This is a genomic window from Haloferula sargassicola, assembly GCF_040362925.1.
Taxonomy (GTDB): Bacteria; Verrucomicrobiota; Verrucomicrobiia; order Verrucomicrobiales; family Akkermansiaceae; genus Haloferula; species Haloferula sargassicola.
On sequence record NZ_BAABRI010000001.1, the window covers coordinates 283,841 to 341,511 of the forward strand.

General features: G+C 65.9%; 44 protein-coding genes and 1 tRNA gene (2 of these 45 running past the window's edge). 31 read left to right on the forward strand and 14 right to left on the reverse strand.

Features of this window, described 5'->3' with window-relative positions:
* On the reverse strand, nt 1-233 hold the beginning of the coding sequence (locus tag ABXH26_RS01195; RefSeq protein WP_353565194.1) for an ArsR/SmtB family transcription factor. The gene continues 703 nt to the left of window position 1, outside the view; 233 of the gene's 936 nt are visible here — the first part of the coding sequence; it begins with the start codon at nt 231-233; the stop codon falls past the left edge of the window.
* Nucleotides 234-283: 50 nt separating this feature from the next.
* Between ABXH26_RS01195 and metK the strand changes: the two genes are divergently transcribed.
* From metK to ABXH26_RS01215, 4 genes are all read left to right on the forward strand, one after another.
* Nucleotides 284-1,477 (forward strand): methionine adenosyltransferase, encoded by a 1,194-nt coding sequence (metK, locus tag ABXH26_RS01200; protein WP_353565195.1) that lies wholly within the window; start codon nt 284-286, stop codon nt 1,475-1,477.
* A gap of 54 nt (nt 1,478-1,531) precedes the next feature.
* Nucleotides 1,532-1,912 carry a four helix bundle protein gene (locus ABXH26_RS01205; protein WP_353565196.1) on the forward strand — a complete coding sequence of 127 codons (381 nt, stop codon included), beginning with the start codon at nt 1,532-1,534 and terminating at the stop codon, nt 1,910-1,912.
* Between the two features lie 54 nt (nt 1,913-1,966).
* Entirely contained in the window at nt 1,967-3,397 is a 1,431-nt protein-coding gene (ahcY, locus tag ABXH26_RS01210) for an adenosylhomocysteinase (protein WP_353565197.1), read from the forward strand.
* 144 nt (nt 3,398-3,541) lie between these two features.
* Nucleotides 3,542-3,616 (forward strand) — tRNA-Gln (locus ABXH26_RS01215).
* Between the two features lie 54 nt (nt 3,617-3,670).
* On the opposite strand, the gene ABXH26_RS01220 is transcribed toward ABXH26_RS01215, so the two are convergent.
* On the reverse strand, nt 3,671-5,395 hold the full coding sequence (locus ABXH26_RS01220) for a hypothetical protein (protein ID WP_353565198.1): 1,725 nt from the start codon (nt 5,393-5,395) through the stop codon (nt 3,671-3,673).
* Between the two features lie 129 nt (nt 5,396-5,524).
* On the opposite strand from ABXH26_RS01220, the gene ABXH26_RS01225 reads away from it, so the two are divergent.
* Genes ABXH26_RS01225 through ABXH26_RS01245 form a run of 5 tightly spaced genes read left to right on the forward strand, consistent with a single transcriptional unit; the run spans nt 5,525 to nt 11,050 of the window.
* Nucleotides 5,525-6,181 (forward strand): GspH/FimT family pseudopilin, encoded by a 657-nt coding sequence (locus ABXH26_RS01225; protein WP_353565199.1) that lies wholly within the window; start codon nt 5,525-5,527, stop codon nt 6,179-6,181.
* Nucleotides 6,178-6,669 carry a prepilin-type N-terminal cleavage/methylation domain-containing protein gene (locus ABXH26_RS01230; protein ID WP_353565200.1) on the forward strand — a complete coding sequence of 164 codons (492 nt, stop codon included), beginning with the start codon at nt 6,178-6,180 and terminating at the stop codon, nt 6,667-6,669. Before ABXH26_RS01225 ends, ABXH26_RS01230 begins: the two co-directional genes overlap by 4 nt.
* Complete coding sequence (locus ABXH26_RS01235) at nt 6,666-7,406, forward strand: prepilin-type N-terminal cleavage/methylation domain-containing protein (RefSeq protein ID WP_353565201.1); 741 nt, start codon at nt 6,666-6,668, stop codon at nt 7,404-7,406. Before ABXH26_RS01230 ends, ABXH26_RS01235 begins: the two co-directional genes overlap by 4 nt.
* A complete protein-coding gene (locus tag ABXH26_RS01240) occupies nt 7,372-10,392 on the forward strand; it encodes a hypothetical protein (RefSeq protein WP_353565202.1) in 3,021 nt (1,006 codons plus the stop codon). The genes ABXH26_RS01235 and ABXH26_RS01240 overlap by 35 nt, the downstream gene beginning before the upstream one ends.
* Nucleotides 10,376-11,050: a hypothetical protein gene (locus ABXH26_RS01245; protein WP_353565203.1), complete on the forward strand. Its 675-nt coding sequence runs from the start codon at nt 10,376-10,378 to the stop codon at nt 11,048-11,050. Before ABXH26_RS01240 ends, ABXH26_RS01245 begins: the two co-directional genes overlap by 17 nt.
* Nucleotides 11,051-11,065: 15 nt before the next feature.
* On the opposite strand, the gene ABXH26_RS01250 is transcribed toward ABXH26_RS01245, so the two are convergent.
* Both ABXH26_RS01250 and ABXH26_RS01255 read right to left on the reverse strand, forming a co-directional pair.
* Nucleotides 11,066-11,704: an NAD(P)H-dependent oxidoreductase gene (locus ABXH26_RS01250; RefSeq protein ID WP_353565204.1), complete on the reverse strand. Its 639-nt coding sequence runs from the start codon at nt 11,702-11,704 to the stop codon at nt 11,066-11,068.
* Entirely contained in the window at nt 11,701-14,226 is a 2,526-nt protein-coding gene (locus tag ABXH26_RS01255) for an LPS-assembly protein LptD (RefSeq protein ID WP_353565205.1), read from the reverse strand. The genes ABXH26_RS01250 and ABXH26_RS01255 overlap by 4 nt, the downstream gene beginning before the upstream one ends.
* A 61-nt stretch (nt 14,227-14,287) precedes the next feature.
* Between ABXH26_RS01255 and ABXH26_RS01260 the strand changes: the two genes are divergently transcribed.
* A complete protein-coding gene (locus ABXH26_RS01260) occupies nt 14,288-15,202 on the forward strand; it encodes a TIGR01777 family oxidoreductase (RefSeq protein WP_353565206.1) in 915 nt (304 codons plus the stop codon).
* 56 nt (nt 15,203-15,258) lie between these two features.
* Complete coding sequence (locus ABXH26_RS01265) at nt 15,259-17,580, forward strand: heavy metal translocating P-type ATPase (protein WP_353565207.1); 2,322 nt, start codon at nt 15,259-15,261, stop codon at nt 17,578-17,580.
* Here ABXH26_RS01265 and ABXH26_RS01270 read toward each other — a convergent pair whose 3' ends face one another.
* From ABXH26_RS01270 to ABXH26_RS01280, 3 genes are read right to left on the reverse strand one after another with little or no spacing between them, the layout of a single operon-like run.
* Entirely contained in the window at nt 17,581-18,291 is a 711-nt protein-coding gene (locus ABXH26_RS01270) for a hypothetical protein (RefSeq protein ID WP_353565208.1), read from the reverse strand.
* Complete coding sequence (locus tag ABXH26_RS01275; protein WP_353565209.1) at nt 18,288-27,599, reverse strand: fibronectin type III domain-containing protein; 9,312 nt, start codon at nt 27,597-27,599, stop codon at nt 18,288-18,290. Before ABXH26_RS01275 ends, ABXH26_RS01270 begins: the two co-directional genes overlap by 4 nt.
* 36 nt (nt 27,600-27,635) lie before the next feature.
* A complete protein-coding gene (locus tag ABXH26_RS01280; protein WP_353565210.1) occupies nt 27,636-28,853 on the reverse strand; it encodes a hypothetical protein in 1,218 nt (405 codons plus the stop codon).
* Between the two features lie 229 nt (nt 28,854-29,082).
* Between ABXH26_RS01280 and ABXH26_RS01285 the strand changes: the two genes are divergently transcribed.
* Nucleotides 29,083-29,964 (forward strand): HAD family hydrolase, encoded by an 882-nt coding sequence (locus ABXH26_RS01285; protein ID WP_353565211.1) that lies wholly within the window; start codon nt 29,083-29,085, stop codon nt 29,962-29,964.
* A 51-nt stretch (nt 29,965-30,015) separates the two neighbouring features.
* Nucleotides 30,016-31,401 carry a UDP-N-acetylmuramate:L-alanyl-gamma-D-glutamyl-meso-diaminopimelate ligase gene (gene mpl, locus ABXH26_RS01290; RefSeq protein ID WP_353565212.1) on the forward strand — a complete coding sequence of 462 codons (1,386 nt, stop codon included), beginning with the start codon at nt 30,016-30,018 and terminating at the stop codon, nt 31,399-31,401.
* Here mpl and ABXH26_RS01295 read toward each other — a convergent pair whose 3' ends face one another.
* A complete protein-coding gene (locus ABXH26_RS01295) occupies nt 31,402-32,274 on the reverse strand; it encodes a hypothetical protein (protein ID WP_353565213.1) in 873 nt (290 codons plus the stop codon).
* 6 nt (nt 32,275-32,280) lie between these two features.
* Complete coding sequence (gene acs, locus ABXH26_RS01300; RefSeq protein WP_353565214.1) at nt 32,281-34,212, reverse strand: acetate--CoA ligase; 1,932 nt, start codon at nt 34,210-34,212, stop codon at nt 32,281-32,283.
* Nucleotides 34,213-34,362: 150 nt separating this feature from the next.
* On the opposite strand from acs, the gene ABXH26_RS01305 reads away from it, so the two are divergent.
* Nucleotides 34,363-34,608: a hypothetical protein gene (locus tag ABXH26_RS01305; protein WP_353565215.1), complete on the forward strand. Its 246-nt coding sequence runs from the start codon at nt 34,363-34,365 to the stop codon at nt 34,606-34,608.
* 43 nt (nt 34,609-34,651) lie between these two features.
* Here ABXH26_RS01305 and ABXH26_RS01310 read toward each other — a convergent pair whose 3' ends face one another.
* Nucleotides 34,652-35,494, reverse strand: coding sequence for a pseudouridine synthase (locus ABXH26_RS01310; protein WP_353565216.1), 843 nt, complete (start codon nt 35,492-35,494; stop codon nt 34,652-34,654).
* 89 nt (nt 35,495-35,583) lie between these two features.
* Nucleotides 35,584-35,739 (reverse strand): small basic protein, encoded by a 156-nt coding sequence (locus ABXH26_RS01315; protein ID WP_353565217.1) that lies wholly within the window; start codon nt 35,737-35,739, stop codon nt 35,584-35,586.
* A gap of 370 nt (nt 35,740-36,109) precedes the next feature.
* Between ABXH26_RS01315 and ABXH26_RS01320 the strand changes: the two genes are divergently transcribed.
* Nucleotides 36,110-37,486: a hypothetical protein gene (locus ABXH26_RS01320; RefSeq protein ID WP_353565218.1), complete on the forward strand. Its 1,377-nt coding sequence runs from the start codon at nt 36,110-36,112 to the stop codon at nt 37,484-37,486.
* Between the two features lie 235 nt (nt 37,487-37,721).
* Complete coding sequence (locus tag ABXH26_RS01325) at nt 37,722-39,194, forward strand: hypothetical protein (protein ID WP_353565219.1); 1,473 nt, start codon at nt 37,722-37,724, stop codon at nt 39,192-39,194.
* A 79-nt stretch (nt 39,195-39,273) separates the two neighbouring features.
* On the opposite strand, the gene upp is transcribed toward ABXH26_RS01325, so the two are convergent.
* Nucleotides 39,274-39,891 carry a uracil phosphoribosyltransferase gene (gene upp, locus ABXH26_RS01330; protein ID WP_353565220.1) on the reverse strand — a complete coding sequence of 206 codons (618 nt, stop codon included), beginning with the start codon at nt 39,889-39,891 and terminating at the stop codon, nt 39,274-39,276.
* A gap of 83 nt (nt 39,892-39,974) precedes the next feature.
* Here upp and ABXH26_RS01335 point away from each other — a divergent pair, with 83 nt between their 5' ends.
* The gene (locus ABXH26_RS01335; RefSeq protein WP_353565221.1) at nt 39,975-41,003 is read left to right on the forward strand and encodes a hypothetical protein; all 1,029 of its coding nucleotides are present in this window, start codon (nt 39,975-39,977) and stop codon (nt 41,001-41,003) included.
* Here ABXH26_RS01335 and ABXH26_RS01340 read toward each other — a convergent pair.
* Entirely contained in the window at nt 40,969-41,670 is a 702-nt protein-coding gene (locus tag ABXH26_RS01340) for a FadR/GntR family transcriptional regulator (RefSeq protein ID WP_353565222.1), read from the reverse strand. The two genes, ABXH26_RS01335 and ABXH26_RS01340, sit on opposite strands and share 35 nt — an antisense overlap.
* A 41-nt stretch (nt 41,671-41,711) precedes the next feature.
* Nucleotides 41,712-42,251, reverse strand: a complete 540-nt coding sequence (locus ABXH26_RS01345; protein ID WP_353565223.1) for a metal-dependent hydrolase — start codon at nt 42,249-42,251, stop codon at nt 41,712-41,714.
* Between the two features lie 86 nt (nt 42,252-42,337).
* On the opposite strand from ABXH26_RS01345, the gene ABXH26_RS01350 reads away from it, so the two are divergent.
* The 14 genes from ABXH26_RS01350 to ABXH26_RS01415 all read left to right on the forward strand — a co-directional run.
* Nucleotides 42,338-43,087, forward strand: coding sequence for an RDD family protein (locus tag ABXH26_RS01350; RefSeq protein WP_353565224.1), 750 nt, complete (start codon nt 42,338-42,340; stop codon nt 43,085-43,087).
* A 4-nt stretch (nt 43,088-43,091) separates the two neighbouring features.
* The gene (locus tag ABXH26_RS01355) at nt 43,092-44,054 is read left to right on the forward strand and encodes a stage II sporulation protein M (RefSeq protein WP_353565225.1); all 963 of its coding nucleotides are present in this window, start codon (nt 43,092-43,094) and stop codon (nt 44,052-44,054) included.
* On the forward strand, nt 44,051-45,496 hold the full coding sequence (locus ABXH26_RS01360) for a DUF4129 domain-containing protein (protein WP_353565226.1): 1,446 nt from the start codon (nt 44,051-44,053) through the stop codon (nt 45,494-45,496). Before ABXH26_RS01355 ends, ABXH26_RS01360 begins: the two co-directional genes overlap by 4 nt.
* Entirely contained in the window at nt 45,493-46,581 is a 1,089-nt protein-coding gene (locus ABXH26_RS01365; protein ID WP_353565227.1) for a DUF4350 domain-containing protein, read from the forward strand. Before ABXH26_RS01360 ends, ABXH26_RS01365 begins: the two co-directional genes overlap by 4 nt.
* Entirely contained in the window at nt 46,578-47,570 is a 993-nt protein-coding gene (locus tag ABXH26_RS01370) for an AAA family ATPase (RefSeq protein WP_353565228.1), read from the forward strand. Before ABXH26_RS01365 ends, ABXH26_RS01370 begins: the two co-directional genes overlap by 4 nt.
* Nucleotides 47,567-48,871, forward strand: a complete 1,305-nt coding sequence (locus ABXH26_RS01375) for a DUF58 domain-containing protein (RefSeq protein WP_353565229.1) — start codon at nt 47,567-47,569, stop codon at nt 48,869-48,871. The genes ABXH26_RS01370 and ABXH26_RS01375 overlap by 4 nt, the downstream gene beginning before the upstream one ends.
* A gap of 405 nt (nt 48,872-49,276) precedes the next feature.
* Nucleotides 49,277-50,425 carry a prepilin peptidase gene (locus ABXH26_RS01380; protein ID WP_353565230.1) on the forward strand — a complete coding sequence of 383 codons (1,149 nt, stop codon included), beginning with the start codon at nt 49,277-49,279 and terminating at the stop codon, nt 50,423-50,425.
* Nucleotides 50,426-50,487: 62 nt separating this feature from the next.
* Nucleotides 50,488-51,414: an ACP S-malonyltransferase gene (gene fabD / locus ABXH26_RS01385; RefSeq protein WP_353565231.1), complete on the forward strand. Its 927-nt coding sequence runs from the start codon at nt 50,488-50,490 to the stop codon at nt 51,412-51,414.
* Nucleotides 51,415-51,497: 83 nt separating this feature from the next.
* A complete protein-coding gene (locus ABXH26_RS01390) occupies nt 51,498-52,511 on the forward strand; it encodes an AAA family ATPase (RefSeq protein ID WP_353565232.1) in 1,014 nt (337 codons plus the stop codon).
* 41 nt (nt 52,512-52,552) lie between these two features.
* On the forward strand, nt 52,553-53,491 hold the full coding sequence (locus ABXH26_RS01395; protein ID WP_353565233.1) for a DUF58 domain-containing protein: 939 nt from the start codon (nt 52,553-52,555) through the stop codon (nt 53,489-53,491).
* Nucleotides 53,491-54,054, forward strand: coding sequence for a DUF4381 family protein (locus ABXH26_RS01400; RefSeq protein WP_353565234.1), 564 nt, complete (start codon nt 53,491-53,493; stop codon nt 54,052-54,054). The genes ABXH26_RS01395 and ABXH26_RS01400 overlap by 1 nt, the downstream gene beginning before the upstream one ends.
* Nucleotides 54,051-55,061 (forward strand): vWA domain-containing protein, encoded by a 1,011-nt coding sequence (locus tag ABXH26_RS01405; RefSeq protein ID WP_353565235.1) that lies wholly within the window; start codon nt 54,051-54,053, stop codon nt 55,059-55,061. The genes ABXH26_RS01400 and ABXH26_RS01405 overlap by 4 nt, the downstream gene beginning before the upstream one ends.
* Complete coding sequence (locus ABXH26_RS01410) at nt 55,058-57,010, forward strand: VWA domain-containing protein (protein ID WP_353565236.1); 1,953 nt, start codon at nt 55,058-55,060, stop codon at nt 57,008-57,010. The genes ABXH26_RS01405 and ABXH26_RS01410 overlap by 4 nt, the downstream gene beginning before the upstream one ends.
* 4 nt (nt 57,011-57,014) lie before the next feature.
* Nucleotides 57,015-57,671, forward strand: partial view of a BatD family protein gene (locus ABXH26_RS01415; RefSeq protein ID WP_353565237.1) — the 5' end (the start) only. Its footprint extends 1,143 nt past the window's final position; the window shows 657 of its 1,800 coding nt (coding positions 1-657); the start codon lies at nt 57,015-57,017; its stop codon lies off the right edge, out of view.

Here is a 57,671-nt window from a genome sequence, read left to right on the forward strand (position 1 = left end):
ACTCCGGGAACCATCGAGGAGCGGTAGATGTTGTTTTTTCCACTGCGCTCATCCTCCACCAGTCCTCCCGCCTTCAGCTGGGAGAGCTGGGTGGAAATGCGGCTCTGCCCCATGCCGAGCAGCTCCTGGAGGTCGGCCACACTCAGCTCTTCCAGGTCCAGCAAATGCAGGATTCGCAGCCGGGTCGGATCGGCAAGGAGCTTCAGGGATTTCAGCATTGACGGCATGGACATGCGGATACATCAACGCATCGCGATTTGACGATACGAAAAACGAAACGCCCATGAGCTCCTACATTTTTTCCTCCGAATCCGTCGGTGAAGGCCATCCGGACAAAGTCTGCGACACCATTTCCGACGCGATTCTCGACGCCTGCCTCAAGGTCGATCCGAAGTCACGTGTGGCTTGCGAGACCTTCGTGAAGTCGAACGTGGTGGTGGTGGGCGGTGAAATCACGATCCCGAAGATCGGCCGCAAGTCGATCGGCGAGGTGGTCAACATCGACACCGTGATCCGTGAGGCGATCCGCGGCATCGGCTACACCAACGACGACGACGTATTTCATGCCGACACCGTTTTCATCAACAACTACCTGACCACCCAGTCGCCGGACATCGCGCAAGGGGTGGACGCCAAGGGGGCTGAAGGTAAGAAAACCGAGGAGCAGGGTGCCGGCGATCAGGGCATCATGTTCGGCTATGCCTGCGATGAGACCACCGAGCTGATGCCGGCGCCGGTGATGTATGCCCACCGTCTGGGCCGCGAGCTGACCCGCATCCGCAAGGAGGGCAAGGTCAAGTGGCTGCGTCCGGACGCCAAGACGCAGGTCTCCGTGGAATACCTCGATGGGGTCCCGACCCGCGTCGTCAACGTCGTCATTTCCACCCAGCACGCCGCCGGCACCAAGCACTCGGAAATCGAAAAGTTCTGCATCGAGAAGGTGATCAAGAAGGTGCTGCCCAAGAGCATGCTCACCCCGGACACCGAGTTCCTGATCAACCCGACCGGCAATTTCGTCATCGGCGGACCGCAGGGCGATTCCGGCCTCACCGGCCGCAAGATCATTGTCGACACCTATGGCGGCATGGGGCGTCACGGCGGCGGTGCTTTCTCCGGCAAGGACCCGTCGAAGGTCGACCGCTCGGCCGCCTACATGGGCCGCTGGGTGGCGAAGAACATCGTCGCCGCCGGCCTCGCCAAGAAGGTGGAGATCCAGTTCGCGTATGCGATCGGTCACCCGCGGCCGGTCAGCGTCCACGTCGATACCTTCGGCACGGGCACCATCCCCGACGAAAAGATCCTCGGAGCGGTGTTGAAAGTCTTCTCCTTCAAGCCGGCCGACATCGTCAGCCAGCTCAAGCTCCTCAAGCCGATCTACTCCGCCTCCACCAACTACGGCCACTTCGGCAAGGAAGATGCCGGCCTGCCGTGGGAGGAAACGAACAAGGTCGCCGCGCTGAAGAAAGCGGCACGCTGAAGCGTGAGACGACAGACGGGAAGACGCCAGACTTGAGATTTGGAGAAACAAGTCATGCATAACTTCGAAGAACTTGAGGTTTGGAAGCGGTCTTCTCGTCTTGCCGTCGATGTTCTGGCGTTGATCGATCCGATCAAGCTGTATGCGCTCCGCGACCAAATGGCGCGGAGCTGCATCTCGATTCCCTCCAACATCGCTGAGGGCTCGGAGCGCGAAAGCAACCGGGAATTCCGTCGCTTTCTTGCCATTGCCAAAGGATCGGCGGCCGAGCTTCGGACCCAGCTCTACATCGGAATACGCGCCGGAACCTTTGCCGAAAACAAGGCCGGCGTCCTCATCTCCGAAGTGAGGGAAATCTCCGCCATGATCCAGGGGCTTCGCAAGTCACTCGCCCTACGCGGACCTCTAGGTCTCCTCTTTGGCTGGCTCTTCTGAATCCAGTCTGTCGTCTGTCGTCTTCAAATCTTCTATCTCAACTCTCTATCAATCATGACCACTACCGCAGAACCACCCACCCAAGACTACAAAGTCCGCGACATCGGACTGGCCGACTTTGGTCGGAAAGAAATCGAAATCGCCGAGCACGAGATGCCCGGCCTGATGGCGACCCGGGCCAAGTACGGCCCGGAAAAGCCGCTTCAGGGCGTGCGCATCATGGGCTCGCTGCACATGACCATCCAGACCGCCGTGCTCATCGAGACGCTGGTCGAACTCGGTGCCGAGGTGCGCTGGGTTTCCTGCAACATCTTCTCGACCCAGGATCACGCCGCCGCCGCGATCGCCAAGGCCGGCATTCCGGTCTTCGCCTGGAAGGGCGAGACGCTCGAGGAATACTGGTGGTGCACCTGGAAGGCGCTCCAGTTCCCTGAAGGCAACGGTCCCGAGATGATCGTCGATGACGGCGGCGACGCCACTCTGCTGCTCCACAAGGGCTACGAGATGGAAAATGGCTCCGACTGGGTCAACGGCCCCTCCGGTAGCCACGAAGAACAGGTCATCAAGGATCTCCTCAAGAAGATCGGCGCCGAGCAGCCGGGCATCTTCGCCAAGATGATCGCCGACTGGAAGGGCGTCTCGGAAGAGACCACCACCGGCGTCCACCGCCTCTATCAGATGGCCAAGGCCGGCAAGCTCCTCGTTCCAGCCATCAACGTGAACGACTCGGTGACCAAGTCGAAGTTCGACAACCTCTACGGCTGCCGCGAGTCGCTGGTCGATGGCATCAAGCGCGCCACCGACGTGATGATTTCCGGCAAGGTGGCCGTGGTCTGCGGCTACGGCGATGTCGGCAAGGGCTGTGCCCAGGCCCTGCGCGGGCAAGGGGCCCAGGTCGTGGTGACCGAGGTCGATCCGATCTGCGCGCTGCAGGCGGCGATGGAGGGTTTCCGGGTGCTGACCGTCGAGGACACGCTCGGCTGGGGCGACATCTATGTCACCACCACCGGCAACTACGACATCATCCGCCTCGAACACATGGAGAAGATGAAAGATCAGGCGATCGTGTGTAACATCGGCCACTTCGACAACGAGATCCAGGTCGACAAGCTCAACAACGCCGCCGGCGTGGTGAAGACCAACATCAAGCCGCAGGTCGACAAGTACACCTTCCCGACCGGCAACAGCCTCTACATGTTGGCCGAAGGCCGGCTGGTGAACCTCGGCTGCGCGACCGGCCACCCGAGCTTCGTGATGTCGAACAGCTTCACGAACCAGACGCTCGCCCAGATCGACCTCTGGAAGAACAAGGACACCTACAAGGCCGGTCAGGTGATGGTGCTGCCGAAGCACCTCGACGAGGAGGTCGCGCGGCTCCACCTCGAAAAGATCGGTGCCAAGCTGACCAAGCTGACCGACTCGCAGGCCGACTACATCGGGGTGCCGGTCGAAGGCCCGTTCAAGCCGGATCACTACCGCTATTGAGCGGCTGGACCTGCTGATTTCCAAAGCCCTGCCGGAGTTTCCGGCAGGGCTTTTTCGTTCCCGCAATTTTTGGGATTTTGGCTCAATTTCCCTGTTGCCAATCCCGGAATCGTTCCCTAGTTTCCCGCCCGCCGCAGGCACCGGAGCCCCTTGGTGTAATTGGTAACACAGCTGATTTTGGTTCAGTATTTCTAGGTTCGAGTCCTGGGGGGGCTGCCACTCCTTTCCTCGTCCTGCCGGCCGCCCGATATCCCCTTCAGGGAAGTCGCGGGCCTATTTGAAGAGGGAGTCGATCCCCATCGCCGACTTGCGGAGGAACTTCGGCATGTCTTGTTTGCGCCGCGGCTTGGACGCGCGGTAGGCGAGCCCCAGAAGGTTCAGGGTGAACACGTGGTCGAGCAGCCGGTAGCCCCGCTTTTTCCTCAGGAGAATGCCCGCGACCCAGCCGATCGTGCGCCGCTTGAGGTGGAAGGGCTGGAACGAGAGCTTGATGCGGTAGCGCTGGCGTTCGCTCTTCGGCCAGTTCCGCTTGTAGACGGTCTTGGCGTTTTTCAGCGCTTCCACGATCTCCTCATCGAAGGGCAGGAAATAGTAGCGCCGTGCGAGGCAGACGATCTGGCAGAAATCCCGCCAGTGTTCGAGGTCGCGGACCGGCAGGGCCGCCTCGCGGCTGAGCTGGATCATGCGGGGAAACAGGGCCAGCGCGGCCTCGCCTTCACGGAGGGAGCGTTCGGGATCCTGCACCATGTGGCGCATGATCTTGCGCACCGGGTGGTTGATGAACAGGCAGTCCCAGTAGAGGTGGAGCAGCGGGGGGATCCGCACGCGGCGGAAAAACAGCTTCTGCGAGGCGAAATCACGAACGTAGAGCAGCTCGCGGATCACCGTTTCGGCATTGCGGAGCAGCTCGATCACCGCCGGGGCGCGCTCCGGTCCGTAAAGGTCGCGCATCACCTCGTCGGTGGTTTTTTCCTCGCGGAAAATGCCGGCGATGAGCCGGGCGTTGATGCGGATCCAGGTGTCGTCGCCCGCATCGGGCAGGAAGGCGAGCCGGCGGAAGCGGTGCCAGCCGCCGGTCTGGCACCAGGTCGACACGCCGACCAGGTTCTCCGCCTGCCGGAGTTCGCGGGCGAAGCGTTCGCAATCGGTCCCGATCGGCGCGGGATACTCGCCGGCACCTTCGTATTCCCGCCGGGCCTGGAACTCGATGATCTTGGGATGCGGGATGCGGAAGAAGGCGCGGTTGAGGGGCAGGTAGCGGAAAAAATCGCTCTCGCCGTATTTCATCGAGACGATGAAGTGGGGCGAGTCGATCCCCTCAAGCGCCTGGGCCAGGGTTCGCCGGTGCCAGATGAGGTCGCCCAGGCGGTAAGCGCCCACGGTCCAGGTCCGCAGGATCAGGTCCTTGCCCCGCTCGCTGGCGATCGGGACGAGCTTGCGGAGCATGCGGTTGGTATGGCGGGCGGTGGTGAGGTGGAGCTGGGTGCGGATCGCGTCGCGCACGTCGTTGCCGTCGCTTTCGCCCACCCGCAGGATCAGGCCGCCGAGCTGCGGGAAGTCATCGAGCACGCCGCGGACGAGGTCCGCGTAGTAATCATCGAGCGCGGGCCGCCGACCCCCGAATTCGGCGGCGAGGCGGGGGGTGAGGGGCAGGATGTCGGAGGTCAGGTAGACTCCCAGACCGGCCTCGCGGATCAGGTCGAAAATCCGGGCGAATTCCTGCCGGAAAACGGCGATTTTTCCGGTGATTTCCGGCTCGTGGGATGGATGGGAGGCGAGATGGGAGAGGTCGTCGAGCGTGACGGCGGTGTAGCCGAGATCCGAGACCTCCCGGCAGAAATGACTCAGGTCCTGGCGCACGCGCGCCCAGAAGGGAGCGCGTTCCGACCCGTGGACCGGCAGGTGATGGAACGGGATTTTGGACCAATTGATCCGGGATTTCTCGTATCCTCTGAAGAAAGGCCCGATGGCGTCAATGAGTAGCAGGCGGGGCGGCATGGAAACTGCCTATGTCACTCGTGCCTGAGGGGTTTGCAAAGCCAGTGAACCTGTCGAGATCGTCACTTCCATGCGTTGGTGCGGATGGGCTTGGCGGTGGAGCGTCGGCATGATCTTCTTCGGTAACCCATGGGTATAAGCCAATTTCATGCGCCCACCGGTCCGGCCTCGCGCCGCGCGGGGCGCGTCGCAGGCTTCACGCTGATCGAAATGATCGCGGTGGTCTGCATCATGGCGACCTTGGTGGCCGTCGGAATGGGGCTGTTCCAGCGCACCGGCTCGGAGGCGGTGAAAACCGGCACGGAGAAGTTCGCGGCGATGGTCGAGCAAGCGCGGACCACGGCGATCACCCGTCGCAAGCCGGTGGCGCTCGCCTTGGTTTCGCCGGGCGAGGCCGGGCTGGGCGATGAGCAGTGCCGGCTGGGCCTTTTCGAGCTGGAGGAGTGGGAGGCGAACCAGCCGGTGACGGGAAGCCAGGTCCAGCGCTGGGAGGCCCTGCCGGGCGGCGTGGGTTTCGACAGCGGAGCTTTTGAATCGCTCTCCAATGCGGCCGAGAGCGAACGGGTGTCGCTGACCTGGAAGAACGGAGCGGAGAAGGCGGAACTGCCGATGCTGGTATTCTCCTCCCGCGGGGCCCTTCTTTCGCCCTCGGGCTCACAGCCGGTGGTGGTGATCCTCTCCTCCGGTGTCCACCAGCACGGTCGCTTCATCCCGCGCGAAGGCGGCGGGCGGCGGATCGTGCGCATCGGGAGGGTGGTCGCCAGACCATGGATTCTGGACGTATGAGATCCGCTCGTTCCACCCGTGCCCCCCGGGGTGTTTCGTTGGTCGAGGTCGTGATCGCCGTGGCGGTGTTGGCCGTGGCCATTCCGCTGTCGCTGGCCGCCATGACCAAGGCCGGCGACGTGGCGGGGGCGGCGCGGGCCGAGACGCGGGCCCCCTCGATCGCCGAGTTCGTGAAGATGGAGCTCGAGCAGGCCCGCCGGGGGACTTCCGAGATCTACGACCAGCTTCAAGCCACCGAGGAACTCACCGAGGACAAGAGCAAGCCGCTCGGCTTCGGGCGGGACGGCGCGTATGTGGCCGAGCTGGAGAAGGCCGAGTACGAGAACGGCGTGCGGCCCGCGGTGGGTCGGGACGAGGTCTATTTCGTGGCCCAGGCGACGTCGAGGCTCGAGGAGCGGGGAATGGTGGTCACCGTAAAGGTTTCGTATCCGGCGAGCCGGTCCTCGAAGGACCGGAGCGATGTGGAGTTCCATACCCTGCTGCCGTGACGAGAACCCGTGGATTCACCCTGATCGAGCTGCTGGTGGCGATGGGCATCGGCATGGTGGTGCTGCTGCTCGCGGTCACCAGTCTGGACCAGGCCGGCACCGGATATGGCCGCAGCACCGATGGGATCGCCGCCGAGCGGGAAGCCCGCGCGGTGCTGACCCAGATCGCCGAGGATCTTTCCAAGGCCGTCTACCACCGGGAGATGGTGATGGAGGAAAACGACGACGGCCTGCCCCGTGACCGACTTGGTTTCCTGGTGCTGGAGCCGGATGACGCCCAGACCGACGAGCAGCGCATCGGCGACCTCTGTGCCACGGTTTACTACGTGAAGGACCTCCAGTCCGCCGGCCGTGTCCAGCGCTGCCTGATGCGGGGTTTCCGGGGCAGCGAGGAAACCTTCCAGGCCTTGGAAAGCGGCGATGTGGCTTCGCTTTTCGCGGAAACCGCGGCGGACGAGCCGGTTTCCTTCGGCGTGCTTTCCTTCGACATCCAGCCGCTGCGTCGGTCCCCCGCGGGGGGCTGGCAGGAGTGGCCGGAGGCCTCCATGAAGGGAGCCGACGTGCCCCCGGAGGCGGTGAAAATCCGGCTGATTGTGGCCCGTCGGAGCTTGGCGGGGAAACTGAACTCGACCGAGGACTGGAATTCCAGCCCCTTGATTCCATCGCCCGATCACGTCAACGAATCCAACCAAGTGGAATCCTATGAGATCATCCAAGATTTCGCCCACGCCTCGTGACCGCACCGGCGGTTTCACGCTGGCGGCCGTGCTGGTCGTCATGGCGGCGATCCTGCTGCTCACCGTCGGCCTCCTGGCGCTGGTGGGAATCGAGCGCAAGACGGCCCGCTCCTACGTGGATGTGAAGCGCGCCGAATGGATGGCGGAATCCGGCATGGAGGACTTCCGCGTCAAGCTCCGGAACCTGACGGACAATGACGAGTATCTCGTGATTTCCCAGGAGGACGACGACCCGACCGACGCGGCCAAGGTCGAAGGGGGCAAGGACCGGCTGGAGTATCTGTACGTCGCCAGGCCGCAGGGGGGAGGGGACTCGGTCGACTACCAGGTGACGCCCTTGTTTTCCACCGCGGACATCACGGAGGACGTCACCGATCTGAAGGAACTGCAGGGGGTTTCCACGCTTCGCGACGAGGAAACGGCGGATTTTGAAACCCTACCCTGGGCCGACGAGGCGAGAGTCAACTGGGTGGAGGTCGAGAATGACGATGACGAAGTGGTGGGACGCTACGCCTACTGGGTGGAGGACCTGCAGGGCCGGGTGAACCTGGATGGGGGCGGCGATGATTGGGACACCGATGCCCTGACCCGCAACCAATGGCCCTTTCCCGCGCCCGGTGTGCCGGTGAACGTGGATGGGCCGGGTATCGAGATGAATCTCAACGTTCTCGATCCGGCGGTGGCGGATGCGGAGGAGCCGAGCGATCTCGGCGACCGGCTGGTGGACGGCCGACCGCTGATGGTTTCCCCGAAATCGACGCTGGCGGGGGCCGGGTTTTTGCCGCCGCTGGTGCGCGACGAGGTCACGGGCAGGCTATCCGATGAATCGGCCGACGCCGTGGAGCGGGGCGTGACCCCGAAGGCGATGCCGTATGAGGAACGGCCGGTGATCCCGCATGCGCCGGGCATCCAGGAGAGCATGGCAGGGAGGCCGAAGCTCAACCTGAACGAGCTGCTGGCCCAGTCGACCGACTCGGCGATCCAGGCCTTCAAGGGGCAGATCGAGGACTCGCTTCCGGAATTCGAGAAGCGGGCCGGAGGCTTTCCGGACGACTACCTCGGCACGCTCGCCGCCGGGGCTTTGGACTACGCGGATGCCGACAGCGCTCCGATCATCAAGGCGGGCGTGCGCGGGCTGGATGCCAATCCGCTGCTGAGCGAGATCTTCATGCAAATCCACTTCCGGGGCCTCAAGTTGACCGACTCCCGGAAGTCGCTGCTGTGGACGATCAAGGTCTATGCCGAGCTGTGGAACATGACCAACCAGCGGGTCACCGGGAATGCCCGGATTTCCTATGAAAACGGGTTATCCACCTCGGGCATCGGCTCGCTGCCGCAGGGACAGCGGTTCGATGATCCGAGGCTGCTCGACAATCCAGACCGGACGACCCACACGCTGACCAAGGAAGGTGGGCGCTATTGGTCGTTGCCGATTCCGATCGATCTCCAGCCGGACCAGTATGTGACCAATAATTTCGTGACCGTCGATTATGAAATCGACGTCGGCCCTCGTTACGGTCCGGGGAGTGTCTTCATCGACGAATTTACCCTGTTCGAGGAACTCGGTGCTGCCGGAATGTCACTCCGATGGAACGAGGAGGAGATTGACCGTGTGGACAAGATTATCCGCTACTCGGTAAGCGGCGAAGGGGAAAAATCGGATCTCAATTTTGAAGCCACCGTGCCGAGATATGTAACAAAAGCGGCCATCCCCGGACACAGCTACGGACAGTACAGAGATTTCGTAGACAACATGGGCGATCCACGAATCTCATACTATCTGCGAAGCCAGCGCTGGGCGTTAGGGCTGAATGCCTATCCGGGAAATGCCAGCCCCAACCGGCGGAATGTGCGTCGCTGGTCAATCTATGACAAGGACGGGCCGAACAAGTCGACGGTCTACGGGCGGGTTCTTCCTTCTGAATGGCCGGACGGCGGCCATAACTCACAAGTTGGAACTTGGAGCATCTCGGGTGATGACTCGGTCGAGCCGACCAGCGCCAAGATGATCGGCACCCTGCCTGCGTTGGAAGAAGGCACGGCGCCCCAGAGGATCTCAAACGCTGGTCGGTTCTACTCCGCCACCGAGCTGGGGCGTGTTTTCGATCCCGTCATGTGGGAGCCATCCTACGGCAAGGACAAGGCCCAGGCGACTTCGTCGCTCCTGGCCGGGAGCATCACCGAGGATCGCTGGCCTCGGGTCAATACCACCTCGACCGCCAGCTCCGAATATGGCGGGGGCACCACCCTGTGCATCGGCAATCCTGAAAACCCGGCCTTCAACAACCCCTCCCAGCATGCCGCAAGGCTGCTGGACCTGTTCCACGCCGGGAATCCGCGGGCGCAGGACAGGGATGACTACGAAGGCCCGCTGGTCACGATCGACGGGAAAATCAACATCAACACCGCCAGCCGTGACGCCCTGCGGGTGGTGGCCGCCGGTTTGCTCGGCCAGGACAAGCAGCTCTCCCGCGTGGTACGCACGAGCCACCGCGGGGCTCCCTATATGATGCCGACGGTCGGCAACATCGAGATGGGGGTTCCGACCGACCAAAAGGCCGCGGACATCGTGGCCGACGCGATCATCGATGCCCGCCCGATCACCAGCGCCTACGATCTGGCGAGGGTGGAACAAAAAGGATACAACCACCCGGACGACGCCGCCCAGGAGCAGGATGGCCACGAACTCTTCGGCAATCGCAACCTCTACGAACTCGGCCCCAAGATCGAGTGGAGCGATGCCGCCGCCGAGGAACTCTTCGCCCGCATGTATGAGTCCACGACCGTCCGCTCGCGCAATTTCCGCGTCTGGGTGGTCGGTCAGGCGCTGGCGCCGAAGGGCCGCGATTCGACTTCCAAGCCGAGGGTGCTCGCGGAGTCCAGAAAGGTGTTCACCGTCTTCGCTGATCCGGGTGAGCGGACTCCTGAGGGCGAAATCGATATCCATCAATACCGACCGACCATTGTGAATGAAAACGATTTTTAAAACACTGCTGATGCTGGCAATCGTGAGCGGAGCCCGGGTGAATGGGCAGAACGACGAGAAATACGGCTTCATCCGCCTGGTCAACGCGCTGGCCCCGGGCGAGGGCTCGACCGAGCTGCTGCTCGACGGCAACAACCTTTATCCCGACGGCTACAACCTCGGCGATGCCACCGGCGGCATGGGCGTGCCGGTGGGGACCTGCAACGTGACCATCCGCAAGGAGGGCGTCACCGAGGGCATGACCAAGGTGAAGATCGAGCAGGGTGCCACCACCACCGTCATCCCTTTCGGGGAGCGGGTTCCCGCCACCGATCAGGAGCCGGCGCACTGGGAGGTCCGGATCCTTCGCCTCAAGCAGAAGGCGGAGTCCAACAAGCGCGAGGCAACCTTCGTTTCCGTGTCCCAGAAGCCCGAGGTCTCCGTCGAAATGCGGGATCCGGCGGGTAACTGGGACAAGTATCTCGTGAAGCGCTTCGGGACCACCGTCGCCCCGATGAAGTATCCGGAAGGTTACATTCCGCTGCGGGCCGGAAAGACCGAGCTGCCCTCGATTCCGGTGATGGACGTGGGAAACTACGTGGTGGTCCTCTTCGACGGGCCGGATGGCGACCTCCAGTCGATCAGCTTCCGCGATTTCCACCACGTCACGGCGGAGTGATCGGCGAAAGGATGGTCACCTCACGCTGACCACCTCGTCCCGCGCGAAGCGGGCCTTGGGCCGGTCGCCGGTGTGGTCGCGCTCCGAGCGGTAGCCGATTGCACAGGCCACGCAGGTGGCGTAGCCGGTGCCGCCGAGTTCGAGAACCACATCGTAAGCCGCGGGATCCATGCCTTCGAGCGGGCAGGTGTCGATCCCCAGCACGGCGGCGGCGGTCATCAGCTGCCCGAGTGCGATGTAGCACTGGCGGGAGTTCCACGCGTGGCGCTCGCCCGGCGACATGCGGTCGACGAAGCCCTCGATCATGCGGGTGACTGCCGAAAGAGCGGATTTTTCCTGGCCCTGGGCGGTGGCGAGGCAGTCCATCCAGCGGTCGATGTCGTGCTGCTCCAAGTCGTTGCGGGCGGCGATGACGACCAGTTCCGAAGCCTCGGAAACCTGAGGCTGGTTCCATGACGCGGCCTTGAGTTTCCCGCGCAGCTCGGGATCGCGGACGAAAATGAATTTCCAAGGCTGCAACCCGAAGGAAGACGGGGCCAGCCGCAGCGCCTCCATGAGGGCATGCGTGGCTTCTTCGGGAAGAGGACGGTCGGGATCGAAATGCTTGGTGGCGTATCGCCAGTTCAGGGCGGAAACGAGTTCGTCAGGGGTCATTGGGCGTCGAGGCTGAAGGGCACGGAGGCCGAGGGGAAATCCTTGAGGGAGAAGGACAGGACGACGCCGTATTCGTTGTCGATGCGGTTGTCGCGGGCGGTGAAGCCGATCGCGCCGACCCAGAATCCGAAGTCGTGGTGGAGGGTGTATTGCTGCAGCTCCAGCGTGCCGTCGTCGAGTTCCCAGATCTGCGAGGCACCGACGCCCCAGGTGTCGTTGAGGCGGAGGAAGGCCTGCGCGTCGAAGCGGGTCGAGTCGGAAAGGATCGGGTGGTTGTTGAGGAAACGGTTGCCGACGGAGAACTCGAAGTTCTCGGTGGGCATGAAGCGCAGCCGGCCGGCGACCTCCGAATAACCGGAGCCGTCGTCGAACACCGGAAACTGCGTCTCGAGCTTCAGGTCGAGCCACGGCAGCGGCCGCCAGGTCACGTCGTTGTAGAGGTTCGAGAAGCGGCGGTTCAGGCCTTCCGGATCCTCGAAAAAGCCGTCCATGTAGGTGTCCAGCCACAGCCACTCGTAGCTCTGGCCGTCGCGGTGGGTGATCAGGTGGTTCCGCATCCCGAGCCGGATGATCGACCAGTCGCGGAACGAATCGAGCGCGGTGAAGCGGTTGGGAGCCAGCGTCCGCGGCCGGGTGGAAAAGGTTTCCCGGTCGATGGTGGGAAACAGGGGGTCGAGGTCGTCGGTGCTCAGGTAGGAGAAACGCGCGTAGGGCTGGAACACATGCAGCAGGCCGTCGAGCCCCCAGAACCGGTCCTGATAGCCGGTGTAGTCGCGGCTGAATTTCACCGACGCTTCCGCTCCGGCGTAGAACATGGCGCGGTCGAAGGCACCGGCCGGGCCGTTGACGGAATCGTAGTGGGTGTAGCCCGCGCCGACCTCGGGAGTGAAGTTCAGCCAACCGCCGGGCTTCATTGGCAACGACAGTTCCTGGTAGGTGTGGAAGCGCGAGAAGCCAGGATTGAGCAGCTGGGTCGTGAGCGCGGGAATCGAGGGGCTTCCCGGCGGCAGCGAGCGGATCACCTGCACCAGCTGGCGTTCGTAGATCGGCAGCCGGTCGTAGAGGGCGGGAGCCAGCGGGCTACCGGCAGGCAGGGCGAGCAGGGCGCGGGCGTCGCTCTGCGCGGCGCTGCCGATCTGTTCATCGACGATGGTGAACGAGGTATTGCCCTCGTGCAGGAGCGAGGTTCCGAAAATCGGTCGCCGGGCCTGGTCGAAGGCGATCTCCGGCAGGCGGGTGTCCGAGCGGTAGAAATCATTCGGCCGCAGCCGCGCGACCACGCTGAAAAGCGAGCTGTCGTCCTGGCGGAAGAGCCCGATGGTGTTGTCCGGGGCCGGATCGGTGAGGAAAGTCCGCGGATCGAAGTCTTCCAGGAAGTAGTTGTCACTCAGCGCGTGCAGGTTGTAGTCGGCCCGCCATTTGTCACCCCCCTCGAGGCCCATCGGGATCCGGTACTGCAGCGCCGCCTCCCAGCGGTCCTCGTTCACCGGTCCACGCGGCAGGCCGGTGCGCGAGATGGTGGGATTGAAGTCATTCGCGTAGTAAAGCGAGAGCCCGGTGAGGTTGTCGTTGTCGTCCTGACGGCGATCGACCAGATCCACCCCGGCACCGACGCCGCGGCGGCTGCGCAGGTCGAGATTCCAGCGCGAGAGCAGCCAGGCGTCCTCGTCGTCGCCCAGCATCACGCCGTAGCTGTTCAAGAGGTAGGCGCCCCAGTTCGTCCGTGCGCCTGGGACGAAATGATAGCCCAGGTCGGCATCCAGCGGCTGGGAGAAGTAAGGCAGCCAGAAAATCGGCGTCTCGCCGGCGTAGACCTTCATGTTCTTGAAGGTCACGCGATCGCCCGGATAGACCCGCGTTTCATCGGCACGCACCCAGAAGCGCGGGTTTTCCACGTCGTCCGTGGTGACCCCGGCATGCTGGCCGTAAAAGACCTGCCCGCCGTTTCCCTGCTCCATGGAAAAGCCGTCCGCTTCCAGCAACAGCGGATCGACCCCCGTGCGCAGCCCGCTCACCTCGAGCTTGCCGGACTTCATCAGGTAAACGACCTGCCGGCCGCGCTGGACGGTCTGGCCTTGGAAAATCGAGACGTCGCCGGTCAGGGTGACGGTTTGCGAGGCATCGTCCAGCTCGCCGCGGTCGGCGAAGACCTCGACGCCGGTCTCGGTCTTGAGTCTCACATTGCCGGTCACGACCGCCTTTTTCTCCGCCGTGTGCCAGACCGCGTGATTGCCGCGCAGGGTCATTCCGGTATCCGCGGTGGCCGAAAACGCGCCGCGGGATTCCACCGTCTGGGTGTCATTCTTATAGTCGAAGCCGCCGTCGAAGGTCACCGCCACCGATTTCGGCATCTCCGGCTGGACGTCGTCGGCCATCATCAGGTCCGTGTCCGTCGGCAGCGGCACCGGCGTGACGGGTCCGATCGGCGCGGCTTCCTCCGGCTCGTTGCCGTCCACTCCCGGCAGCAGTTCCTGGGCGGCGAGCGGGAGCACGGAGAGAAGCAGGGCGGCGGCGAACCTCATCGGGGCAGGATTGCAAAGACCGCCGGCCCGCAAGTAAAGGTGGAAAGCGATTGCACACTTCGTGGAGCCGAAGATGTTGGCGGAGATGGAAGGGAAACGGCTCGGAATCGTGGGTGCCAGCGGCTTCATCGGCGGCGCCCTGGCCCGCCTGGCGGCGACCCGCGGATGGCGGGTGGTCGGATTCAGCCGGCATCCCGAAAAGCCGGACTGGCCCATCGCCGAGTGGCGGAAAACCACCGACACGCCCGATGTCAGCGGCCTCGATGTCCTGGCCAACTTCGCCGGCGTTTCCATCGACAAGCGCTGGACCGAAGACCGGAAAAAGCAGTTCCGCGACAGCCGGGTGGGCGTGACCCGCTCCCTGGTCCAAGCCATCGAGACCTCGGACGACGGACCCGCCGCGCTGCTGAACGGCTCGGCCGTCGGCATTTATGGCGATCGGGGCAACGAGCCGCTCGGCGAGGACGCCGGCCGTGGCAAGGGCTTCCTGGCCGACCTGTGCGAGGAGTGGGAGCAAGCCGCCCTGGCCGCCCACGACTGCCGCGTGATCACCTGGCGCACCGGCGTGGTGCTCGGGCCGGGGGGAGCAGCGTGGAAAAAGATGCGGCTCGCGTTTTCCCTGGGCCTCGGCGGGCGTTTCGGGGATGGCCACCAGTGGATGCCGTGGATCCACATCCACGATCTCGTCGCCGGTATGCTGCACGCGATCGATCATGGCCTCGAGGGACCCGTCAACGGCACCGCGCCCGAGCCGGTGCGGAACTCGGAAATGACCGCCCGCCTGGCGTCCGCGCTGCACCGGCCTGCTTTCCTGCACGCTCCGGCATGGGCGCTGCGGCTCGGGTTGGGCGAGTTTGCCAGCGCGCTGCTCGCCAGCCAGCGCGCCCTGCCGGAGAAGCTGCTCGAGGGCGGTTACGAGTTCCGTTTCCCCACGCTGCACAGCGCGCTGGAGGACCTGACGGGCGGCGATGACTGACCGCGCCCGCCGTCGGCGTTGCGTTTCCGCGGCGATGGGCGATTCTCGGGCCCGTCATGAAGCCCGTCGAGGCCACCCAGCTCGAAGAGCATCCCGGAGTGATCGAGGTCCAGGAGCGGCCGGACCACACCTTGGTGGACGTGGCTTTCGATCCGTCCGTCCTGAGTGACGGCGAGGTCCGCGAGTTGATCCGCGAGCATGTGAGCCGTTCGCTGCCGGGACTGCAGAAATCGGTTTACCGCTTGGAAAGCCACGCCTGCGAGGCCTGCGCGCTGAAGCTGGAACGCAAGGTGGCCGGCCTGCCGGGCGTCCGCCGCGCCACCGCCACGTTCCTTGGCAAAGTGCTCTCCATCACCTTCGACCCCGCCGTGCAGGACGAGCGGACGATGGAGCAACGGCTGCGCGCCGCCGGGGCGAAGATCGGACCCATCGAGGCCCGCCCCGCCCGCCGCCCGCCGCTTTTCCAGCGCCTCCGCAGCGGCGAACTCAACGAGGAAATCACCTGCGGACTCGGGCTGGTGTTTCTCATCGTCGCCGCCGTCACGCGGCACCTCACGGGACCGGGTCCGCTCACCTGGGGTTTGTTTCTGGGCGCCTATCTTTTCGCCGGCCAGGAAGGCATCCGCTCGGCCTGGGCGTCGCTGAAGGAAAAGGAACTCGACGTCGATGTGCTCATGGTCCTCGCCGCGCTCGGCGCGGCGGCGATCGGGCAGCCCTTCGAGGGCGCGCTGCTGCTGTTCCTGTTCAGCTTTTCCAACGTCCTCCAGCGCCACGCGATGGATCGGACCACCCGCGCGATCGAGTCGCTGCTCACCCTGCGGCCCAGCGAGGCTTTGGTGAAGCGCGGGGGCGGGACGACGAAGGTGCCCGTGGAGGAACTCGAAGTCGGCGAGATCGTGGTCGTGAAACCCGGCGAGCAGATCCCGGTGGACGGCGAACTGGTCGAGGGCCGCACCAGTGTCGATGAGTCCTCGCTGACCGGTGAGTCGATGCCCGTCGGCAAGGAGCCCGGCTCGACCGTCTTCGCGGGCACGATCAATCAAACGGGCGGCATTTCCCTGAAGGTCACCAAGCGCGCCGACGACTCGACGCTCGCCCGCATGGTCAAGCTGGTGGCCGAGGCGCAGGCGGAAAAGTCCGGCACGCAGCGATTTCTCGAGACCGCCGAGAGGTGGTACGCGCTGGGCGTGATCCTGCTCACCATCGCCGTGCTGGTGGTGCCGTGGCTGCTGCATGGGGAGGCGTTCCGGCAGGCCTTCTACCGCGCGATGACCATCATGGTCGTCGCCTCGCCCTGCGCGCTGATCATCAGTACGCCGGCCACCGTACTTTCAGCCATCGGCGGCGCGGCGCGGAAGGGGATCCTCATCAAGGGCGGCTCGCACCTCGACCGCGCGGCCGCCATCGACATCGTCGCCATCGACAAGACCGGCACGCTCACCGTCGGCAAGCCTTCGGTCACCGAGGTCGTCGTCGAGGGCCGGATCGAGCCCGCGACGAGCCTCGGGGAGCCTGCCCGCGAGTTCCTCCGGCTGTGCGCGGCGCTGGAGGCGAGGTCCGAGCACCCCCTGGCGCAGGCCATCGTGGCCGCCGGCGGCACCGACCTCCCGGAGGCGGTGGATTTCCAGGCCGTGACGGGAAAAGGCGCCGAAGCCGTGGTGGGGGGACGCTCCTTCGCGGTGGGCAGCGGGCGTTTCATGGAAGAACTCGGAGCCAGTGCCGGGGCCGACTCCTCCGCGGCGGCGAGCCGGCTGCAGGACGAGGGCAAGACCTGTGTGTGGTTCGCGGAAAGGACCGCCACCGGCGTGGCGGTGCGGGCGGTGATCGCCATGGCCGATACGGTGCGCGAGGGCTCCGCGCGCTTGGTGGCGGAACTCAAGCAGCTCGGGGTGAAACGGGTGGTGATGCTGACCGGCGATCAGCAACGGGTGGCCGAGGCGATCGGTCGCGAGACCGGCGTCGATGAGGTCCGCGCCGGACTGCTGCCGGAGGACAAGCTCAAGGTCGTTCGCTTGCTCAAGGAGGAGGGCAAGGTCCTGATGGCCGGCGATGGGGTGAACGATGCGCCAGCGCTGGCCGCCTCCGACCTGGGCGTGGCGATGGGCGCGGCGGGCACCGACGTGGCCATGGAAACCGCCGACGTGGTGCTGATGGGCGACCGCGTCGAGAACCTGCCGCTGCTGCTGGATCACGCCCGCCGGGCGCGGCGGGTGTTGTTGCAGAACCTGACCTTCGCCGCCTCGGTGATCGTGGTGCTCGTGCTGGCGGCCCTCGGGTTCGCGCTGCCACTGCCGGCCGGGGTGGTGGGCCACGAGGGCAGCACGGTGCTCGTTTGCCTGAACGGGCTGCGACTGCTGCTGCTCAGGAACCGGCCCTGATCAGCGCCGCCGATGCGCCAGGGCGAGCATCGCGAACAAGGCGGTCATGCCCACCGTGCTGGCTTCGGGCACCGGCACGGCACCGATGCCGATCGTGAGGGTATCGCCCGTGCCATAGGCATAGCCGCTGGGGACGGACAAAGTCACCGAATGCGCCCCGCTGATCGAGAACAGTGCGAACTCCGAGTCGCCGGTCAGGCCCGGAGTGGTCGTCAGCTCGCTGCCGGACCAGCCGAGCGGTTGGGAAAAATCCGTCAACGAGTCCGACCAGCGGAACATGCCGATGTGAGTCACCGAGGACGCTCCACCGTCGCTGGAAATGCCGACCGGGCTGGTGGAGCTACTGGGATCCCCGTAGAGGTCGCCGACGAGGAGGTAGAGCGTGTCCGAGCCGGACCATTCGATGAGCACGTCGAAGTCGCTGGGCACTCCTCCGGGAAACACCTTGATGTCCGTCGCCGTGACGTCCGCGGTTCCGAAGGGAAGCGGGTCGACCCAGGCACCCGAAGCGAGGGTTCTCGTGGCGGGGAAGCCGGGAAAAAGCACGCCCTGCCGGATGGTCATCGCCAGCGACCCTTGGGTGGCATCCGCATCGTCGGCCAGCTCCGTAGTGGCGGCCGCCGTGCGCGGCTCCCACCAATCCAGGGTGAGTGCCTGGGCCCCCACGGGAGCCGCCAGGCAGAAAAGGACCAAGCTGGAGCGGCGGTTCATGGTGGGGGGATTTCCTCGGACTCGATCCGGTAGAAGGACCTGTCCGGCACCGGGGAGGGATAAAACTCGTAGATCGAGAAATCGACGCGCTCGGTTTCCGGTCGACCGTCGTCATCCCCCGCGGCATCCGAGCTGGCCGTCCAGTCGACCATCGGGATGGCCTGCCAGCCCGTTTCAAGCCCTCCGTTGCGGCGGGGCAGCATGCGGACCATCGATTCCGATCCGCGGCGGCGATGGATGCGCAGGTCCACCCGGCCGAAGCTGCCGGTGCGCTCGTAGCCGGTGATTTCCACCTGCGGCCGGTCGCGGCGATTCGGATCGGTCAGGAAAGCCATCTCGTGGAGGTTGGTCACGTGGTCGCCGTCCGGATCGGCATTTCGCTCGACGAGCGGCAGGTCGCCGGGGTCGGAGAAGTCACTTCCGAACTCGTCGATCGCCCAATCCCAATAGACGTTGTTTTCCTCGATGCGGATGTCGATGAAGCCACCGGTGGTGGCCCCGTTCGAGACAGCGGACACCGGCACGCGGTAGGTGCCGGGGGCGATGCCCGAGGTGTCCCAGGTGAAAGTGCCCGATCCATCACCCGCATCCGCGAAACCGGCGGCCGGGAAGGCTCCAAGCCGGGCTTGGAGGGTGATCGGGTCGTCGTCGGAATCGGAGGCGAACAGTTCCAGCGAGAAGGTCCGGCCCTGGGTCCACAGGGCGATCGGAATCTGCGAGAATTCCGGTGCGCGGTCCGGCGCGGGCGTCAGTTCGACGACCAGCGTGGTGGCAACCGAGGCGGCCGGAGTTCCGGAGTCGGTCACGATCACCTCCGCGGTCAGCGTTTGTCCGCCGAGTGAACGGTGGGTGGTCCAGACGATCACCCCGGTGGCGGGATCGATGGTCATCCCGGAGGGGGCGTCGGGACCGAGCGACCAAGCAAGCGACTGTGCCGGCGAGTCGGCATCGGTCGCGGCCGCATCGACGATCAACACACCACCGGCCTCGAGCGATTGGGGGGGGATCGCGGCGAGGACCGGCGGCGTGTTGTCGGGGAGGATGTGCACCATGAATGAAGCACTCGAAGAAGCGGGGGGATGCCCGGAATCCGCCACCGTGACGGTCACCGGGATGTCGCGGCTGCCATCGCCTTCAGCGGTGACGTAACTCAGCCGGCCGCTGGCGGCATCGATGGTCAGGCTGGGTGCCGGGCTCTGGACGGAGAAACGCAGGCCGGAGCCCGGGCCATCGGGATCCGAGGCGGAAACGCGGAGCTGCAAGGGGCGGCCCTCGACCACGGAAGGATCGGCGATGGGCGCGATCACCGGGGCCTGGTTGGCGGTGTTGAGCACCAGGGCGGCATCCGGAGCGGAGGGCGCGGGCTCGACGTTGCCCGCGCGGTCGGTGGCGATACTATAAAAGCCGTAGTGGGTGCCGTCGGTCCCCGGGAAGAGAGCCGAAGTGCGCCGGGTGGCGGGCAGCCACAACGAAGGCGGTGCTCCGTTTTCCGAAACCCAGATGTCGTAGAAGGCGATGCCGGTGCCGGTGTCCGTGCCGGACCAGTTGAGCGCGATCTCGCTGCCCAATGCTCCGGGGAGGATGCGCAGGGCGCTTTCGGGCGGGGAGGTGTCGGCATCATCGACCGCCACAAATCCCAGCGTGTAGAGGCCGGTGGAGTCGTGGTCCACGAGGTGGAGGATGTTTTCGCGCAGCGGCCGCTGGCCGAGCCCGACGAAGGTGCGGTCGGAGAGCCAGACGTTTTCATCGACCGGGATCGTCAGTCCGTCCGAGCGGACCACCGACTGGAGCTTGTAGCGGCCGTTCCCCGGGTCGGCGATCCGCAGGTAGGTCCAGCCGGTCTGCGGGGGGATGGAAAGGGTGAGCGTCGGCAGGTTGCCGGCGACGGTGGCGGCTTCGAGCAGGGCCACGCTTTCCACGCTGCCATCGCTGAGGTGGATCGTGTCCGGGAAGTCGTCGAGGTCGGGCACGTCATTGGTCAGAAAGTCCGGCCGTCCGTCGAACAGGTCGTCGAGCGCCTGGACCTTGCGGATCATCTCGTGGATCTCGACATTCTTGATCAGGGAAATACGGGGGTCACCGTAGCCGTCGACGTGCTCGAAGCTGGCCTGATAGTCGATGAAGAGGCCTTGCAGCGAGGACTCCATGGCCCACACGGCGGTCTTCGAGCTGCCGGCCGCGATGTCGCCGAACTGCGCGCTCAGGGTCGGGTCCGCGGGCAGGTCATCGACCTGGGTGGAGAGGATGTTGAAGTCGATCAGCAGGCCCTTCTCGTTCTCCACGATCTCCGGCTGGGCGGAGGTGATGGAAAGGTTGCGCGCCGCACCCGCACCCGAGTTGGTGACCTGAACGGCGAGGTAATAGGGAACGGCGGGCTCGACCGGGTCGGTGTGCGGATCGTCGCTGATCACATCGCGCTGGTGGAAATACTTCAGCGACAGCGCGGCATCCGGGCTGACCGTGATCGGCGTGGCGCTGACCGGCACGCTGATCGGCAGGCCGTCCTGCACGTAGCGGATGGTGCCGCCGATCAGGTAAACGGTGTCGTCGACCGGCGCGGCGGTATCGCGCGGGATCAGCGTCCAGCGCGCGCTGCCCGAGCTGCCCGCGGCCACGGAGCCGGAGCCATCGATGGCATCGATGCCGTCCAGCCGGGTGACGCGGACGTTGAAATGATCGCCCGCCGGCTGGCCGAAGAGATCGCGCACGTCGAGGTCGAAACCGACGTCGGTCAGTGGCGCGTCGTCGTTGTTGGCGAGTTCGAGCGTGGCGTTGAAGGCGGTGCGGGTGGTGACGGCTTCCTGCGAGATCTTCACCTTCACCCGCGCGCAAACCCCGTCGGCGTTTTCCGGCAGCATCGGCTCGATCTCGGGGAGCCCGATCAGGCGCGCGTTCGCCTCGACCACATCGGAGAAATCGACCGGTTCCGCGCCGGCGTCGTCGAGGTATCCGGGATCGGAGGGATCATCGCCCGTGTCCTTCGTTTCCCGGCGGGTCAGCCTGGACTTGGCGCCCGGGCCTCCGGTGCAGATCTTTTCGTCGATGAGGGTCGGCAGCGGGATGCTGATGCCGAGCGAGGCGCTGGTGTCGCCGCTCTCCGCCTTGACTTCGCCGGAGATCGAGCCTCCGACCTTGGCCGACGCGCAGGCCTGCAGCGAGCCGCCGCCGTTGGCGCACCATTTTCCGGTGACCGAGGCGGCAAGCGTGATGCCGTAGCTGGCGGAAACCTCGCCGCTGTAGGTGGTGCCGCTCGGCAGGTAGATGGCGGACACGTTGGCGGCCGCCTTGGGGCCGGCGAAGATCGAGCCGCTCAGCGAACCGGTCACGCACACGTCGCCGTCCTTCAGGCATTCCTTTTCCCGGCCGACCCGGATGCTGCCCTTGACGGTGCCGGTGACGCCGATGCTGGGCCCGTCGATCGACAGGCTGGTGAGCTGCCAGGTGCCGGTGGTGGTGGTCACCCCGGAAAGCGAGGGTGCCGACAGGCCGTAGAAAAGCTCCACGGTCACGTCGATGCCGGCATCGCCGGTCACGTAGACGTCATACTGGCCGTCCACGCAGCACACGCAGAGCTTGCCGGTGCCGTTGAGGGAAAAGTCGACCTTCTTGATCTGCACGCCCGCCGGCAGCACCGAGGCGAGCTTGGAGGTGAACTTCGACACCACGCCCGGCACCGAGATCCCGGCGCTGGCCTCAACGCAGCGCTCCGAGCCGAGAAAGGGCGGGCAGTCGCAGAACGACTTGCTGGAGAACGAGACCGCCTTCGCGAAAATACTGCCGCCCGGGCCGGCCGCTCCGACCGGGTGGACGGCCCCGCCGCCGCACTGGCCCTGCACGCCGCTGACCGCGACCGGGGTGCCTTTTTCCACGCCGTGGGGACCGCACTTGTAGGTGTAGCGGTAGCCGCCGCCGATGGTGCATGGCACGCTGGTCGATCTCGGCGACTTCTTCGCGAGGGTCTGGATGCCGCCGCCGCCGTCGAACACGCCGATCCGGGTGACCGTGACCGGCACCACCACCGCGGTCTTGGCTGCCAGCGTGCCGATGTCCTCGATCAACGGCGTGATCCGGTAGAACGGATGGCTGCCGAAGGTGAAGCTGCCGCTGTCGGCGTTGATCAGGCCGTGATTCTCGATGATGAAATTGACGACCTTCGACTGGCCGAGCGTCTCCAGATCGGAAACGTCGAGCTTGTTCGGGGTCACCGTGACCACCGGCGCGGGAACGTTCGTCTCGAAGGTGGTCTCGACCTCGATCTTGTAGCGGTCCTGCAGCTCGGTTTCCTCGACCGTCCACGTGTAGGTCACCGACTGGCGGGTCAGGAAAACCTGCTCGCGGGTGGTGAGGTCGGCCGCGACATACACGTTCTGCTGCACGTCCTGGTGATCGTCCGCGGAAACATCCAGCGTGTACCAACCCTCCGTGAGCCCGCTGAAGGTCGCGAGGCCGTCCGCCCCGGTGTCCGCGGTCGCGATTTCCTCGGAAGTGATGGCGTCCCGCAGCACCACCGATGCGCCCGCGAGATGCGGCAGGCCCGCGCCCCAGAAGGAGAATTCATCCACCACATCGATTTCCAGGTCGCCGGTGAGGTCGGAGACGGTCCGGAAGGCGAAGGGGATGGTGATCGCGCTGCCGTTTTCCGGGGTGGCCGCCAGCGAGCCCTCGAACACGGTCAAAGCCGTATCGTCCGGTGGCGCGAGCTGCAGGGTGACGGTCCGCGTGCCGCCCGGCGGGATCGAGGGCAGCGGCGTGGCGGTGGCCACCGAGAGGAAAGCGATGCCCGGCGGCAGGGCGATCTCGACCGGTCCGGAGTCGATCCCGCCGGCATTGCGCAGCGTGAACTCCGGGAAAGCCTGGCCGCCGCGAATCACCGACGCCCGGACCGGCCGCGGCTGGACGACCAGATCGGCGGTCAGCGCCCGGATCTCGAGGGTGAGGTCGAACACGAAGGTGACGCCCTCGTCGCTGGTCACCGTCACCCGCACATCCTCGGTGCCGGAGAAGCCGGGATCGGCCTCGGCCGCGACCAGCAGGCCGATCGAGCCGCCGCCGGGCAGCGAGCTCGAGGAAGGTACGGCGCTCACCGTAACGCCCGCCGGCACGTCGCTGATGTGGATGGCCAGGTTGCTCAGATCGGTGCCGGACGGGTTGCTGAGCGTGGCGGTGAAAGAACGGCTGGCACCCGAGTCGAAGCCGAGCGGATCGGTCGGGATGCCCTCGGCCTCGATGGCCAGGATTTCAAAGCTGTCCTGCACCTCGAAGCCGCTCGCGCCCGGGTGGGTGGCTCCGATTTCCACCACTCCGCCCTCGTTCGGGGCCGGGTTCCAGGTCGCGGCGAAGGTCCCGTCGGCGCGGGTCATGGCGGAGATGACGCGCGTCACGCCGCCGTTCCGCAGGTGGATCCGCACCTCCACGAAGGCCGCCGGGCCGCCGGTCCTCAGCGTGGCGCTGCCATTGAGACCGATGAGCTGGTTGGCCGGCGCCACGGTCTCCGCCGCGGAAACGACCGCGCTGTAGGCGGCGACGATCTCCGTAGGTCCCGGGGCAGGGGTCACGTTGTTGTTTTCGAAGAACTCTCCCACCGACCGCGGCGCGTCGGCCTCGATCAGGAAATACAAGCTGCCCACGTCGCGCGGCGCTCGCAGGCTGAGCGTGCGAACGATGTTCTCACCCGCCGCGAGGGTGAGGTTCACGCTGTCCTGTTGGAGGAGCGTGTCGGTGGCGTCCAGGAAGGGATCCGACGACAGGTAGATGCGCTGGACCAGCGGCGTCACGGCGTCCGTCGCGCCCGTGTTGGCCAGCGTGTAGGTGAGCGGGAAGGTCGACTCGGTCTCGATCTCCGCCGGGGCGGAAACGGAGGTGACCACGAGGTCGGGAAGCGGCTCGTCGTTGACGGTCAGGCTCAGTTGGCCGGGCGCGAAACCCCCGGCCGTGGCGGTGACCAAGGCCTCGGCGGCCGGCAGGTCGAGCCCGTCGTCGGGAGCCGTGATGGAAATGATCGCGTCGCTCTCGTTGGCAGGAATCACCACCGTGGCGGGCACGGCGATGCGGCTCGGCAAGGTGGACTCGAGGCTCACCGCCAGCGGCGAGGAAAGGTCCGCCGCCGAGCGCTGGACCACGGCCTCGCGGGACCCACCCTCGATCAGCCAGGCCGGCTCGGCGAGCAGCGTGAGCACCGGGCCTTCATCGTCCCCGACCTCCAGAGTCACCGCGTTGCTGGTCGCCGCCACGGTCGATCCGAAGCGCAGCGAAGCCTGGATTTCCGGGAACCGGGAGCCATCGACCGTGTCGTTGTCGATGGCGGCGATGGGGAAGGAAACGGAGTAGGAATTGGCGGGGAAACTGACTGCCGGCGGGATCGAGATCGTGTCCGGCAGGCTGTTGGAAAGCGCCAGGGAGAGGGCGGATGGCGTGACCCGGTCGCGGGTGAGGGTGGCCATCGCCGCCGCATCGCCGGCGGTTTCGAGGGTGGCGGAGCGGTCGAGCGTGAGTGTCAGGTTCGGGATGTCGTCATCGACGATCGTGACCGGGGTGGAATCCGTGACCGCCTCGGGCGCGGTGGCGGTGAGGAGAAGGGTCAGCGGCGCTTCCGGGACGTCGTCCTGAACGGCGCGGACCGTCAACGGAGCCGAGAGTTCCCCGGCGGGAATGATCACCGGAGGGCCGGGGGAGAGCTGGCCGGGGTTCGAGCTGGCCAGCGTGACTTCCAGGTCGTCGGCGCGGGCCTGCCCGATCGCCACGCTGCCGCTCAGGCTGTCGCCCTCGACGACCGTGTCCCCGAGCGTGAGGGAAAGCACCGGCTGCGGCGCGAGCACGACCTCCACTTCCCGCGCCGAGTGGGCACCGGAGGCCGTGAAGACCTCGACGCGCAGGATTCGCCCGCCCGCGGGCAGCAGCGAGAGCGGCAGCGTCGCGTGGAGGCCGTTGCCCGGCGTGTTGTCGGTGGAGAGGACGGTGAATGAAGGCTCGCCCGGTGCCTTGTGCGAGAAATCGGCGTGGTCGATGCCCTCCACGTCCAGCGCCGTCACCTGAAGGTCCGAGCTTTCCCGGATCAGCCGCGAGCCGGTCGCCAGCTCGACGCCATCCGCCGTGAAGCGGGTGATTCGCGGCGGGAAACGGAATGCCTGCGAGGCCTCCGCGGGCCAGTAGGCGGCGTCGCCATCCTGGATCGCCGTCACGGTGACCTGACCGCCCTGTGAGGCGACCAGGGTGTTTCCCTCCACGGCGACCACCGGCGAGGGCCCGGCCTCGAAGCGCACCGGCAGGCCGCTTGAGGCGGTGGCCGCCAGCACAAGCTCGTAGCCGGCCGGTGTGAGTGTCGGGAAGTCGATCGTCTGCGCGAGCTTGCTGGCTTGTACGGAGGTCACCGTAGGTGAGAAGGCGTCCAGCACGTTCACCGTGGCCACGGCGAAATGCTTGCCGTTCAGGCTGCTCAAGGTTCCCGGCGTGGCCGAGGCGCCATACCAGATCGAGACCGGCGTCAGCGCCGAGACGTCGGAGATCGGCGAGTCGGCCACGTAGAGCGCGTAGTATTTCACCAGCGCCCCCGGCTGGACCGGCGACCACAGGACCACCAGATCGGGTCCGTCGGCGGTGAGGAACAGGTCGTCCGGATTCGGCAGCAGCGTCGCACCCTGGATCGAGGTGCCGGAGCTTTCGTTGCCGAAGACATCGACGGTGGCGATGCGGAACGGATAGCCGTGGCCGGGCTCGAGGCCGGTCGCCTCATAGATGGTGGTGGAAAGGGGAAGCTCGACGGGCGTGCCACTGGATCCGAAGTAGATGCGGTAGCCCTGAAGGAAAGCCCCCGCGTCCGGCGGGGCCTCCCACGAGAACGTGAGCGAGTCGGCTCCGCTGGCCGCGGCGAGGTTCACCGCTTCGCCCACGCCGGAGATCGATGCCTGGGCGGAGTAGGAGCGCACGGTGGGGTCGAAGTTTCCCGCGCCATCCACCGCCACCACGGCGAAATGCCGGATCGCCCCTCCGGGCAATCCGCCGAGGGTCACGCGCTGGTCGCCGGCGGGGAAATGGGCGAAGGGCGTGAGGCCGGTGACGTCGTCAAAATAGACGTTGCCCACGTAGACGTCGTAGCCCGTGACGTCGAGCTGTGCGGTCTCGTTATAAGTCGTGAAGTCGAGCACCACCGCGCCGAATTCGGTCGTCGAGGTTTCCACGAAAAACCCGGAGCCCAGCCCGGTGACGGGCGCCGGCGCGATCGAGTCGAACACCAGCAGCGCCGCTTCACGGGAAACCACGACGCGGTAGGGGTCGGGCGGTTCCTCGCCGATGAAGACGGTGACCTCCCGGGAAATCGCTTCCGGCGAGACCACGTAGGCGGCGGCGTATTCGACCGCGTCGATCGAGCCGCCGGCGGCATCGACCGGCACCACTGCGAAAAAGTGGTCGGTGCTGCCTGCCAGACCGTCGAGCGTGATGCCGGTCGTGCCCCCCCGCGCGGTCGCGAAGGGCGTGAGGCCACTGACATCGCCGATCGGTCCGGTATCGGATAGATAAACCTCGAAGCGGTCGATCGGGGCGTGGAGCCATTGGTTGTAGCCCGACCAATCGAGCGTGGCAGTGCTGCCTGTCGGCGAAACGCTGACCGCGAGCGAGTCGATGGCCGGCGGTGGCGTGGACGGGACCACGGCGAGATCGATTTCCCGGGAAACGACGCTCCGGTAGGGGTCGGCCGGTTCTTTTCCGACAAACAGCGAGACCTCGCGGGAAAGGCTTTCCGGCGAAATCACATAGGCGGCGGAGTAGGAGGCGGCGGACTCGAAGTGTCCGAGCGAATCGACCGCCACGATGGCGATGAAGTGGTCGGTGAACTCGGTGAGGCCGTCCAGCGTGGCGGTGGTGGTTTCGCCATCGACCACCAGCAGCGGCGTCAGTCCGGAAACGTCGGTGATCGGACCCGAATCGGAGAGGTAGATGCGGAAGGCGCCGATGTCGTGATACCGCCAGGGATTGTAGGCGGTCCAGTCGAGCGACACCGATCCGCCGGTGGGCGAGACCGTCACCCCCACGTCATCGACCGCGGGCGGCACCGCGTCGTCGCCCACCGCCACGGCCAGCTCGCGCGAGATCGCCTGGTGTTGGTCGGCCCCGCGCTCGACGTGGATCGAGACCTCGCGGGATACAATCTGCCGGCCGACGGTGCCCGACGCGACGGCGATGGACGTTTCCCGCGAAACCACCTCCCGCAACAGCAGCTCCTGCCCGCCGACCACGGCGATGCCGGCCGCGGCGATGAGCGACGGAAGCCATCCGAGGGGGGCGTGACCCCGGCTCAGGGCGGAAGGTTTCATGGCGAAGCCGTGGACGGGCTGGGAGAGACGGCCGGGCTACGGACGGATCACCTTCACCTGCACCGCCGAGTAGCCGGTGTTCACCGGCAGGGTGGCGGTCCACTGGACGACCAGCGGATCGGTGCTGATGACGCTGTCGACCGCCGCGGGAACGATGATGGCGTCGCCATCCGCGCGCGGCGTGACCCGGACCTCGACGGTCGAAGCCTGCTCGACGTGGGTGGTCTCGATCACGATCGGGGTGCTCGAGGTTTCCGCCAGCGACACATCGGCTCCGGCGGCCCCGAAGGACGCGCGCGGGTCGGCGGGGGCGGCTTCACCACCGATCGAGACGATGCGGACCTCCGGCGCGGTGGGAGGCGGCCACACCAGGGCAGTGTCACTTTCCGACAGCGGAACCACCGAGGGATCGGGGGAAAGGACGCCCGCGCTGGTGTCGGTGATCCGCTCCAGACGGATCCGGCCGTAGGTGGCGGCCTCCGATTGACCCCCCAGGCCGCCGAGGGCATTGACGGTGCCGGTCCCGCCAAAGTCCGAGCAGACGAGGCGGATGCCGCCGCCCGAGCCGCCGCCGGTGCGATCGCTGAAATAGTAGGGGATGCCGTCCCCGCCATTGGCGCGCAGGGTGCCGTTGACGGTGAGGGTGCCGGTGCAGGCGATGAGGATGGCACCGCCGCCGCCCCCACCACCCTGGACGCGGGTGCCGGCCGCCGCGGAGCCGCCGGAGCCGCCGATCAGCGGGACCAGCGAGGGGTTGCCGTAGGAACGGTCGCCGATGCCGAAATCACCGCCTTTTGCCTGGCGCAGGCCCCCGCCCATGCCGAAGCCGGCACTGTCGCCCACGCCTGCCGAGTAGTAGCCGGTGGCTCCGCGGAAACCGCCGGGCCCGGGTTCGGCAAGCAGCGGGGCGTTGAGCGACTCCTGGCCGTCGAGGCTGACCACGCCATCGATGGTGACATCTCCGGAAACCAGCCACACCACCGGGGCCCGGGAGGGATGGTTGGTGAAGGTGAGCGTGGTGCCGGAGGCGATGTGGACGGAGGAATAGTTGAACACGACCGCCCACTCGTCGGCGTCGTAGATGCCGTGGGCGGTGTTGGCTCCGTCCCAGGCACCGTCGGCGGCGAGGGAGAGGTCGATGGTGGTGTCCGCGGTGATGTCGAGGACCCCGCTGGTGGCATTGGCGCCGGGAATGTTGATGGCCGCCACCGCCGGCGCGACCAGAAGGGCGGCGAGAAGGAACGTCGCTTTCATAGCAATCCCATCCCAAGATGCCTGCGAAATGCGCATCAAGGGGAAATAGGTAAAAATGCGGGAACAAACCCTTAACTCGCTGATCGATAAAGGTCGGCGGCGTTTCAATGATGCGTGGAAGCACGTGGGCCAAAGTCAGGATGGGTGAAATGAGTTGCAGGTTCGCCTATACCGGTTACGGCGATTGCTCTTGCGATTGGCAGGTTGGGTGCTTGGCTGACTCCGCCCTATGGCAGCTCCGCAAAATCGCATCGCTCTGGTCTTTGATTACGACCAGACCCTCAGTCCGAAGTACATGCAGGACGACGTGTTGTTTCCCGAGTTCGGGATCGATCCGGCGCAGTTCTGGAAAAAGTGCAACGATCTGGTCAAAGAGCAGCAGTGGGACGGCGAGCTCGCCTACCTGAAGTGCCTCCTCGACTATCTCGAAATGGACCGCGTCACGAACGCCCGCCTCATGGAGCTGGGTGCGGGCCTGCGCTACTTCCCCGGGGTGCCGGAGGTCTTCGACGAGCTGCCGAAAGCAGTGCTGGGCGCGGACCACGAGGCGGCCGGCATCGCGGTCGAGTTCTACATCATTTCCTCCGGACTCAAGGCACTGCTGGAGGGTTCGCCGCTGGCCGGCCGGGTGCAGCGGATCTTCGGCTGCGAGTTCGGCGAAAACGAAGCCGGCCACATTTCCTTCCCGAAGCGGGCCATCTCCCACACCACCAAGACCCAGTTCCTGTTCCGCATCAACAAGGGCATGCTCGATTACACCCAGGATGTGAACGACCACATGCCGAAGGAACTGCGGCCGATTCCCTTCGAGAACATGGTCTATGTCGGCGACGGACCGACCGATGTGCCGTGCTTCACGGTCATCGCCCGCAACGGCGGTCATGGCATCGCCGTTTACAATCCCGAGGACCCCAGCGGCCGCAGTTTCCGCAAGTGCTTCCAGCTCTGCGCCCACGCCAACCGCGTGAAGCACATCGCCCCGGCCGACTACCGCCAGGGCAGCCACCTGTGGCTGCTGATGACCGAGATGGTGCGGGAAATCGCCGACCGCATCCTGCGCACCCGCGCCGAGGAAAAGGAGCGGGGGACGGTATCGGCGCCGACCTTCTGAGGATTCCGGGTTGGCAGGGAAGGGGCGGCTCCCTAGCTTCGCGCCTCAGCGATGGCCGAAGGTAACAAGCATTTCCATTTCGTCGGGGTCTGCGGGACCGCCATGGGGTCGGTGGCGGTGGCCATGAAGCGCAAGGGTTTCACCGTGACCGGCTCCGATGCCAACGTGTATCCGCCGATGTCCGACTTCCTGCGGGCCGAGGGCATCGAGCTGTCGGAAGGCTACCGCGCGGAAAACATCCCGGCCGGCGCCGACGTGATCGTGATCGGCAACGCCATCAGCCGCGGCAACGAGGAGGCCGAGGCGGCGCTCGAGCGGCGGCTGCTCTACTGCTCGCTGCCGGAGGTGATGAAGGAATATCTGTTGCGCGGAAAACGGAACTTCGTGGTCAGCGGGACCCACGGGAAAACCACCACCTCCTCGATGCTGGCGTGGCTTTTCAAGTCCGCCGGGCGCAATCCCGGATGGATGATCGGCGGCCTGCCCCGCAACCTCGGCCGCGGCGCGGAATTCGGCGAGTCCGAGGTCAACGTGCTGGAGGGTGACGAGTACGACACCGCCTTTTTCGACAAGCGCTCGAAGTTCCTGCATTACCTGCCGGAGGTGGCGGTGATCAACAACATCGAGTTCGACCACGCCGACATCTACGACTCGCTGGAGCAGATCAAGCTGAGCTTCCGCCGGCTGTTGCTGGTAGTGCCGCGCAATGGCCACGCGGTGATCAATGGCGACGACCCGAACTGCCTCGACGTCGCCGAAAAGGCCTTCTGCCAGGTGGCGAAGGTCGGCCTCGGTGAGGGCTGCGACCTGCGGATTACCGACATCGACTACCAGCCGGGCCACAGCGCGTTCACGCTCGCTGGCGAACGCTACCAAATCGCGATGCCCGGCGAATTCAACGTGCGGAACGCCGCGATGGCGGCCACCGCCGCGCGGCTCGGAGGCCTCCCGGTCGAAGCAATCCGCGAGGGTTTGCAAAGCTTCGAAGGCATCGCCCGCCGGCAGGAACTGCGGGGCGTGGTCGGCGGCGTGCGGGTGGTCGATGATTTCGCCCACCATCCCACCGCGATCCGCCAAGCCATCCGCGCCCTGCGCCAGCAATACCCGCAAGGGCGGCTGTGGACGATCTTCGAGCCGCGCTCGAACACCACCAAGCGCAAGGTGTTCCAAAACGAACTGGCCGAATGCTTTGAGGGCGCTGACGTGGCCATCATCGCCGCGCTGCCGGACCCGGAAAAGGTACCGGTCGAGGACCGGCTCGATCCGCAGCAGGTCGCCGCTTCGATTCCCGGCGGGGGCGGACGTTATCTGGCCACGGTGGAGGAAATTGTGGCCGCGGTTTCCCGCGAAGCGGCCGCCGGCGACACGGTGGTCGTGCTGAGCAATGGCGGCTTCGGCGGCATCCACAAGCGCCTGCTCGAAAGCCTCGACCGCTGATCAGGAGGCGTTCGACAGGCGGTGGTTGAGCAGGATCGACCGCCGCAGCGCGGACATCACCTCGACCATCGGCCGCTGCTTGGCGCAGGCCCGGCGGCAGGCGTCGTCCTGGCGGAAATTGAGGCTCACGTGGCGGCCGATCTCGCCGTAGAGCTGCTGCATCTCGGTCACGATCACGCCGATTTCGGCCTTGCAGCGGGAGATCTCGCGGTTCATGTCGCCGATCACATGGAAGGATCCGGCGGTGTCCTCGCGCTGGGTCTTGCGCTCGGTGTCGATCTGCTTGTCCAGGCCGTCGATCCGCTTGTCGAGTGACTCGACCTCCTGCGCGATCGAGTCGCGCTCTGCCTTGATTTCGTCGAACTGCCCGCGCAGCTCCTTCAGCCGCGACTTGGCCTTGGTGACCTCCTCGGCTTTTCCGTCCGCATCCTGTTGCAGGACCTCGAGCTTGGCCTTGACGCCATCGAACACGCGCCGGACCTCGCGGGCGCGGGCGACGATGGTGTCGCGCTTGCGGGCCAAGGCCTCGAGCTCGGTCACCAGGGTGGTCCGCTGGTCCATGAGCGATTCGTTTTTTTCGGAAACGGAGCTCAGCCGCTCGGTCCGCTCGTCATGAGCATCGCGGAGCTTCTCCTCGGCCTTCTCCAGGGTCTCGGTCAGCTCGTCGCGCTTCTTGCTCAGTCGGCGCAGATTCCAGTACTCGATGCCGAGTTCCTCGACCTCCTCGACCTCGGTCCAGATGAGTTCGCCGAGATATTGCTCCGCCTCGCGCAGGAGGTGGGCTTCGGTGGCGGCCTCGCCCATGCGTTTTTGCCGGCGGCTGATGCCGAAGGCGAGGGCGAGGCGGGCGATGGCGTAGCGGCCGGTGGTCATGGGAGGTCAGGACTTGGCCAGACGCTGCTGGAGGTTCTCGATCACCGAGAAGTCCTCCAAGGTCGTCAGGTTGCCGGAGACGCTGCCGGTCGTGACCAACTCTTTCAAGAGCCGACGGATGATTTTTCCGCTACGGGTTTTCGGCAGCGCCGGGGCGAAATGCAGGTCGTCGGGCTTGGCGATCGCGCCGATCACCTTGCCGACGTGGTCGCGCAGCTCCTTTTGCAGCTTTTCGGACTCGTCGAAGCCGGCTTTGAGCGTGACGAAGGCAACCACGGCCTGGCCCTTGAGATCGTCCGGGCGACCGACCACGGCGGCCTCGGCGACGGCCTTGTGGGCGACCAGTGCGCTCTCGACTTCCGCCGTGCCGAGGCGGTGGCCGGAAACGTTGAGCACGTCATCGAGGCGGCCGATGATCCAGAAATTCCCGGCCTTGTCGCGTCGCGCGCTGTCGCCGGCGGTGTAGAGGCCGTCGTAGTCGGACCAGTAGGTTTTCTTGAAACGCGCCTTGTCGCCCCAGATCGTGCGGGTCATCGAGGGCCACGGCTTGCGGATGACGAGGCGGCCCTGTTCGTCGGGCTTCACTTCTTTCCCGGAGTCATCGAGCACGGCGGCATCGATGCCGAAGAAGGGCAGAGTGGCGGTGCCCGGAGGGGTCGGCGTGGCGCCGGGCAGCGGGCTGATCATGATCGCGCCGGTCTCGGTCTGCCACCAGGTGTCGACGATCGGGCAACGGCCGCCGCCGATCTTTTCATGATACCAGCGCCAGGCTTCCGGATTGATCGGCTCGCCAACCGAGCCGAGCAGGCGCAGCGAGGAGAGGTCGTGCTTTTCCGGGAAATGATCGCCCGCCTTGATGAAAGCGCGGATGGCGGTCGGCGCCGTGTAAAAGATGGTGACCCCGTGGTCCTCGATCATTTTCCAAAAGCGGCCGAAGTCCGGGAAGTTCGGCGCGCCCTCGTAGATGACCTGGGTCACGCCCATCGCGAGCGGGCCGTAGACGATGTAGGAGTGGCCGGTGATCCAGCCGACATCGGCGGTGCACCAGTAGATGTCGTCGTCCCGCATGTCGAAGATGTATTTGCAGGTCGCGTAGGTGCCGGTGAGGTAGCCGCCGGTGGTGTGGAGGATGCCCTTGGGCTTTCCGGTCGAGCCGGAGGTGTAGAGGATGAAGAGCGGGTGCTCGCTGTCGAAAGCCTTGGCTTCGTGCTTGGTCGAGGCGTCCGCGGCGAGTTCGTGCCACCAGAAGTCGCGACCTTTTTTCATGGCGACCTTCTGGCCGGTGCGTTGATAGACGATGACGCTTTCGATCGCCTTGTTGCGCTGGATGGCTTCGTCGATGTTGTCCTTGAGCGGGACGACCTTGCCTCGGCGCCAGCCACCGTCGGCGGTGATGATGTGCTTCGCGCCGCTGTCTTCGAGGCGGTCGGCGATCGACTCCGCCGAGAACCCGCCGAAGACGACCGAGTGGACCGCGCCGAGCCGCGCGCAGGCGAGCATCGCGACGGCGGCCTCGGGGATCATCGGCATGTAAATGAGCACCCGGTCCTTGGACTTCACGCCCTGCTTGGAGAGCACGTTGGCGAACTGGCAGACCTCCTTGTGGAGCTGCGCGTAGGTGATGGTGCGGCGGTCGCCGGGTTCGCCTTCGAAAATGATGGCTGCCTTGTTCTTGCGATCGCCGGTGGCATGGCGGTCGAGGCAGGACTCGGTGATGTTGAGCTTGCCGCCGACGAACCATTTGGCGTCCGGCGCGTTCCACTCGAGGACCTTCTTCCACGGCTGCTGCCAGGCGAGTTCCTTGGCCTCCGCGGCCCAGAACTTTTCGGGCTGCTCGACCGACTCCTGCCACATCCTCTTGTATTGTGACATCGAGGAGATGCGGGCGGCTTTGGAGAACTCGTTCGAGGGCTTGTAGACGTCGGAAGATTTGCTCATGGGCTTGGGTTTCTAAGGCGCCACCTTAGAAATCCCGCCCATGGGGCCAATCAAAAGTTGGCGAGAGGAGGTGATCTTTTCGGGTGAAGGAAACGGATGCGCCGGCCCCGGAAGGGAAACCGCCCCCGCACGCCCGCGATCTGTCCTCAGATGACCGCGATTTGTCCCCAGATTGCCGTGATCTGTCCCCAGATTGCCGCGATTTGTCCCCAGATTGCCGTGATCTGTCCCCAGATTGCCGCGATTTGTCCCCAGATTGCCGTGATCTGTCCTCAGATTGCCGCGATCCGTCCTCAGATTGCCGCGATCCGTCCTCAGATTGCCGCGATCCGTCCTCAGATTGCCGTGATCTGTCCCCAGATTGGCGCGATCTGTCCTCAGATTGCCGCAATCTGACCCGGAATGGCCGCCATCCGTGGCAGGACGACGGCCCGCCGATTCAGGACGGCCGCTTTGGCTTCTTGGCGGCCGGGCGCTTCTTGGAAAAGGCCGAGAGCTTCTTGCGCGCGGGCTTGTCCTTGCGGCGGTCGGGCGCCTCACGCTTGGCCTTGACCCGCTTGCGGGAGTCGGGATTCACCGTCAGCGCCTCGATTTCCGCAGGGTCCAGCGGACGATAGGCGCCGATCGGCAGGTCGCTGAGAAAGACCGAGCCGATCCGCACGCGGACCAGCCGCTGGACGCCGTAGCCCATGGCTTCGAGCATGACCCGGATCTGGCGCTTGTAGCCGGTGGTCAGGACGATCCGCAGCCGCCGCGGTGACAGGCGCTCGATCTCCTTCGCCCGCAGCTTGATTTTTCCCTCCTCGACGAAGATGCCGCGCAGGAACTGGTCGAGGTGCTCGTCGCTGACCTGCTGGTTGGCGGTCACGAAGTACTCCTTTTCCACGTCCTTCGACGGGTGGAGCATGCTCTGCGCGAGGTGGCCGTCGTTGGTGAGGATCAGCAGGCCTTCCGATTCGCGGTCGAGGCGGCCGACGTGGTTGAGGTGCGAGAGCTGGACCGGCAGCGCTTCGAAAATGGTGTGGCGGCCGAGTTCGTCGTCCTTCGAGCAGACCAGGCCCTTGGGCTTGTTGAAGGCGATGGTGGTCGTGCGCTTCGGCTGCACGCGCTTGCCATCGACCTTCACGAAATCGCTCGCGGAAACCCGCTCGGCCGGATTGAGGCAGGGCTGGCCGTTGATTTCCACATGGCCGTCCTGGACCATCGCATCGCAGGCACGGCGGGATCCGACGCCGCAGGAGGCGAGGAACTTGTTGAGGCGGGTACCGTCGGAGTCGTTCATGGCGGGGAAATCAGGCAGGCTGGAAACACAAAAGGCGCGGCCCCATCGAGGACCGCGCGCTTTCGGAAAAAACCGGGAAGCGGAAGGCTTCAGGCCTCGCCCTTGGTCTTCGGAAGACCGATCGGCGAGCGGCCATCCTGCCACTGGCCACGGGACTTGAGGACCTTGATGCGCTCGAAGCGCTTCATCACGGAGCGCTTGCCTTCGGCGCCGCCCTTGAGCTTGAGACTGTTGTGCTTGGACATGGGAAAAAATCGCGGTTTGCCTGACGCGGGGCGCGGAAACTAGGAGCAGAGCGAGGCCATGGCAAGGCGAAAGACTGGGGAGATTTCGGGTCGCGCGATTTCGCTTCGGGAATGGCGTTGACACCGGGGGTCCCGCGGGGGCGAGGATGCGATGCTCGGTTTCCCGGACTCCCTCATGATGCATGCAAAACCTTGGTTGATGCTCGGCGCCAGTTGGATGGCGGTCCTTGGACTGGGCTTTGGGGCGCGACGGGCGTTTCATGGATCTCCTGGCGAAGCGCGGAACCATCCGACGGATCCAGGGGTGGCCTCGCGGGAAGCCAGTGAGGGCGGGGCGGCAGGGGAGAGCGAAGCACGGGTTCGGCAGCTCATGGAAGAGACGAAGCGGATGCGGTCGAGCGACACCTTCGAGGACATCCTGCAGATCGATCCGGTCGCGGAATATGGTCGGCTCGCCCTCTGGATGGTCGATGCTTCGGCCGAGGAAATCGCCGGCTATTGGCAGCACTATCGACAGCAGGAAAACCGCAGCAACGACATCAACGACCTGATCTTCATCAACTGGACGCGGCTCGATCCGGAGATGGCGATCGCCGCCTCCGCCGGCACCCCTGACGAACACTACGCTTGGTGGGCCTGGGCCTGCCACGAGCCGCAGAAAGCCTTTGCCGAAGTGCAGGCGCGGAACCCCGACCGGCTCAGCAACGTCGCCTGGGGGCTTGGTGAGTTCCACGGGAAGTGGTTGATGGAGCACTTCGACGAGATCCCTGAAAGTGCTCAAGCGATGGCGCTGCGAGGGCTGACCAAGTGGGACGACGTGGCCGACCCCGGAGCGGTGCTCGATTTCCTGGAGAAAACGGGCAATGGGACGAATCTGGCCATCTACAAAACCCTCATCATCCGTGATCCGTGGGCGGCCTATGACCGCTTGCAGGCCAAAAACGGCAAGGTCATGGGCCAGTATGGCGAAGCCTACGTCGCCACTCAAAACTTCATTCAAACCATGGGCCAGGTGCATCCGGACCTGCTCGTGCGCATGGCGGAAATCACCCCGACCGGGGAGCTCAAGCGCAAGTTGGAAGACCGGGTGTTTCGGAATACGCTGGCCACCGATCCGGAGGCGGCGATTTCCCAGGCGCTGGAAACGAAAGCTCCTCGGGTGGCCGCAAACCGGTTGATCAAAGTCGCGCGGTCGCTCCTCCGGGACGATCCGCAACGGGCCCTCGAAATGGCCCAGCGGCTTTACGCTCTTGGGCCGGAGGCGGTGATGAATACCACGCGCATCGAGCGGGAAAATGGCGCGAGCACCAGCTACGAGTCGGGTCAGGAATACACGGCTCTGGTGAGTGGCTTGATCGCCGTCGATCCCGCGCAGACGATGGAGCTGGTCATCGGTAGCGCCGGTGAGGATGGGGTCGAGTCGCACTGTGTCGACACGGTTGCCAAAACATGGGCAATGCAGGATCTCGAAGCCTACTCCGGCTGGGTGGCATCGCTCGACGAGGGAGCGGCGGGCAAGCAGGCGGTGGTCAGCACGTTGATCAACGAATTGTCCCGCATGAAGATGTATCCGGAAATGATGGCCTGGGTCGCGAGCCGGCCGGATGCCCAGCACCAACTCCGATGGAGAATCCGCGACTGGTGGTCGAGCAATCCCGTAGAAGCACGAGAGTGGGTGGAAACGGCGGATCTTCCCGACCAGACTCGGCAGGGCATTCTCAAGCAATTTGATGCCCATGAAAACTGAAGCTTTCAGCCGGCGCGGCGTTCAAGGGGCCGTAGTCCTCGCCATGGTCGGTCTGCTGATGATCGGTTGGCAGCTCGGCGGACCGGAGGACTCCGCCACCGCGTCGGCCCCCGAATCGCCGACCGCCGCGAAGCTCGCCGAGCGCTCCGACCGACCCGCGGGCCGCTACCGGACGCCGGACCATGCACTTTCCCGGGTCGCGGCCATCCGTGCCCTCGCCTCTCCGGACGAACAGATGCGGGCGACGCTGGCGCTGGTGGATTCGCTGACCCCTGCCGAGCTGCATGACTGGCTGGAAGGCCGCTGGTTTGAGAACTCGGGGGACTACAATCTCTCGCTTTTCAACAAGGCCGCCAAGAAGCGCTGGCGGGCCATCGATCCGGATGGCTTCGCCGTCTGGCAGGTGAAGAATGGCGATATGGGAGCGGATGGCTTGCTCAAGGAGTGGGCGGAAAAGGATCGCCCCCGGCTGGTGCGTTTCCTCGATCAGCATCAGGATGCTCGGCTAGAGTTTAATCTCCTGCGCGACTCCGCGGGAATGGATCCTGATTTCGTCATTGCACGTCTCGAGGCGCTACTCGGCGGGGCGTTCCATGGCCTGGGTTCCGAGGACTATCTGGTCCGCCAGACCCTGAAGAATCTGGCAGAGACGCACCCGGGAAAGGCGGCATCCTTGATGACTACTTTGCCCGCAATCTGGGCAAGACAGGTCGAGCTGGGACTGCTGAGCGCGAGCTTGAATCAATCCTTCAGCGAGGGCTTGCGTTCGCTATGGGACCGGCCGGATGGACTGGCGCTGTTTGCGGAGACGGAGGTCCCGGACAAGTCAGGCAAGATACTCGCCGAGCTGGGCAATCTGCCCGCGGCCTGGCGCAGCGGCCTGGCGGCGGATGCCTGGCGCTATGTCAACGGCCCGGCGGCGGCTGAATGGCTGACGGTGGACTACGAGGCCTATGGGTTTTCCCCTGAAGAAAAGAAGAAGATGCTGACGGCCGCGATCCAGCGTGCCTCGTACGACGAGCCGCGCCAGGCGCTTGAGACGCTCCTCGCCCAGGATTTTTCCGAGAAGGAACGAAAGCGCGCCATCACTTCCATCTTCTCGAACCAACAAGGCGGGAGCCGGGAGGACCTGCTGGCCCTGCTCGATGGCGACGAGCGGGAAATGGCGGCGTCTGTGCTGGAGCAGGTGGCCCAGCCCCAGGACGTCGGGGTCCAGAAAATCGAGACTCCCGACGCTTGGTTCAGCGCGGTGATGGATGCGGACTCAAACCGCTCATGGGCACTCATCGATGAACTCAGCCGGTGGGATGAGAAGAACTCCACCGGACTAAGCAAGGCGTTCCTCGATCTACCCGCGGAGACCAAGGACAAGGTGGTCAAAATGCTCTCCAACAATCGCGGTGATCTGCCCATGGATTTTCGGGCCGAGGTCGTGCGCTACCAGATTGAAAGCGGGGCCACCCGTGGAGATCAAGGCGTGCGAGGTGATGAGGCATCCCAACTGGCGGTCGGGTGGATGAAGAATGATCCGGCCGCCGCCAGCCAATGGGTCAATTCATTGCCGGAAGGAGACGACCGGCTGTGGGCGCAGAAAAATCTCGCCCGCAACTGGGCGCTCTATGATCCCGAAGCCTCGCAGCAATGGGTGAATTCCCTGCCCGCGGCGGATCGAGATGCCGTGAAGACCTACTTGAAAGCGAGAAAGTAGGGCCGGCAAACCTTTGCCGCCGAGCGGAGAGCGGGTGGCAGCATAGCTCGAGGACGGATGTGAAGATCCGTCCCTACCCTCAGGTCCCGAACAACCGGTCCCCCGCATCGCCGAGACCGGGGAGGATGTAGCCTTTTTCGTTGAGGCAACGGTCGAGCGCGGCGGCGTGGACGGGGACTTCCGGCAGCGCGTCTTGCATGGCGCTGACTCCCTCCGGCGAGGCCACGAGCACCGCCAGGGAGACGTGTTTCGCGCCGGCCTCCTGCAGGGTCCGGATGGCCTCGATGGCCGAGCCGCCGGTGGCGAGCATGGGATCGAGCACGATCAGGTCGGAGTCGCCCAGGTCCGCCGGGGCCTTGAAGTAGTAAGGCTCGGGCATCAGCGTGTTTTCATTCCGTGCCAGGCCGATGTGGGCCACCCGGGCGTCGGGCAGGAGGTCGAGGAAGCCATCGAGGAAGCCGATCCCCGCCCGCAGGATGGGCGCGAGGACGAGGTGGCGCTGGAGGGTCACGCCGCTGGTGACCTCGAGCGGCGTTTCGCAGGAAATCGCGCGGGTCGGCAGGTGGGCGGTGACGGTGGGGACCATCAGGGAGGCGATGCGGCGCACCCGCTGGCGGAATTCCGGGCCCGGGCAGGCGCGGTCGCGCAGGCGGGTGAGCTCGGACTGGATCAGCGGGTGGTCTGAAACGTGGAGCATGGCCCTTGCATAGCGATCTCCGGGCCAAGCGGAAGCCCCGATGCTGACAGATCCGCCGCGGGCCGTTAGTAGTTGGCAGACCCATGACCCACGACCTCGTCCTCAAGGCCCCGATCGAGCTCGGCTTCGTGCCGACGCATGCGAAATTCGTCGGCTCCCTGGTCCCGGAGTCCGATGGCCGCCTGCCGCGCGCCGCGGACGGTCGGTTCAAGGTCGTGGAGGCCGTCGAGGCGGTGCTCGCCTGCTCGCCGGTGGCGGTGGCCGCGGTGCAGGTGCCGGTGTTTCCCGGCACGGCGGAGGGCGAGTGGGATGCGGTGATCGCCGACCTGCGCGAGCTGGGACTCGTCGTCCACCTGGTGATCATGATGGGCGGCGTGGACCCGATGGATCCGGCCGACGAAGACGCCACGGTGGCCCAGCTGCGGGTCCCTCTGGAGGCGGCCAAGCGCAACGGAGTGGCCCACGTTTCCGCCACCTCGGTGGAGCTGTGGATGCAGGAAAACGCCCGCCGCAAAGAGGGTGCGGAGTTCGAGCAGGCGGTCGCGCAGTTGGTGAAAATGCACCTGCGCGCCTATCGCGAGGCCGGGCTGGAGGGCTCCTGCGTCGAGGCCTGGCATGTCGAGTTCCTGCGGCCTGGCGAGTTCACGACCTTCACCGATGTCGGCCGGCTGTGGACCTTCGTGAAGGCCGCGAACGAAGCGTTGGGGAAACCGTTTTTCCGCTGCCTGGTCGATGCCTCGCACTGCGGGGACTCGCCCTTGGACATTCCGGCGCACGAGGCGCTGATCGCCGAAATCGCCGCCGGCGGCGGGCTGGGAATCATGCACGCCTCGGCGAAGACGACCCGTGGCTGCCTTTCGACCGACGATGGCTGGACCGCCGCCTTGTTGGCCGCGGCGGCCCGGACGGGCGAGCTGCGGCAGGTGTTCGTGGAAATGTTCCACCACGAGGATCCGGCGCTGGAGGCGCTGAGAAAACTCGATCCGGGGCATGGGATCGATACCCGCGACGGGCGCGGTTACGACCAGGTGGTGGCCGACGGGCTCGGCACGGTGGCGCGGATGCTGAACGGCTACGTCAGCCGCGGCTGGCTTCCTCCGGCGGGTTCGTGAGGTCCACGAAATGCCGCCGCGAGCTGAGCAGGTGGCGGCGCATCGCCTCGGCCGCCTGGCCTCCGTTTCCCGCGACGACGGCATCGAGGATGGCGCGGTGCTGGGCGATCACCTCGCCATACCAGTCGCTCTCGGTGCGGTTGGCCTGGGCGAACTCGATGCAGGGTTTTTCCAGCGCGCCGAGCATGGCGGTGTAGAGCTTGTTGGCGGAGGCCTGGGCGAGCGCCACGTGGAAGGCGATGTCGGCCCGGCTGAACTTCGCCTGCGTGCCGGCGGAGGCTTCCATGGCGGCGATCGCCTGCTCCAGCCGGGCGAGCTGGCGCTGGCCGGCCTGGGTGGCGGCGAGGCGGGCGCACTCGCTTTCGATCAGGATGCGGAAGTCGATCAGCTCGAGGAAATCCGAGGTATCGGCGAGCACCGAGTAGGCCTCGAAGGCGGTGCCGAGGGGATCGAGCGAGGGCAGCGCGATGTAGGTGCCGGAGCCCTTGCGGGAAACGAGCATGCCGCGCCCGCGGAGCTGCTGGATGGCCTCGCGGATGACGGTGCGGCTGGCATCGAAGCGCTCGCTGAGCTTCTCCTCGGAGGGCACCCGCGAGCCGGGCGGCAGGCTTCCCGAGAGGATTTCCTGCTCCAGCTGGCTGGCGATCTGGGCACTGAGGCGCGGCATGCGGCGAATGTGGGCCGGGATGCGGGTGGAGTCGATCCCGCTCACAGGCATTCGCCGGATTCCGCGGCGGGGGCGAAAAAGCCGGCCCGCAGGCGGCGGCGCGACATCAGCAACAGGGCGGTGCCGAGCACGAAGGCGGCGTCGTAGGCGATCCACCAGACCGGGTCGATGTAGAAGTCGCCCAGCACGGCATCGCTCCACGGGTGGAGCCACGGGATGCCTCCCGAAATGGCGTCGGCCGCGAGGTGGAGCATGCTGGCCAGCCACAGCGAGATCGCCACCAGAAGCCGGCTGCCTTTTGGAAAAAATCCGGCCGCAGCCGCCACCACCGGCACCAGGATCGCGAGGAAGAGCAGGGTGTGCGAAAAGCTCGCGTGGCGGGCCTCCAGCGACAGGTGCGGCGAGCACAGGTCCGGCAACACCCCGAACAGCCCGAGCGCCGGCAGCGACCAAGCCGGAAACGCCTCTTCGCGACCTTTGGAGAGCCGGTAGCAATCGGTGGCGAGGGCGATCGAGACCGGCAGCAGCGCGTGGGTTCCGGCGAGCATTGAGGCAAGCTGGCGCGAGAGCGGGCCGGGCACCAGACGGAAGCTGGGGTGCGGGCGGATTTCTGTTCACACTTCGGAGTTTACCCGCCGGGCAAGTTCCCTAGTTTTCACCGGGAAAGATGACCGGTGAGGTGGAGCGACGATTGGACACGCTGCAGGCGATGGAACTCGCCGAGGGCGTCGAAATCCGTCTCCGCATCGCGGGCCCGCTGCCCCGCGGAGGCGCGTTGATGCTCGACCTGATGTTTCAGCTGGTGCTGCTGGTGGCGCTCAGTTTCATCGTCGGGTTGCTCGGGATCTTGAGCGGCTCGCTGGCGATGCGGGGGCTCAACCTGATCGCCTGGTTCGTCATCACCTGGTGGTATCCGGTGCTGTTCGAGGCGGGAAAACGCGGCGCCACCCCAGGCAAGCGGATCTGCGGCTTGCGCGTCGTGCAGCGCTCGGGATCGCCGATCACGATCGGCCAGGCGATCCTGCGCAATTTCCTCCGCTATGCCGACGGCATGCCCTACATGATCGGCGGCATCATGGGCGTGCCGACCTACGGCTTCGCCCTGGTTTCCATGATGGCGACCCAGCGCTTCCAGCGCCTCGGCGACCTGGCCGCGGGCACGGTGGTGGTTTACGACCGGGCCGAGCCCATGCCCAGCGCGGTGCCACCGCCGGTGCAGGAAACGAAGGCCCCGGCGGTGGCGCTGAGCCCGGAGGAGGTGCGGGCCGTGGCCTCGTTCCGCGACCGGCTTTCGACCTGGTCGACCGGGCGGCAGATCGAGATCGCCGACCACGCCCGCGAGCTGAGCGGGACCACGGGGCCGGCCGGGGTGTCGCGCCTGCTGGCGATGGCGAAATGGTTGCAGGAACGGGACTAGGAACGTGAAGGAAGCGGACTTCGAGGCACGGCGCGAGCAGGCGTGGCAGGAATTCGACCAGCTGGTCGGAAGCCTCGAGCGCAACCAGAAGCCGCCGGGCGTGCAGGAGCTGCCGCGGCGTTTTCGCGAGGTCTGCGCGGACCTGGCGCTGGCCAGCCACCGGATGTATCGCAGCGCCACGCTCGAGCGGCTCAACGCGCTGGTGATCCGCGGCTACAAGCTGCTCTACCGCCAGCGCCGCGGCGGGGCCGAAAAGGTGACCCGTTTCGTGGTGCGGGAGTTTCCCGCCGCGGTGCGGGCCGACTGGCGCTTGTTCGTCCTGTGCTCGCTGTTTTTCTGGCTGCCGTTCTTTTCCATGCTGCTGATCGCGGGCAACGACCTCGACTGGGTGCGCGCCATCCTGGGTCCGCAGCAGACGGCGGCGATGGACAGCATGTACGGCAGCCAGGCGGACTCGTTGTCGAACATGCGCAAGGAATTCGGCTCGAACTTCATGATGTTCGGCTTCTACATCTGGAACAACATCGGGATCGACTTCCGCGTCTTCGCCGGCGGCGTGGTGGCCGGGCTGGGGACCCTGTTTTACCTGATCTCGAACGGCCTCAACATCGGCGCTGCCGCTGGCTACGCCACCTACGCCTGCGACCCGAAGGCCTTCTGGCCCTTCGTCGCCGGCCACTCGGCGCCGGAGCTGGTCGGCATGGTGATCGCCGGTATGGCGGGCATGAAGCTGGGCATCGGCGTGCTGCGCCCCGGCCGCATGACCCGCGGGAAATCGCTGGCCGCGGCGGCGAAGCAGGCGCTGCCGCTGATCATCGGGGCCGCCGGGATGACTTTCCTGGCGGCGATCATCGAGGGCTTCTGGTCGGCGCAGGATTTCCCCATCGCCACCAAATACGTCTTTGGCGGCGTCATGTGGCTCCTGCATCTGGCGTACTTCACGCTGCTGGGAAGGAGGGCCGCATGAGGATCGAGGCGGTGACCGCCGAGCTGCGCCCGCGCAGCGACTGGGAGGCGGTGGACCTGGGCCTGGCGCTGGTGCGGCGGGACTTTTCCCGGTTGATCGGCGCGTGGTGGCTGGGCATGCTGCCGGCACTGCTGGTGGGGGCGGGCCTGTGGTTTTTGCACCCGGTGTTCTCGATGCTGTTCTTCTGGTGGTGGGTGCCGGTCGGCTCGCGGCTGGTGCTGTTCCGGCTGAGCCGCGTGCTGTTCGGCGACCGGCCGGGCTGGCGCGACCTGCTGCGCGAGCTGCCGCGGGCGATGCTCCGTCGTTTCGGCCACCGCATGCTGCTGGCGCGCTTTTCGCCGTGGCGACCGCTGACCATGGCGGTGGAGGATCTCGAAGGCCTGCGAGGAAAAAACTACCGGCTCCGCTGCCGGACGCTGATGCGGCGGGGCGATTCGAGCCTGATCCTGATCTTCTTCTGGCGCCTCGGGCTGGTGGCCTGGCTGTTGGTGGCCCTGATCAGCACGGTGGTCCTTTTCCTGCCGGAGGCGGTGCGCCTCGAGTGGGCGGAATACTTTCAAACCTGGTCGGACAGCAGCGTGGACTCGGTCGCCCCGGCCGGCATGGCGTCCACTTGGCTGGTCTGCGCCGCGGCGGTGATGTGCCTGACGGATGTGTTCGCCACCGGGGCGGGCTTCGGGATTTACGTGAACCATCGTACCTGGATCGAGGGCTGGGACGTCGAGCTCGCCTTCCGCCGGATCTCCGCCCGGCTGGCGAAGGTGGCGGTGATGCTGCTGCTGGCTTTTTCCGGGATCGACCGGCTCGGCGCGCAGGAGCCCCAGGAAACGATCGAGCGGGTGCTGGCGGATCCGGCTTTCGAGGTCCACACGAAGACCACCCGCACGCCGGAGCTGTGGGACTGGGTGAAGCGGCTTTTCGATGGCCTGGGAAGTGGCGGCAGGACGGGCGGCGGCGTGTTTTCCGCGCTCGGATGGGTGCTGCTGGTCAGCGTGATCGTGCTCGGCATCGCCGGGCTGGTGTGGCTGGGCTACCGCTACCGCCATGTCTTCAAGCCACCGACCGGTGCGCGCATCGGGCCGTCGAGGCCGCAGGCGAGGGTGGTGATGGGCATGGAAGTCACGGGTGCCAGCCTGCCGGACGACATCACCGCCGCGGCGCTGGCCGCGTGGCGGGAGGGCCGGGGACACGAGGCGCTGGCCCTGCTGTATCGCGGCGCGATTTCGTGGATGATCCGCGTGCCGCGGGTGGAAATCGCGGAGTCCGATACGGAAATGGACTGCCTGCGGCGGGTGAAGGGGGCGTCGCTGGTCGAGGCCGGGTATTTCGAGCAACTGACGGAGGTCTGGAGCCGGCTGGCCTACGCGCGACGGGTGCCGGACGATGCGGTGGTGGAAGGGTTGGTTTCGCGCTGGCCCTTCGGGAAAGGAGGCTCGGCATGAGGCGCTGGCTGGGGCTCTTGCTGCTGGTGGCGCTCGTGCTGAGCAGCTGCGAATACAAGGAGGAGACGCGCGAAACCGGCCACAAGGGCAGGGCGCGGGCGAACCCCTACCTGGCGGCCGAGCGCTTCCTGCAGGAATACGGCTATCCGACTGGCGAGGGCCTGCGCTGGCCGAAGTTCGACTACCAGGAGGCGATGGTCGTCGCGCCGCTGTCGGTGCTCGAATCGGTGGGGCGGGTCGACACGGTGAAGAGCTGGGTTTCCGGCGGCGGACACCTGGTGGTGCTGCTGCGCGATGGCGAGGCCGGTCTCGACGACTGGAGCACGCACGCTTGGAATCCCCCCTTCGATCCCGAAGCGCCCCATGCCTTCGCCACCTGGCTCGAGCGGGCGGGCATGGAGATCCAGACGGAGGAGAAGAAATCGACCGACTCGATCCGCTTCGACGGCGACCGCTTCGAGGTTTTCATGGAGTCCGACCTGCGCCTCGAAAAGGGCCGCTACCTGCTCTCGAAGTCCTGGGGCGACGGGCGGATCACCGCCGTTTCCACCGCCGAGCCTTTCCGCAACCGCTACATCGGCGACTACGATCACGCCGAGCTGCTGCTGGCGCTGGCGAATGTGACCGGCTACGAGGGCCAGGTCATCTTCCTGCGTTTCGCATCGGAGTCGTTCTGGGCGCTGATCTGGGAAAAAGCCTGGCCATTTCTGGTCGCGCTGCTCGTCCTCACCGCCTTGTGGCTGTGGCGAAATTTGCCGCGTTTCGGGCCGGTCGACAGCCACGAGTCGTCCAAGGCCATGCTCGCCAGCGATCATCACCTCGAAGCGCTCGGCGGCTTTCACTGGGATCTCGATCACGGCCGCGGGCTGCTCGCTCCGCTGCGGGAATCGCTGATGGAACGGGCCCATCGTTTCGCCATCGCCAGCGGACGGCAGGATGACGACCTGTTTCAAGTCATCGCCGAGCGCGCCGACCTGACCCGCGAGCGCGCCGAGCGGGCGATGACGATCGAGCTCACCCGCGACAGCGCCAGCTTCACCCGCCTGACCGCCGACCTTCAGCAAATCCACCACTCCCTGCCATGAACGAACCGATGCCCGAAACTCCGCCACCTCCTCATCACGAGTCCGCGCCGACATCCGTGGTCCAGCGCATGCGCGAGCAGATCGAATCGGTGGTCCTCGGCCAGCGCGAGGTGGTCTATCAGGTACTCGCCGGCCTGCTGGCGGGCGGCCACGTGCTGCTGGAGGGAAAGCCCGGTCTCGGGAAAACGCAGTTGGTGCTGGCGATGGCGCGCAGCTTCGCCGGCCGCTTCGGGCGGATCCAGTTCACGCCGGACCTGATGCCCTCGGACGTGACCGGCTTCCGGCTCTTCGACATGAAAAGCCAGACCTTCCAGCTCCGGCAGGGGCCGGTCTTCACCCACCTGCTGCTGGCCGATGAGATCAACCGCGCGCCCGCCAAGACGCAGTCGGCGCTGCTCGAAGTGATGCAGGAGCGGCAGGTCACCATCGATGGCGAAAGCATGCCGCTGAGCCCGCCTTTCATGACGCTGGCCACCCAGAACCCGGTCGAACACGAGGGCACCTACCCGCTGCCCGAGGCGCAGCTCGACCGTTTCCTGATGAAGATCATCCTCGACTACCCGGAGCCGTCCGCCGAGCGCGAGATCGTGACCCGCTCGTCGGCCGAGGCACCGGGCGACTCGCCGGTGGCCCAGGTCGAGGCCGTCGCCACGCCGGAGGACATCGTCCGCGCCCAGGCGGAAACGGCCGCCGTGAGGGTGGTGCCGGAGGTCGTCGACTATGCCGTGGCGATCGTCCAGGCGACCCGTGAATCGCGCGCGGTGGCGCTTGGCGCGGGGACCCGCGGGGCCATCGCGCTGGTGCGGATCGGCAAGGCGGTGGCGAGGCTCCACGGCCGCGATTTCGTGACGCCGGATGACATCAAGGCCGCCTCGCTGCCGGTGCTGCGGCACCGCGTGCAGCTCGCCCCGGAGGTCGCGATCAGCGGCCAGGACATTGATGGAATCCTGAAGTCACTGGTCGAATCGGTGCCCGCTCCCCGCACGTGATTCCCACTTCCAGAGCGGTCGGGCTGGCCTCGTTGTGGCTGCTGGGCGGTCTCGCCGCCTCGGCCGAGCGGATGCTGGTGACGCCGTGGTGGCTGCTCGGCGTGGCCGTGTTCGGGCTGCTGGTCATCGACCTGCTGGCCGGCTTTTCCCTGAAGGGCATCACGCTGACCCGCGAGCTGCCCGGCCGCTTCGCCGTCGGCGAGCCGAGCGAGGTGCGGCTGAAGCTCACCAATGCCACCCGCAGCACGCGGACGATCGAGGTTTTCGACGGCATCCCCGAAGGAGCCGAGGCGCCGGCCATGCCCTGGCGGGGGAAACTGGAGCCCGGCGAGGTGGCGCGGATCGATCACCCGGTGCGGATGCTGGAGCGCGGCCTCGCCCATTTCCGCCCGATGCACCTGCGGGCTCTCTCGCCGCTCGGGCTGTGGTGGCGGCGGGAAACGACGGGCGCCCTCGAGGAGGCCAAGGTTTACCCGGACTACGAGCCGGTGGTCCGCTTCGCCCTGCTGGCGATGCAGGCGCGGCAGGACCAGATGGGGATCGTGCGCAAGTCGCTGGCCGGCTCGAGCCGCGATTTCCACCAGCTCCGCGAGTACCGCGAGGGCGATCCGCTGTCGCAGCTCGACTGGAAGGCCACCTCCCGCCGGCTGCAACTGATCAGCCGCGAGTTCCAGGAGCAGCGCAACCAGACCATCGTCTTCCTGGCCGATACCGGCCGGCGGATGCGGGCCATGGATGGCGACCTGCAGCAGTTCGACCACTGCCTGAACGCGATGCTGCTGGTCTCCTACATCGCGCTCGGCCAGGGCGATCGGGTGGGGGTGCAGTCCTTCGGTGGCAGCGACCTGTGGCTGCCGCCGGTGAAGGGTCGCCACGCCATGCCCACCGTGCTCGACCACCTCTACGACTACCGCACCACCCCGGCCCCCAGTGATTTCACCGCCGCGGCGGAAAAGCTGCAGACCCGCCAGACCCGTCGCGCCATGGTGGTGCTGCTGACCAACCTGCGCGGCGAAGATGCCACCGAGCTGGTGCCCGCGCTGGCAACGCTGACCCGCCGCCACCTCGTGGTGTTGGCCAGCCTGCGCGAGAACGCCCTGCAACAAGCCCGCCAGCAGCCCGTGGCCGGCTTTTCCGATGCCCTCAAGTTCGCCGCCGCCGAGCACTACGACCGCGAGCGCGCCCAGACGCTGGCCACGCTGCGCGGGCACGGCGTGGTCACGATCGACGTGCCGGCGCACGAGCTCCCGATCGCGCTGGCCAACCGCTACCTCGACATCAAGGCCGCTGGTCGGCTGTGAGCGGATCGAAAGCGCTTTGGGAAGGCTGATCGTTCACGCATGCGTGAAAGCGTAATGGCTCGCGGAAGGGCGGAGTGGGATGCTTGGGCGGTTGGAGCACAAGGGCTTCACGACATCACGGGCGCCGGGATTCTCCCCCCTCGGCGCCCGCGTTGTTTTTCCGGGGAAAGGCGGGCAGCGCAGGCTGTGACATGTCCGTGATCGCGTGATGGAGCGCCCCTAACGGATGTGAAAGGCTCCTCGGCGTAAGGGAAATGCACAGCCCCCCAGGGGCCCACGGGCGCCAGAAGTTTTCCCCTTGTGGCGTCCGTGGACATCCCTCCCTCCGCTTGATGGAAGGAGTCCCACGGCCAGCCGCGAAGTTTCGGATTTCCGAAGGGCCGGCGATGCGATTCAGTCGCCGCCGTGATCTACCCTCCGCTCGATCATCCCGCCTGGCTGGTGGCTGCCTTCCTGGTCGGCATCTGCGTCGGCTCGTTCCTGAACGTGGTGATCTACCGCCTGCCGATCGGGCTTTCGGTCAATGACCCGAAGCGTTCGTTCTGCCCCGGCTGCAAGTCGCCGATCCCGATGCGCCGCAACCTGCCGCTGGTCAGCTGGCTGGTGCTGCGGGGAAAATGCGCCGACTGCGGTGGGCGGATCTCGATCCGGTATTTCCTCGTCGAGCTGCTCACGGGCCTGCTTTTCACCGCGGCCTGGGCGGTGATGATGTCGCGGGTGCCGGCGGGTCAGTTCGTGGTGGCCGACCTGGCGATCCTGCCGGTGTGGTTCCTGATCGCGGTGATGGTGTCGATCACCTTCATCGATGCCGAGCACATGATCATCCCGCTGGAGTTGTCGATCTCCGGCACGGTGGCCGCGGTGCTGGCGGCGGTGCTGCAGCCGCAGCTGACCGACCTCGCCGGCTGGCAGATCGTCGCGCCGGACTGGCTCGGCGGGCTCAAGTTTTCCGCGCTCGGCTGGGTGCTCGGTTTTTTCGGCCTGTGGGCCGTGGTGCTGCTCGGGAAAATGGCCTTCGGCAAGGTCGAGTGGAAACACGAGCAGCCCGTGGCGTGGCGGCTGGAGGATCCGGAGACCGACGAGGATCCGATCCTCTTCCACATGGGCGAGGAAACCCTGCCGTGGTGGGACATTTTTTTCCGCAAGTCCGACCGGCTGGTCATCGATGCCGACACGCTGGTGGTCGATGGCGAGGAAACGGAGGCCGGCCAGGTGGTGATCCACGGGGCCGGCGTGAAGCTGCCGGATGGCCGTGAGATCGCGATCGAAAACCTCAAATCGCTCGAAGGCACGGCGAAGCGGGCGGTGATCCCGCGCGAGGCGATGGGCATGGGCGACGTCCATCTGATGGGGGTCATCGGTGCCTTCCTCGGGCCCTTCGCGGTGTTCTTCTCGCTGATGGCCGGCTCGTTGCTGGCCATCGTGGGCGCGCTGCTGGGGCGGATCGGGTTCGGCACGCGGCTGCCCTTCGGGCCCTACCTGATCCTGGGCGCGCTGATCTGGTTTTTCGGCGGCTGGAAGGTCGGCGAGTGGTATCTGGCGGCGTTCCGGTGACACGAATTGATCGCGGCCCGGTCTTGATCGCGGGTCGGGGCTGTGTGTAGGACGGCCGGACCATGAGCGACGTCGTTTTGCTGTTCTCCGGTCAGGGTGCCCAGAAGGTGGGCATGGGAAAGGATTTCCACGAGGCTTCCGAAGCCGCCCGCGCGAAGTTCGCGGCGGCCGATGAGGCGCTGGGTTTCCCGCTCTCGAAGGTGATGTTCGAGGGCCCCGATGAGGAGCTGACCCGCACCTCGCGCTGCCAGCCGGCGCTTTACCTGCACGGACTGGTCGCGCTCGACCTGCTCAAGGAGCGCCTTCCGAATCTCAATCCGGTCGCCGCCGCGGGGCTGTCGCTCGGCGAGTTCACCGCCCACACCGCGGCGGGCACTTTTTCCTTCGAGGACGGACTGCGGATCGTCGCCCAGCGCGGCGGCTTCATGGAAGAGGCCTGCGAGGCGACCCAGGGCGCGATGGCGGCGATGATCGGCGGCTCCGATGAGGCGGTGGCCGACCTGGCGGCGGCCAACGACGTCGATGTGGCCAATTTCAACTGCCCCGGCCAGACGGTCGTCTCCGGCGACGAGGCCGGCGTCGATGCCGCGGTGGCTGCAGCCAAGGACAAGGGCATCCGCAAGGCGGTGAAACTGAAGGTCGCCGGGGCCTACCACAGCCGACTGATGAAGTCGGCCCAGGACAAGCTGGCCACCGAACTGGCCGCAGTTTCCATGCAATCCCCGCGCATCCCCGTGGTGTGCAATTTCGCCGCCAAGGCGGTCCGCGAGCCGGCGGAGATCCGCGATATGCTGGAGAAGCAGGTCACCGGCTCGGTGCGCTGGACGGAATCGATCCAGCAGCTCGTCGCCGACGGCCACACGACCTTCATCGAGCTCGGCCCCGGCAAGGTGTTGGCCGGCCTGGTCGGCAAGATCGCCAAGGACGTGACCGTGGTCAGCATCGAGGACCTCGAAAGCCTGGAGAAGGCGGTCGAGGCGCTTTCCTGAGCATCTCGTTGCGTGGAAAAGTTTCTTAGGCAAGGTGCGCCCGTGCAGGACGCTCCCTGTGCGAGAAACGAACGCGACGATTGATGAGTTTGGAAACCGAACCGACGACTACCGCTCCCCACCGGGTGAGCGATGAGGAAATCAAGCAGGCTTCGCAGTGGGTCCACCCGCTGCGGGCCGAGATCGGGCGCTTCCTGATCGGCCAGCAGGACCTGGTGGACCGCCTGATCGCCGTGCTGCTGGTCCGCGGCCACGTGCTGCTCGAAGGCGTGCCGGGCCTGGCCAAGACGCTCGCCCTGAAAACGCTGGCGCAGCTGGTGAACGCGGACTTTCACCGCATCCAGTTCACGCCGGACATGCTGCCGGCCGACATCGTCGGCACCCAGGTCTTCGACCCGCGGGCGGCGCGCTTCGAGGTGAAACACGGGCCGGTGTTCGCCAACTTCATCCTCGCCGATGAGATCAACCGCGCACCCGCCAAGGTCCAGAGCGCGCTGCTCGAGGCGATGCAGGAAAAGCAGGTCACGATCGGCGAGCAGAGCTTCAAGCTGGCCGAGCCGTTCTTCGTCCTCGCGACGCAGAACCCGCTCGAACAGGAGGGGACCTATCCGCTCCCCGAGGCGCAGCTCGACCGCTTCATCATGAAGGTGCTCGTCGATTACCCGACGATGGAGGAGGAAATGGCGGTCATCGACGTCGCCGCCAGCACCCAGGAAATGCCGGTGCCGGCGCCGGTGGTCACGCTCGACACGATCCGCCACGCGCAGCAGGTGGTGAACCGCGTTTACCTCGACGAGAAGGTGAAGCGCTACATCGTCAGCCTGGTCCACGCGACGCGGAAGCCGGACGATTTCGGCCTGAAGATCGGGCCGTATCTGCGGGTCGGTGCGTCGCCGCGGGCCTCGATCGCGATGACCCTGCTCGGCAAGGCGCGCGCTTTCCTCGACGGCCGGTCGTACGTCACGCCGCACGACGTGAAATCGATCGCCCCCGACGTGCTGCGGCACCGGGTGGTGGTGTCCTACGAGGCCGAGGCGGAGGGGCTCGATGCCGAGCATTTCATCCGCCAGATCCTGGACGAAATGCCGGTGCCCTGAGGAGATTTTCGATTGAAGATTGTCGATTGACGATTGGCCTGATGGCGAAAACGAAAAAAGAGCGGCGGCTGGAGGAGGAGAACGAGGCGCGGGTGTCGGAGATCATGGCCCGGGTGCGGCGGATGGACATCCGCACCAGCCGGTTGGTCGATGACCACCTCTCCGGCAGCTACGCCAGCGTGTTCAAGGGGCGCGGCATGGACTTCGACCGGGTGCGCAACTACGTGCCCGGGGACGACGTGCGGGTGATCGATTGGAACGTCACGGCGCGGACCGGCGATCCTTTCGTGAAGATGTTCACCGAGGAGCGCGAGCTTACGATTTTGCTGATGATCGATGTCAGCGCGTCGTCGGACTTCGGCTCGGGCGAGGCGAGCAAGCGTGAGCTGCAGACGGAGATCGCGGGCGTGCTCGCCGCCTCCGCCATCCGCAACCGCGACAAGGTCGGGCTGGTGCTTTTTTCCGACGAAGTCGAGCTCTACATCCCACCGGTCAAGGGCCGGTCGAACATCCTGCGGGTCATCCGCGAGGCCTTGTTTTTCCAGCCCGCGGGGCGGGGGACGAACCTCAACGGTGCGCTCGATTTCGTGAACCAGGTGCTGCGGCGCAAGGCGATCGTGTTCCTCATCTCCGACTTCCGGCTGACCGGAAATCACACGCCGCAGGAGCTGCGCGGCAAGCTGGCGGTGACGGGCCGGCACCACGATGTGATCGCCATGTCGGTGAGCGATCCGCGCGAGGAGGAGCTGCCGGACGTGGGCGTGTTGCGGATCGAGGACGCGGAAACGGGCGAAGTCGTCGAGCTGGATACCAGCAAGGCGAAGGTCCGCGAGGCGTATCGCGAGCGGTCGGTGAAACGCCGGCAGGAAATGAAGTCGGCGATCCGTGGCAGCGGAGTGGATCACCTGGAAGTTGCGGCCGGGGGCGAGTGGCTGCCGCAGTTGATGAACTTTTTCCGCCAGCGGCGGAGTCGGGCGTGATGAAGGCAGTGCTGCGACATACGGCGCTACTCGTCGTGGCGTCCGGCGCGCTGTTGGCGCAGGAAACGGAGGACATCCGCGGGCCGAAGCCGCTGATCGAGATCCCCGAACCGCCGCAGGCGACGCCGTGGATGACCTACGGCCTGATCGCCTTGCTGGCGGTGGCGGTGATCGTGGTGCTGGTGTGGCTGCTCCGACGGAAGTCGGTGGAGGTGCTGACGCCCGAGCAGCGGGCCCGCAAGGAGCTCGACGTCCTGAGAAACGACGGCCGCGGCATGGCGGCAGGCGATTTCGCGGAAGCGGCGAGCGGGGTGCTGCGGCGCTTCATCGAGCAGCGCTTCGGCGTGGCGGCTCCGAAGCGGACGACCGAGGAGTTCCTGCACGAGGTGACCCGCGGAAGCCACGGGCTGGAGGATCGGATCGACTCGCTGCGGGGCTTTCTGCGCTCTTGCGACATGGCGAAATTCGCGGCTGAGGAGCTCGACGAGCTGCAGCGCGATGACCTGCTGGTGAAGGCCCGGGGTTTCATCAACACCCCGGTGAGGAAGGAGGACGCCGCATGAGCGGGACCGCCTTCCAGTTCGCGAATCCAGGATGGTTGTGGCTGCTGCTCGCGCTGCCGGTGATCGCGATTCTGCGCGGACGTGCCGGGCGGGCGGTGGCGTTGCGGCTGCCCTCGGTCTCGGACGCGCGCCACGTCGGCGGCCGGCCGCGCTCGAAAGTGGGCGGGTTTTTGCGGGCGCTGATGCTGCTCGGGCTGGCCTTGCTGATCGTGGCGCTCGCCAGGCCCCAGCTGGGTCGCGGGCGGACGGAGATCGAGACCAGCGGCATCGACATCGTGCTGGCGATCGACGTTTCCGGCTCGATGGAGGCGATGGATTTCAAGCTCGACGGCCAGCAGGTCAACCGGCTGGAGGTGGTGAAAAACGTGGTCGAGAAGTTCGTCGGTGAGCGGCCGGGCGATCGCATCGGGATGGTGGCCTTTGCGGGTCGACCGTATCTCGTGAGCCCGCTGACGCTCGATCACGACTGGTTGAAAAAACGGCTCGACGAGGTGCAGATCGGTCGGGTCGAGGACGGCACGGCGATCGGTTCGGCGATCGCTTCCTCGGTGAACCACCTGCGCGACTCGGAGGCGAAGTCGCGGATCGTGATCCTGCTGACCGATGGCGTGAACAATGCGGGAGCGGCGAACCCGGTCACGGCGGCGGAGGCGGCGAAGACCCTCGGGATCAAGATTTACACGATCGGCGCGGGCATCGAGGGCCAGGCGCCGATGCCGGTGCGCGATGCCTTCGGTCGCAAGCGCTATGCGATGATGGACGTGGAGATCGATGAAGAATCGCTGCGGCAGATCGCCCAGCAGACCGGCGGCCGATATTTCCGCGCGACCGATACCAACTCGCTGGCGGAGATCTACGACTCGATCAACCAGCTTGAGAAAACCAAGCGCACGGTGAAAAAGTATGAGGACTACGAGGAGTTGTTCCTCTTCGCCATGCTGCCCGGGCTGGGACTTCTGTTGATCGAGCGGCTGCTCTCGGAAACCCGCTACCGCCACCTGCCATGAACGACCCCATGCTCCATTTCGCGCATCCCCTCTGGCTCGCCGTCGGCGCGGTGCTGGGGGTGTTGAGCGTGCTGGGATTTCTGAAAGCCGATCGCCGACGCCGGGCGGACCTCGACAAGCTGGCGCACCCGCGTTTCCACGACCGGCTCGTGGCGGGATGGTCGCCGGCGCTGCGCTGGACGCGGCGCGGGCTGTGGCTGGCGGCGGTGATGCTGCTCGCCGCGGCGGCCGCACGACCGCAGCTCGGCTACGAGTGGCGGGAGGTGAAACGGCGGGGGATCGACATCCTGTTCGCCGTCGATACCTCGCGCAGCATGCTGGCCGAGGACCTGACGCCGAACCGGCTCGAGCGGGCGCGGCTGGGCATTCTGGATTTTCTCGACCAGCTCCAGGGCGACCGCGTCGGGCTGGTGCCCTTCGCCGGCACGGCCTTCGCGCTGTGTCCGCTGACGCTCGATTACGATGCCTTCCGGGAATCCCTCAACTCGCTCAACACCGACCTGATCCCGCAGCAGGGCACCGACCTCGCGAGCGCGATCCGCGAAGCCGAGCGCTTGTTCGACGCCGAGGAAAACAACCACCGGCTGCTGGTCCTGATCACCGATGGCGAAGACCTCGAAGGCGAGGCACTCGACGCGGCGAAGAAGGCGGCGGAGAGCGGGACGACGATCTACACGGTGGGCGTGGGCGCGGCGGACGGGCAGACGATTCCGGTGCGGGATCGATTTGGAAACACCGAGCTGCTCCGCGATGAAGCGGGTGAAGTGGTCAGGACCAAGCTCGATGCCAAGACTCTTGAGGAAATCGCCAGCGCGACCGGCGGGCTCTACGTCCCGCTGGGTCGCGGAGCGGAGGGGCTGGATGCGATCTATCAGCAGCGCCTGGCGCTGGTGCCGAAGAGCGAGCTGGCGCAGAAGCTGGAGAAGGTGCCGCTGGAACGCTTCCAGTGGCCGCTGGGAATTGCGCTGGGGTTGCTGATGCTGCAGGCGGTGATGGGCGAGCGGCGGTTTGAAGGAAAACGGGCTTCCCTGGCCTCGGTGGCGCGACGGGTGAGGCCGGCTGCGACGGGGGTGCTGGTGTTCTTGGCGGGTTCCCGGCTTTTCGGCGCCGAGGCGGTGACGAACTACAATGACGGCACCAACGACTACGCCAGCGGCGAGTTCGAGTCGGCGGCGGAGAAGCTGAAAAGTTCGCTGGAGACCTCCGACCTGGAGCTTCAGGAAAAGGCCTACTACAACCTTGGTAATTCGCATTACCGGATGGGCCAGGCGGAGAGCGAGGCCGACAAGAAGATCGAACAATGGGAGAAGTCGGTGAAGGCTTTCGATGACTCGCTTTCCCTGAACCCGCAGGACGAAGATGCGAAATTCAATCGCGACTTCGTGCAACGGAAGCTGGAGGAGCTGAAACAACAACAGCAGCAGAAGCAACCGCAAGATCAGCAGGATCAGCAAAAACAAGACGATCAACAGGACCAGCAAAAGCAGGACGATCAACAGGACCAGCAAAAGCAGGACGGTCAGCAGGACGAGCAGAAATCCGGCGGAGGAAAGGACTCCGAATCCGATGAGCAGAAATCGGATCAGCAGCAGGGAGAAGACTCGTCGCAGGAATCCGGGGACAAGCAGAAGCAAACGCCCGGACAGGAAGGAAAGTCCGCGGAAGAGGGCGGGAATCCCGACGACCGGCTGAAGGGACAGGAGGAGCAGAAACCGAAGGAGGCCGGCGAACCCCAAGGCGAGATGGGCGAGGCCAAGGCAAGCAAGGGTGAGCAGGGCGATGGGCAGGCCGCGGCGGCAGCCCGCAAGCCCGGCGAGATGTCGCGCGACGAGGCGGTGCGTCTTTTGCAGAGCCTGGGCAATGATGAACGCGTGGTCATCCCGGTGCCGCTCTCCGAAGAGAACCGGGAACGCCTGAAGGGCCGAACCGGCAACCGCAAAACCTGGTAGAGTGATGGCACGAATTCTTTCCCTATGGCTGCTCTTCGCCTGGTGCGCGCTGCGCGCCGACGGGGTGAGCGCCGAGCTGTCCACCGACACGGTCGAGGCCGGTCAGGGCGCCATGCTGACCTTGCAGGTCGAGGGCAGTCATCTCGATGAAATGCCGGGCGTTCCCGAAGTGAAGGACCTGATCGTCAATCCCCGGGGCCAGTCTCAGAACGTGCAGATCATCAACGGCCGGATGAGTCGATCGATCCAGTTCAGTTATGTGGTCGGCTCGCATGTGCCGGGCGACTACGTCATTCCCTCGATCCCGGTGAGGATCGGCGGGCAGGTGCTGAAAACCGAGCCCCTGAAGCTGACCGTGCGACCTTCGGCCAGCGGCGCGCCCCAGGGAATGGACGACGAAGAGGAGGCCGGCCAATCCGCCGATGATGCGGACTTCGGGTTCCTGACCTTCGGCATGGTGAAGACGGACCGGAAACACGTCTACCCCGGCGAAATCGCCCCGGTCCGGATCCAGGGCTATTTCCCGCTCGGCGCGAGGGTCACCCCGCGGGGAAATCCGCACCCCGAGGGCTCGGCTTTCACCCTCCATCATCTCAGCGACGAACCGAAGCAGGAGATCAAGGTGATGGATGGCAAGCGCTACAGCGTGATCACCTGGTAT

Excerpts from the sequence above, each read along its gene's own strand:
- ABXH26_RS01340 (WP_353565222.1), bottom strand. The coding sequence starts at position 41,670 with ATGCCGCGCCTCAGTGCCCAGATCGCCAGCCAGCTGGAGCAGGAAATC.
- ABXH26_RS01305 (WP_353565215.1), top strand. The coding sequence starts at position 34,363 with ATGACCGCGATTTGTCCCCAGATTGCCGTGATCTGTCCCCAGATTGCC.
- ABXH26_RS01370 (WP_353565228.1), top strand. The coding sequence starts at position 46,578 with ATGAACGAACCGATGCCCGAAACTCCGCCACCTCCTCATCACGAGTCC.
- ABXH26_RS01265 (WP_353565207.1), top strand. The coding sequence starts at position 15,259 with ATGAAGCCCGTCGAGGCCACCCAGCTCGAAGAGCATCCCGGAGTGATC.
- ABXH26_RS01285 (WP_353565211.1), top strand. The coding sequence starts at position 29,083 with ATGGCAGCTCCGCAAAATCGCATCGCTCTGGTCTTTGATTACGACCAG.
- metK (WP_353565195.1), top strand. The coding sequence starts at position 284 with ATGAGCTCCTACATTTTTTCCTCCGAATCCGTCGGTGAAGGCCATCCG.
- ABXH26_RS01410 (WP_353565236.1), top strand. The coding sequence starts at position 55,058 with ATGAACGACCCCATGCTCCATTTCGCGCATCCCCTCTGGCTCGCCGTC.
- ABXH26_RS01225 (WP_353565199.1), top strand. The coding sequence starts at position 5,525 with ATGGGTATAAGCCAATTTCATGCGCCCACCGGTCCGGCCTCGCGCCGC.
- ABXH26_RS01365 (WP_353565227.1), top strand. The coding sequence starts at position 45,493 with ATGAGGCGCTGGCTGGGGCTCTTGCTGCTGGTGGCGCTCGTGCTGAGC.
- ABXH26_RS01270 (WP_353565208.1), bottom strand. The coding sequence starts at position 18,291 with ATGAACCGCCGCTCCAGCTTGGTCCTTTTCTGCCTGGCGGCTCCCGTG.
- ABXH26_RS01390 (WP_353565232.1), top strand. The coding sequence starts at position 51,498 with ATGAGTTTGGAAACCGAACCGACGACTACCGCTCCCCACCGGGTGAGC.
- fabD (WP_353565231.1), top strand. The coding sequence starts at position 50,488 with ATGAGCGACGTCGTTTTGCTGTTCTCCGGTCAGGGTGCCCAGAAGGTG.
- ABXH26_RS01335 (WP_353565221.1), top strand. The coding sequence starts at position 39,975 with ATGACCCACGACCTCGTCCTCAAGGCCCCGATCGAGCTCGGCTTCGTG.
- ABXH26_RS01310 (WP_353565216.1), bottom strand. The coding sequence starts at position 35,494 with ATGAACGACTCCGACGGTACCCGCCTCAACAAGTTCCTCGCCTCCTGC.
- ahcY (WP_353565197.1), top strand. The coding sequence starts at position 1,967 with ATGACCACTACCGCAGAACCACCCACCCAAGACTACAAAGTCCGCGAC.
- ABXH26_RS01230 (WP_353565200.1), top strand. The coding sequence starts at position 6,178 with ATGAGATCCGCTCGTTCCACCCGTGCCCCCCGGGGTGTTTCGTTGGTC.
- ABXH26_RS01295 (WP_353565213.1), bottom strand. The coding sequence starts at position 32,274 with ATGACCACCGGCCGCTACGCCATCGCCCGCCTCGCCCTCGCCTTCGGC.
- upp (WP_353565220.1), bottom strand. The coding sequence starts at position 39,891 with ATGCTCCACGTTTCAGACCACCCGCTGATCCAGTCCGAGCTCACCCGC.
- acs (WP_353565214.1), bottom strand. The coding sequence starts at position 34,212 with ATGAGCAAATCTTCCGACGTCTACAAGCCCTCGAACGAGTTCTCCAAA.
- ABXH26_RS01275 (WP_353565209.1), bottom strand. The coding sequence starts at position 27,599 with ATGAAACCTTCCGCCCTGAGCCGGGGTCACGCCCCCCTCGGATGGCTT.
- ABXH26_RS01280 (WP_353565210.1), bottom strand. The coding sequence starts at position 28,853 with ATGAAAGCGACGTTCCTTCTCGCCGCCCTTCTGGTCGCGCCGGCGGTG.
- ABXH26_RS01395 (WP_353565233.1), top strand. The coding sequence starts at position 52,553 with ATGGCGAAAACGAAAAAAGAGCGGCGGCTGGAGGAGGAGAACGAGGCG.
- ABXH26_RS01255 (WP_353565205.1), bottom strand. The coding sequence starts at position 14,226 with ATGAGGTTCGCCGCCGCCCTGCTTCTCTCCGTGCTCCCGCTCGCCGCC.
- mpl (WP_353565212.1), top strand. The coding sequence starts at position 30,016 with ATGGCCGAAGGTAACAAGCATTTCCATTTCGTCGGGGTCTGCGGGACC.
- ABXH26_RS01320 (WP_353565218.1), top strand. The coding sequence starts at position 36,110 with ATGGAAGAGACGAAGCGGATGCGGTCGAGCGACACCTTCGAGGACATC.
- ABXH26_RS01250 (WP_353565204.1), bottom strand. The coding sequence starts at position 11,704 with ATGACCCCTGACGAACTCGTTTCCGCCCTGAACTGGCGATACGCCACC.
- ABXH26_RS01240 (WP_353565202.1), top strand. The coding sequence starts at position 7,372 with ATGAGATCATCCAAGATTTCGCCCACGCCTCGTGACCGCACCGGCGGT.
- ABXH26_RS01400 (WP_353565234.1), top strand. The coding sequence starts at position 53,491 with ATGAAGGCAGTGCTGCGACATACGGCGCTACTCGTCGTGGCGTCCGGC.
- ABXH26_RS01360 (WP_353565226.1), top strand. The coding sequence starts at position 44,051 with ATGAGGATCGAGGCGGTGACCGCCGAGCTGCGCCCGCGCAGCGACTGG.
- ABXH26_RS01405 (WP_353565235.1), top strand. The coding sequence starts at position 54,051 with ATGAGCGGGACCGCCTTCCAGTTCGCGAATCCAGGATGGTTGTGGCTG.
- ABXH26_RS01315 (WP_353565217.1), bottom strand. The coding sequence starts at position 35,739 with ATGTCCAAGCACAACAGTCTCAAGCTCAAGGGCGGCGCCGAAGGCAAG.
- ABXH26_RS01325 (WP_353565219.1), top strand. The coding sequence starts at position 37,722 with ATGCGGGCGACGCTGGCGCTGGTGGATTCGCTGACCCCTGCCGAGCTG.
- ABXH26_RS01205 (WP_353565196.1), top strand. The coding sequence starts at position 1,532 with ATGCATAACTTCGAAGAACTTGAGGTTTGGAAGCGGTCTTCTCGTCTT.
- ABXH26_RS01245 (WP_353565203.1), top strand. The coding sequence starts at position 10,376 with ATGAAAACGATTTTTAAAACACTGCTGATGCTGGCAATCGTGAGCGGA.
- ABXH26_RS01350 (WP_353565224.1), top strand. The coding sequence starts at position 42,338 with ATGACCGGTGAGGTGGAGCGACGATTGGACACGCTGCAGGCGATGGAA.
- ABXH26_RS01220 (WP_353565198.1), bottom strand. The coding sequence starts at position 5,395 with ATGCCGCCCCGCCTGCTACTCATTGACGCCATCGGGCCTTTCTTCAGA.